General features: G+C 39.0%; 65 protein-coding genes, 2 tRNA genes and 4 pseudogenes (1 of these 71 running past the window's edge). 6 read left to right on the top strand and 65 right to left on the bottom strand.

Features of this window, described 5'->3' with window-relative positions; all coding sequences use genetic code 11:
- From FQ204_RS10405 to FQ204_RS10260, 30 genes are all read right to left on the bottom strand, one after another.
- A protein-coding gene (locus FQ204_RS10405; RefSeq protein WP_144211245.1) for a phage major capsid protein crosses the window boundary here: on the bottom strand, window positions 1–232 show its beginning. The gene continues 941 nt to the left of window position 1, outside the view; 232 of the gene's 1,173 nt are visible here — the first part of the coding sequence; it begins with the start codon at window positions 230–232; its stop codon lies off the left edge, out of view.
- Window positions 233–269: 37 nt separating this feature from the next.
- Window positions 270–944: a head maturation protease, ClpP-related gene (locus FQ204_RS10400; protein WP_144211243.1), complete on the bottom strand. Its 675-nt coding sequence runs from the start codon at window positions 942–944 to the stop codon at window positions 270–272.
- Entirely contained in the window at window positions 901–2,127 is a 1,227-nt protein-coding gene (locus FQ204_RS10395; protein ID WP_106079296.1) for a phage portal protein, read from the bottom strand. Before FQ204_RS10395 ends, FQ204_RS10400 begins: the two co-directional genes overlap by 44 nt.
- Window positions 2,128–2,303: 176 nt before the next feature.
- Window positions 2,304–4,052 carry a terminase large subunit gene (locus tag FQ204_RS10390; RefSeq protein ID WP_144211241.1) on the bottom strand — a complete coding sequence of 583 codons (1,749 nt, stop codon included), beginning with the start codon at window positions 4,050–4,052 and terminating at the stop codon, window positions 2,304–2,306.
- Between the two features lie 162 nt (window positions 4,053–4,214).
- Window positions 4,215–4,487: a hypothetical protein gene (locus FQ204_RS10385; RefSeq protein WP_144211239.1), complete on the bottom strand. Its 273-nt coding sequence runs from the start codon at window positions 4,485–4,487 to the stop codon at window positions 4,215–4,217.
- Window position 4,488: 1 nt separating this feature from the next.
- Complete coding sequence (locus FQ204_RS10380; protein WP_144211237.1) at window positions 4,489–4,956, bottom strand: phage terminase small subunit P27 family; 468 nt, start codon at window positions 4,954–4,956, stop codon at window positions 4,489–4,491.
- A gap of 17 nt (window positions 4,957–4,973) precedes the next feature.
- Window positions 4,974–5,309, bottom strand: coding sequence for an HNH endonuclease (locus tag FQ204_RS10375; protein WP_144211235.1), 336 nt, complete (start codon window positions 5,307–5,309; stop codon window positions 4,974–4,976).
- A 75-nt stretch (window positions 5,310–5,384) separates the two neighbouring features.
- Window positions 5,385–5,454: transfer RNA gene (locus tag FQ204_RS10370), tRNA-Glu, on the bottom strand.
- A gap of 167 nt (window positions 5,455–5,621) precedes the next feature.
- Window positions 5,622–6,029 (bottom strand): DUF1492 domain-containing protein, encoded by a 408-nt coding sequence (locus FQ204_RS10365; protein ID WP_144211233.1) that lies wholly within the window; start codon window positions 6,027–6,029, stop codon window positions 5,622–5,624.
- Window positions 6,030–6,289: 260 nt separating this feature from the next.
- Window positions 6,290–6,430: a hypothetical protein gene (locus FQ204_RS10560; protein WP_186286717.1), complete on the bottom strand. Its 141-nt coding sequence runs from the start codon at window positions 6,428–6,430 to the stop codon at window positions 6,290–6,292.
- Window positions 6,431–6,433: 3 nt separating this feature from the next.
- On the bottom strand, window positions 6,434–6,631 hold the full coding sequence (locus FQ204_RS10360; protein WP_144211231.1) for a hypothetical protein: 198 nt from the start codon (window positions 6,629–6,631) through the stop codon (window positions 6,434–6,436).
- Between the two features lie 8 nt (window positions 6,632–6,639).
- Window positions 6,640–7,152, bottom strand: coding sequence for a crossover junction endodeoxyribonuclease RuvC (locus FQ204_RS10355; protein WP_144211229.1), 513 nt, complete (start codon window positions 7,150–7,152; stop codon window positions 6,640–6,642).
- Window positions 7,149–7,481: a hypothetical protein gene (locus FQ204_RS10350; RefSeq protein WP_144211265.1), complete on the bottom strand. Its 333-nt coding sequence runs from the start codon at window positions 7,479–7,481 to the stop codon at window positions 7,149–7,151. The genes FQ204_RS10355 and FQ204_RS10350 overlap by 4 nt, the downstream gene beginning before the upstream one ends.
- Before the next feature lie 14 nt (window positions 7,482–7,495).
- Entirely contained in the window at window positions 7,496–8,779 is a 1,284-nt protein-coding gene (locus FQ204_RS10345) for a DNA cytosine methyltransferase (RefSeq protein ID WP_144211227.1), read from the bottom strand.
- A 142-nt stretch (window positions 8,780–8,921) separates the two neighbouring features.
- A complete protein-coding gene (locus FQ204_RS10340; RefSeq protein WP_144211225.1) occupies window positions 8,922–9,134 on the bottom strand; it encodes a sporulation protein Cse60 in 213 nt (70 codons plus the stop codon).
- Window positions 9,135–9,414: 280 nt separating this feature from the next.
- The gene (locus tag FQ204_RS10330) at window positions 9,415–10,248 is read right to left on the bottom strand and encodes a PD-(D/E)XK nuclease-like domain-containing protein (protein WP_144211221.1); all 834 of its coding nucleotides are present in this window, start codon (window positions 10,246–10,248) and stop codon (window positions 9,415–9,417) included.
- Window positions 10,248–11,171, bottom strand: a complete 924-nt coding sequence (locus tag FQ204_RS10325; RefSeq protein ID WP_313905169.1) for a recombinase RecT — start codon at window positions 11,169–11,171, stop codon at window positions 10,248–10,250. Before FQ204_RS10325 ends, FQ204_RS10330 begins: the two co-directional genes overlap by 1 nt.
- An 88-nt stretch (window positions 11,172–11,259) precedes the next feature.
- Window positions 11,260–11,550 (bottom strand): hypothetical protein, encoded by a 291-nt coding sequence (locus FQ204_RS10320; RefSeq protein ID WP_144211217.1) that lies wholly within the window; start codon window positions 11,548–11,550, stop codon window positions 11,260–11,262.
- A gap of 20 nt (window positions 11,551–11,570) precedes the next feature.
- Complete coding sequence (locus FQ204_RS10315; protein ID WP_144211215.1) at window positions 11,571–11,756, bottom strand: hypothetical protein; 186 nt, start codon at window positions 11,754–11,756, stop codon at window positions 11,571–11,573.
- Window positions 11,753–11,929: a 2-hydroxyacyl-CoA dehydratase gene (locus tag FQ204_RS10310; RefSeq protein WP_144211213.1), complete on the bottom strand. Its 177-nt coding sequence runs from the start codon at window positions 11,927–11,929 to the stop codon at window positions 11,753–11,755. Before FQ204_RS10310 ends, FQ204_RS10315 begins: the two co-directional genes overlap by 4 nt.
- 182 nt (window positions 11,930–12,111) lie before the next feature.
- On the bottom strand, window positions 12,112–12,648 hold the full coding sequence (locus FQ204_RS10305; protein WP_186286715.1) for a DnaD domain-containing protein: 537 nt from the start codon (window positions 12,646–12,648) through the stop codon (window positions 12,112–12,114).
- A gap of 187 nt (window positions 12,649–12,835) precedes the next feature.
- The gene (locus FQ204_RS10300; protein WP_144211210.1) at window positions 12,836–13,096 is read right to left on the bottom strand and encodes a transcriptional regulator; all 261 of its coding nucleotides are present in this window, start codon (window positions 13,094–13,096) and stop codon (window positions 12,836–12,838) included.
- Window positions 13,097–13,210: 114 nt separating this feature from the next.
- On the bottom strand, window positions 13,211–13,444 hold the full coding sequence (locus FQ204_RS10295; RefSeq protein WP_144211208.1) for a hypothetical protein: 234 nt from the start codon (window positions 13,442–13,444) through the stop codon (window positions 13,211–13,213).
- Window positions 13,445–13,465: 21 nt separating this feature from the next.
- Window positions 13,466–13,774, bottom strand: a complete 309-nt coding sequence (locus FQ204_RS10290) for an AC76 family protein (protein ID WP_144211206.1) — start codon at window positions 13,772–13,774, stop codon at window positions 13,466–13,468.
- A complete protein-coding gene (locus FQ204_RS10285) occupies window positions 13,771–14,142 on the bottom strand; it encodes a YopX family protein (RefSeq protein WP_144211204.1) in 372 nt (123 codons plus the stop codon). Before FQ204_RS10285 ends, FQ204_RS10290 begins: the two co-directional genes overlap by 4 nt.
- Window positions 14,126–14,839 carry a DUF1642 domain-containing protein gene (locus tag FQ204_RS10280; protein ID WP_144211202.1) on the bottom strand — a complete coding sequence of 238 codons (714 nt, stop codon included), beginning with the start codon at window positions 14,837–14,839 and terminating at the stop codon, window positions 14,126–14,128. The genes FQ204_RS10285 and FQ204_RS10280 overlap by 17 nt, the downstream gene beginning before the upstream one ends.
- Entirely contained in the window at window positions 14,836–15,066 is a 231-nt protein-coding gene (locus tag FQ204_RS10275; protein WP_144211200.1) for a hypothetical protein, read from the bottom strand. Before FQ204_RS10275 ends, FQ204_RS10280 begins: the two co-directional genes overlap by 4 nt.
- A gap of 3 nt (window positions 15,067–15,069) precedes the next feature.
- A complete protein-coding gene (locus FQ204_RS10270) occupies window positions 15,070–15,294 on the bottom strand; it encodes a DUF3310 domain-containing protein (RefSeq protein ID WP_144211197.1) in 225 nt (74 codons plus the stop codon).
- Between the two features lie 39 nt (window positions 15,295–15,333).
- Window positions 15,334–15,591, bottom strand: coding sequence for a hypothetical protein (locus FQ204_RS10265; RefSeq protein WP_070836156.1), 258 nt, complete (start codon window positions 15,589–15,591; stop codon window positions 15,334–15,336).
- 104 nt (window positions 15,592–15,695) lie between these two features.
- Window positions 15,696–15,902, bottom strand: a complete 207-nt coding sequence (locus FQ204_RS10260) for a helix-turn-helix transcriptional regulator (RefSeq protein ID WP_024052792.1) — start codon at window positions 15,900–15,902, stop codon at window positions 15,696–15,698.
- Between the two features lie 168 nt (window positions 15,903–16,070).
- On the opposite strand from FQ204_RS10260, the gene FQ204_RS10255 reads away from it, so the two are divergent.
- The 3 genes from FQ204_RS10255 (at window position 16,071) to FQ204_RS10245 (ending at window position 18,849) form a co-directional block, all read left to right on the top strand.
- The gene (locus FQ204_RS10255) at window positions 16,071–16,841 is read left to right on the top strand and encodes a S24 family peptidase (RefSeq protein WP_144211195.1); all 771 of its coding nucleotides are present in this window, start codon (window positions 16,071–16,073) and stop codon (window positions 16,839–16,841) included.
- A gap of 25 nt (window positions 16,842–16,866) precedes the next feature.
- On the top strand, window positions 16,867–17,493 hold the full coding sequence (locus FQ204_RS10250; RefSeq protein ID WP_144211194.1) for a hypothetical protein: 627 nt from the start codon (window positions 16,867–16,869) through the stop codon (window positions 17,491–17,493).
- A gap of 174 nt (window positions 17,494–17,667) precedes the next feature.
- Window positions 17,668–18,849, top strand: coding sequence for a site-specific integrase (locus FQ204_RS10245; protein ID WP_144211192.1), 1,182 nt, complete (start codon window positions 17,668–17,670; stop codon window positions 18,847–18,849).
- A 570-nt stretch (window positions 18,850–19,419) separates the two neighbouring features.
- Here the strand turns inward: FQ204_RS10245 and FQ204_RS10240 are convergent.
- The 14 genes and pseudogenes from FQ204_RS10240 to nrdR form a co-directional block, all read right to left on the bottom strand.
- Window positions 19,420–19,885 (bottom strand): annotated as a pseudogene (locus FQ204_RS10240) (8-oxo-dGTP diphosphatase).
- A 79-nt stretch (window positions 19,886–19,964) separates the two neighbouring features.
- The gene (gene greA, locus FQ204_RS10235; protein ID WP_003029952.1) at window positions 19,965–20,447 is read right to left on the bottom strand and encodes a transcription elongation factor GreA; all 483 of its coding nucleotides are present in this window, start codon (window positions 20,445–20,447) and stop codon (window positions 19,965–19,967) included.
- Between the two features lie 332 nt (window positions 20,448–20,779).
- Window positions 20,780–22,387, bottom strand: a complete 1,608-nt coding sequence (mltG, locus tag FQ204_RS10230) for an endolytic transglycosylase MltG (protein WP_144211191.1) — start codon at window positions 22,385–22,387, stop codon at window positions 20,780–20,782.
- A 110-nt stretch (window positions 22,388–22,497) separates the two neighbouring features.
- Window positions 22,498–22,995 carry a GNAT family N-acetyltransferase gene (locus tag FQ204_RS10225; RefSeq protein ID WP_144211189.1) on the bottom strand — a complete coding sequence of 166 codons (498 nt, stop codon included), beginning with the start codon at window positions 22,993–22,995 and terminating at the stop codon, window positions 22,498–22,500.
- A gap of 2 nt (window positions 22,996–22,997) precedes the next feature.
- Window positions 22,998–23,516, bottom strand: coding sequence for a GNAT family N-acetyltransferase (locus FQ204_RS10220; RefSeq protein WP_144211187.1), 519 nt, complete (start codon window positions 23,514–23,516; stop codon window positions 22,998–23,000).
- Window positions 23,506–24,837 carry a UDP-N-acetylmuramate--L-alanine ligase gene (gene murC / locus FQ204_RS10215; protein ID WP_144211185.1) on the bottom strand — a complete coding sequence of 444 codons (1,332 nt, stop codon included), beginning with the start codon at window positions 24,835–24,837 and terminating at the stop codon, window positions 23,506–23,508. Before murC ends, FQ204_RS10220 begins: the two co-directional genes overlap by 11 nt.
- An 81-nt stretch (window positions 24,838–24,918) precedes the next feature.
- Window positions 24,919–25,563, bottom strand: coding sequence for a cystathionine gamma-synthase (locus FQ204_RS10210; protein ID WP_144211183.1), 645 nt, complete (start codon window positions 25,561–25,563; stop codon window positions 24,919–24,921).
- 41 nt (window positions 25,564–25,604) lie between these two features.
- Window positions 25,605–28,715, bottom strand: a complete 3,111-nt coding sequence (locus FQ204_RS10205; protein ID WP_144211181.1) for a DEAD/DEAH box helicase — start codon at window positions 28,713–28,715, stop codon at window positions 25,605–25,607.
- 80 nt (window positions 28,716–28,795) lie between these two features.
- A complete protein-coding gene (locus FQ204_RS10200; protein WP_144211179.1) occupies window positions 28,796–29,134 on the bottom strand; it encodes a hypothetical protein in 339 nt (112 codons plus the stop codon).
- Between the two features lie 87 nt (window positions 29,135–29,221).
- Window positions 29,222–30,532: a ribosome biogenesis GTPase Der gene (gene der / locus FQ204_RS10195; protein ID WP_144211177.1), complete on the bottom strand. Its 1,311-nt coding sequence runs from the start codon at window positions 30,530–30,532 to the stop codon at window positions 29,222–29,224.
- A 341-nt stretch (window positions 30,533–30,873) separates the two neighbouring features.
- A pseudogene (locus FQ204_RS10190) lies at window positions 30,874–31,587 on the bottom strand (nitroreductase family protein).
- Complete coding sequence (gene dnaI / locus FQ204_RS10185) at window positions 31,584–32,483, bottom strand: primosomal protein DnaI (RefSeq protein ID WP_144211175.1); 900 nt, start codon at window positions 32,481–32,483, stop codon at window positions 31,584–31,586. Before dnaI ends, FQ204_RS10190 begins: the two are co-directional and overlap by 4 nt.
- Window positions 32,484–33,632, bottom strand: coding sequence for a DNA helicase (locus FQ204_RS10180; RefSeq protein WP_144211173.1), 1,149 nt, complete (start codon window positions 33,630–33,632; stop codon window positions 32,484–32,486).
- Window positions 33,633–34,106, bottom strand: a complete 474-nt coding sequence (gene nrdR / locus FQ204_RS10175; protein ID WP_144211171.1) for a transcriptional regulator NrdR — start codon at window positions 34,104–34,106, stop codon at window positions 33,633–33,635.
- 166 nt (window positions 34,107–34,272) lie between these two features.
- On the opposite strand from nrdR, the pseudogene FQ204_RS10170 reads away from it, so the two are divergent.
- Window positions 34,273–34,866: pseudogene (locus FQ204_RS10170) on the top strand (hypothetical protein).
- Between the two features lie 46 nt (window positions 34,867–34,912).
- Here FQ204_RS10170 and FQ204_RS10165 read toward each other — a convergent pair.
- The 6 genes and pseudogenes from FQ204_RS10165 to FQ204_RS10140 all read right to left on the bottom strand — a co-directional run bounded on the left by FQ204_RS10165 (window position 34,913) and on the right by FQ204_RS10140 (window position 41,774).
- Window positions 34,913–35,728, bottom strand: coding sequence for an endonuclease/exonuclease/phosphatase family protein (locus FQ204_RS10165; protein WP_144211167.1), 816 nt, complete (start codon window positions 35,726–35,728; stop codon window positions 34,913–34,915).
- A 16-nt stretch (window positions 35,729–35,744) separates the two neighbouring features.
- The gene (locus FQ204_RS10160; protein WP_144211165.1) at window positions 35,745–37,934 is read right to left on the bottom strand and encodes a PTS transporter subunit IIBC; all 2,190 of its coding nucleotides are present in this window, start codon (window positions 37,932–37,934) and stop codon (window positions 35,745–35,747) included.
- Window positions 37,935–38,144: 210 nt separating this feature from the next.
- Window positions 38,145–38,834 carry a DNA-binding response regulator gene (locus FQ204_RS10155; RefSeq protein ID WP_144211163.1) on the bottom strand — a complete coding sequence of 230 codons (690 nt, stop codon included), beginning with the start codon at window positions 38,832–38,834 and terminating at the stop codon, window positions 38,145–38,147.
- A gap of 8 nt (window positions 38,835–38,842) precedes the next feature.
- A complete protein-coding gene (gndA, locus tag FQ204_RS10150) occupies window positions 38,843–40,267 on the bottom strand; it encodes an NADP-dependent phosphogluconate dehydrogenase (RefSeq protein WP_144211161.1) in 1,425 nt (474 codons plus the stop codon).
- 297 nt (window positions 40,268–40,564) lie between these two features.
- Window positions 40,565–41,187, bottom strand: a pseudogene (locus FQ204_RS10145) (DNA alkylation repair protein).
- Between the two features lie 50 nt (window positions 41,188–41,237).
- Entirely contained in the window at window positions 41,238–41,774 is a 537-nt protein-coding gene (locus FQ204_RS10140) for a DUF177 domain-containing protein (protein ID WP_144211159.1), read from the bottom strand.
- Window positions 41,775–41,968: 194 nt separating this feature from the next.
- On the opposite strand from FQ204_RS10140, the gene FQ204_RS10135 reads away from it, so the two are divergent.
- The gene (locus FQ204_RS10135; protein ID WP_144211157.1) at window positions 41,969–43,192 is read left to right on the top strand and encodes an MFS transporter; all 1,224 of its coding nucleotides are present in this window, start codon (window positions 41,969–41,971) and stop codon (window positions 43,190–43,192) included.
- Between the two features lie 103 nt (window positions 43,193–43,295).
- Here FQ204_RS10135 and htpX read toward each other — a convergent pair whose 3' ends face one another.
- Both htpX and FQ204_RS10125 read right to left on the bottom strand, forming a co-directional pair.
- Window positions 43,296–44,192 carry a zinc metalloprotease HtpX gene (gene htpX, locus FQ204_RS10130; protein ID WP_144211155.1) on the bottom strand — a complete coding sequence of 299 codons (897 nt, stop codon included), beginning with the start codon at window positions 44,190–44,192 and terminating at the stop codon, window positions 43,296–43,298.
- A gap of 1 nt (window position 44,193) precedes the next feature.
- Window positions 44,194–44,754 carry a LemA family protein gene (locus FQ204_RS10125; RefSeq protein WP_144211153.1) on the bottom strand — a complete coding sequence of 187 codons (561 nt, stop codon included), beginning with the start codon at window positions 44,752–44,754 and terminating at the stop codon, window positions 44,194–44,196.
- A 147-nt stretch (window positions 44,755–44,901) separates the two neighbouring features.
- Between FQ204_RS10125 and rsmG the strand changes: the two genes are divergently transcribed.
- Entirely contained in the window at window positions 44,902–45,615 is a 714-nt protein-coding gene (rsmG, locus tag FQ204_RS10120) for a 16S rRNA (guanine(527)-N(7))-methyltransferase RsmG (RefSeq protein ID WP_144211151.1), read from the top strand.
- 38 nt (window positions 45,616–45,653) lie between these two features.
- Here the strand turns inward: rsmG and FQ204_RS10115 are convergent, their stop codons facing one another.
- The 13 genes from FQ204_RS10115 to FQ204_RS10055 all read right to left on the bottom strand — a co-directional run bounded on the left by FQ204_RS10115 (window position 45,654) and on the right by FQ204_RS10055 (window position 55,447).
- Window positions 45,654–46,481, bottom strand: a complete 828-nt coding sequence (locus FQ204_RS10115; protein ID WP_144211263.1) for a glycosyltransferase family 8 protein — start codon at window positions 46,479–46,481, stop codon at window positions 45,654–45,656.
- 21 nt (window positions 46,482–46,502) lie between these two features.
- Entirely contained in the window at window positions 46,503–47,255 is a 753-nt protein-coding gene (locus FQ204_RS10110) for an SDR family oxidoreductase (RefSeq protein WP_144211149.1), read from the bottom strand.
- A 32-nt stretch (window positions 47,256–47,287) separates the two neighbouring features.
- Window positions 47,288–48,124, bottom strand: a complete 837-nt coding sequence (locus tag FQ204_RS10105) for an energy-coupling factor transporter transmembrane component T family protein (protein ID WP_144211147.1) — start codon at window positions 48,122–48,124, stop codon at window positions 47,288–47,290.
- Window positions 48,117–49,796, bottom strand: coding sequence for an ABC transporter ATP-binding protein (locus FQ204_RS10100; RefSeq protein WP_144211145.1), 1,680 nt, complete (start codon window positions 49,794–49,796; stop codon window positions 48,117–48,119). Before FQ204_RS10100 ends, FQ204_RS10105 begins: the two co-directional genes overlap by 8 nt.
- Before the next feature lie 10 nt (window positions 49,797–49,806).
- Window positions 49,807–50,568 (bottom strand): nucleoside phosphorylase, encoded by a 762-nt coding sequence (locus FQ204_RS10095; protein ID WP_144211143.1) that lies wholly within the window; start codon window positions 50,566–50,568, stop codon window positions 49,807–49,809.
- A gap of 910 nt (window positions 50,569–51,478) precedes the next feature.
- Window positions 51,479–51,955 (bottom strand): DUF6773 family protein, encoded by a 477-nt coding sequence (locus FQ204_RS10090; protein WP_144211141.1) that lies wholly within the window; start codon window positions 51,953–51,955, stop codon window positions 51,479–51,481.
- A gap of 13 nt (window positions 51,956–51,968) precedes the next feature.
- Window positions 51,969–52,454: a DUF6773 family protein gene (locus tag FQ204_RS10085; protein WP_144211139.1), complete on the bottom strand. Its 486-nt coding sequence runs from the start codon at window positions 52,452–52,454 to the stop codon at window positions 51,969–51,971.
- 13 nt (window positions 52,455–52,467) lie between these two features.
- On the bottom strand, window positions 52,468–52,944 hold the full coding sequence (locus FQ204_RS10080; protein ID WP_144211137.1) for a DUF6773 family protein: 477 nt from the start codon (window positions 52,942–52,944) through the stop codon (window positions 52,468–52,470).
- The gene (locus FQ204_RS10075) at window positions 52,934–53,146 is read right to left on the bottom strand and encodes a helix-turn-helix transcriptional regulator (RefSeq protein ID WP_144211135.1); all 213 of its coding nucleotides are present in this window, start codon (window positions 53,144–53,146) and stop codon (window positions 52,934–52,936) included. Before FQ204_RS10075 ends, FQ204_RS10080 begins: the two co-directional genes overlap by 11 nt.
- On the bottom strand, window positions 53,139–53,342 hold the full coding sequence (locus FQ204_RS10070) for a hypothetical protein (protein WP_144211133.1): 204 nt from the start codon (window positions 53,340–53,342) through the stop codon (window positions 53,139–53,141). Before FQ204_RS10070 ends, FQ204_RS10075 begins: the two co-directional genes overlap by 8 nt.
- 218 nt (window positions 53,343–53,560) lie before the next feature.
- Complete coding sequence (locus FQ204_RS10065) at window positions 53,561–54,106, bottom strand: ECF-type riboflavin transporter substrate-binding protein (protein ID WP_003041326.1); 546 nt, start codon at window positions 54,104–54,106, stop codon at window positions 53,561–53,563.
- A gap of 20 nt (window positions 54,107–54,126) precedes the next feature.
- A complete protein-coding gene (locus FQ204_RS10060; protein WP_144211131.1) occupies window positions 54,127–54,975 on the bottom strand; it encodes an S-adenosyl-l-methionine hydroxide adenosyltransferase family protein in 849 nt (282 codons plus the stop codon).
- Window positions 54,976–55,373: 398 nt separating this feature from the next.
- A tRNA-Pro gene (locus tag FQ204_RS10055) sits at window positions 55,374–55,447 on the bottom strand.
- Window position 55,448 lies beyond the last annotated feature (1 nt).

Genomic DNA, 55,448 nt, shown 5'->3' with positions numbered 1-55,448 from the left:
GACCAGCTTTTCCCTCTGCACCGCCTACATCCATCATGTCTTCAAATAGTTTTAAATCTTTTTTTGCAGAAGCGAGGTCTGCTTTTGCATTTTCAACTTCCGCTTTGATTGTGCGGGCTTTGTCTAAGTCATCAGCATTTAAAGCTGCTTTTACTTCTGCTGTTTTGGAAGCGATTGTCGAATTCAAATTCGCGATTGTCGCCTGTAACTCTTTGATTTTTTCATCAAACATATATTTATTCTCCTTTTTTGAACATAAAAAATAGGACTTATAGCCCTTGTAAAATTTCTTCTTTTTCTATTTCTCGTAGCATATTTTGAATTTCTGACTTACGCTTGCTACGGTTAGCGTAAAAGTCGTCAATTACCGCTTGAGGTAAAATACCATTGCCGATGCTGGCAACCGCTTCTACATCATCAAAACTCATGATTTCATCTGCAAAACCTTTGTCAACAGCATCTTGCGCAGACATATAGGTTTCGGCCTTCATTAGAGCCATAATGTCATCTTCCGACATCCCCGTCTTTGCAACATAAGCATTAACGATTGCTTGGTCGCTGGCCTTCAAAGCATTGGAAACTTTGTCCAAGTCGTCGCTATTGCCTGACACATAGCTGAATAAAGCTTTGTGAATCATCATCTGAGCTGTAGGGCTGATAATAACTTTATCTGCTCCCATAACAGCTACACTTGCAGCACTTGCAGCCATACCTGTTATTTCTGCTGTAACTTTGCCGGCGTAGTTCCGTAATGTAGTGTAGATTTCGCTACCAACAGTTACCAAACCTCCAGTTGAATTTACCTCAAGAACAATGTCTGAATTATCCTCTGGCAACGCTTCGGCAATGCTTCGGGCACTAACTGCTTCCAAGCCAAAGTAGTCATAAGCTTCTTGACTGTTATTGGGAATCAGCGGCCCCTTCATCTTGATTCTTTTTGGCATTTCCTGTCTCACCCCCTTTCATTGCTTGATATTCTTCTTTTTTATCTAAGAAGACATAGTTCAAGCTAGATTGATACCTATCCATGTTAGGGTCGTCAGACTTAGGTAAGCCAAGTTGCTCTAACCCTTGATTAGGAGTTAACAGCTGGTCTTTCACCAAGTTTCGAACCTCTTCTGATGACAAGCCGGTTACTTTGCGTGTATCAAATTCGATTCGATATAGCTTCCGTTCAGTAGCATCTAAAACTTTCAACGCCGTTTCGCTTGTTATGGCGTCAAAATAAAACGGAAGGTCATTGCTAACATAATCAGCCATTAACTGCGCTACAGATTGATTCGGGCTATTAACACCGAGTTTATAACTAGGAACTCGTAAAGCTTTAGCAATTTGTGCTGTAGAAAAGTTATTACTTGTAATTAGCTGCAATACATTTGTATCAATTTCAAGCGGTTCGTATTCCTGCGTATCATCAAAAACCAAAGGGCTTCCGCCGATTGAACCTTCCCGCATTTTTTCAAAATCCATACGGGCTTTTTTACGAGCTTCTGCGTTCAACTGCGAACCTTTAAGTTTTAGAATTCCGCTTGAAAAACCATCACGGAAAAATTTAATTAACGTTTGTGTTCCGCCGTCTTGCAAAGCTATCTCATCTGCAAGAGATAGGAGCGGGGAACGCCCAAGGATTGTGTCGTGGCTGAAGAATTTCCAGTGAACCACATTATCAGAAGTGCAAGCAATTTGATTTCCTGTCAATCTATCAATGAATGTATAAATAACTTCGTGATCATCTGTTTCTTCAACTGTTGTCTCAGAAGGACGGTAAAATTGGAATTGCAAAGCTTTATTCGTTTTAGGATCTCTTAAAATTCGAGAATAACTATTACCTGTTAAAATTGCATTGACAGCCATAGCGAACTTCCATTCTCTCGCCGAAACATTTTTTGTAGACTTTACATTCAATAAATAATTCAAATCATCATCCTGAATGACGTTGCCTGCTAAATCTTTTTTTATCAGTGGAAATCTAGCAATGTCTCCAGCTATGATAGAAGTTGCTGTCAATATATCACTGTTTTTCAAAGCCGATATTCCAACGTATAACGGGGCTGAATTACCTGATAATACAGAACTTACATAGTCATCATAAGAGACTTTTGAGCTTAACGATTGAAAAAAACTCATTTATACTTTTCACCTCCTTTATCGACCGTTTCGGTCAATATAAATAGCCACAGCGAACAACATGAGACCGGTAACAATAAAACCGACTGCAGTATTCACTAAAAAAACACCATATCCAACACAGAACATGGCAGCAATTAAAAACAGTGTATGGATATTATTAAAAAACCATTTCATTAAAACAGGCTCTCGCTTTCCATTATTTTTTCGTTTGTCCAACAGCCCGAACCGTCGAATGGCTCTAGGTAACAGACTGCATAAGCGTTTAATCCAGCGTCTGCTGGGTCGATTTTATTACTATTCTTGTTTTTATCAATCCGCATACCGTTGTTATCGGTTTTGATAAAGGCATTGTTAAAAGCCATTGTCAACAGTAGGTTTCCGGAATGTTTTATTTTTCCAAGCTTCATATCATCTCTGAATTGCTTAGTCGGCATATTCAATACCATTGTCGTCTGCGATACTTGGATCAACGGCCACTCTGGATGGCGTTTTTCAATCATGGCTAGCAAACTTCCAAATTGGTAAGGGTCGTAACAAATCGCCTGTACTTCCCAATCGTTTTCGTATATCATTTCCTCCATTTTTTCGAGAACTCTTTCATCATCAATCACTCCGCTTTCAAGCGTTGTAATCTCGCAATAGCCCATTCTTTCTAAATCGGTGTAAGATACCCCGTCTCTCTTTTCTTTAGCCGCTAAACCATACTTAGTGGCCACGAAAGAAAAATTATCTATATACCAATAATCATCCATCTGTGCGAAAGGTGTAATCGAGAACAAGTCGCTTACACGACCGACGTCTACACCAAGCCATACACGTCTCTTTTTTGTGTCTGGTTTATCAGTCTTCGCTCCATCCCACGTTTGTTTATCTATATAAGACTCCTCGCTTGATTGCCGCCACATGTTGAAGTTCTTGACGAGTACTTTATTCAAACCTCCTGTTTCAAGAGCCGTTTTATATCTATCACGGAGATAGTTTGTGATTTTTTCTCTAAGGGCTTCAACTTCTAGAATAGGATTTGATTTTATCCAACTCTCTTCTTCCTTAATTTCATCCACGCTTTCTTGTTCTGCAATAAATGCAAAGTAAGAATCGTCCTCAATTTCTTCATCAAGGATTCTACTAGCATACTGATACTCAACAGTGTGCATTGGTACATTTAAATCAAGCCCTGCTGTAGATATAATCAAGATAAGAGGGTTATCAAGCTGGCCCTGCCCTGATGCGAGTAGTTCTAACATTTCATCTGTTTTACTAGCTGCGTACTCATCTAGGACGCCTACATAAGGTTCAAATCCATCCACAGCTCCGGTATCACGACTAAGCGCTCGGATGTAGGATTCATCCTTTTTGTTGACAAGTTCATCCCGCATAACCTTGGTATTCTTACGAATGTCTGCATATTTATTTCTCAAGGCCTCCAATTGTTTCTTAGCCATTGTCCAAGCAATCTTAGCTTGTGTTCTATCATTGGCGGTACAAAACAATTGACGACTCAAAGCAGGATTCCGTCCAAATAAAAATTCATATAGCAGTACTCCAGCAATTAGAATCGTCTTCCCGTTTTTACGTGCAACAGAAACAATCGCTTTTCTAAAACGCCTGATTGATGTGTCGGCTTTCTTTCTCCACCCATAGAGGCTTGAAATGATGAACTTTTGAAATCTAGCTAACGGATAAGTTTCCCCTGTTTTGACATCTGGCAAGATTTCCAAAAAGTCGATAGCATTTTGCGCCTTATCAGGGATGTACGTAAAAGCAGAGTTTGGATTGTCAATCTTTTTGAGGTCATTTAAATGTCGCAGACAAGCCTTGATAACTTTTTTACTTGCTCTTATATGTCCGTCTACTATATCTTTAGCATAGTAATACGCGACATCTTTAAACTCGTCACGTATCGTTGAATAATCGTAAGTTATTTAAATGACCTCCTTTCAAAAAAACTATTCTTTCTTGTTATCTAAATATTTTAATGTTCTTGACCATTCTGAAAATCCTTTTTTGCTTCTTCTGTTGTTTTTCCTGCGCTCTGCAAAAAGAACAGCTGAATTTTTCAACTGTTCTTTTTTTATTAAAATCCTCTATTCCTTATGTGCATCCACCCATTCTTTAAAGGCGTCAAAAGATGTCATGTTTTTATTCTCTAAATAATCTTCAACAGCATCCAATGCCTTATCTACTGAATCGTCATCAAAACAATAACCATTGACTGATAAATCAAAAATCGGTACGGCGCCATCCTTTATTACCAAACTTTCTCCGTTCCATCCGCTTTGTGAATCGTGAACTTTTTGAGATATAATAGAAAAACTATTTTTCTTTATAAGTTGAATTAGTTTTTGATATTTATTCATGTCATCCCCCAAACTTATCAAAGATACTCACTTTCTTCTCTTCTGTTTTTGGTACAAACATCTTCATTCGACTATCTACTGTCAAACCTAACTGAGAAGCGCTAGAGCGAATATTAGTAGTTGCTTTTTCTAATGTAATAATCAGAGGGCTCGGAACCCAACCTTTTTCTCCGTCAAAAACAACGTATCCGTGTTTATCTAACTTTGCAGTCACTTCTCTATAAACTGCGTACCATGTGCAGTAATTTTCGAGAATAGCCCTATCTAAATTTCTTATAGGTAAATTTCTAAGGTCTTTTATAATTCTCCGATATTCTCTCTTAGCTGTTGCGCTTAGATAGTCAGGTGGGGTCGCTTGCAACATTGTCAAACCGTCAGAAGCTTTTTCTTCAATCTCTTTCCGTCTTTCTTTTTCTTCTTTGGTTAAATGTTTTTTTGTTGCCGCCACAACTTTCATATTTCTGCCCATAGGTTCTCTCCTCTCTTCTAATTTCCTGTACGCTCTCTCACTGCTTTTGCGTCGTTACATGCTTTGCAAGATGGTTGCAAATTATCCCAATCTAATCGTTTAGACCAATCTTTTTTAACAGAGATGATATGGTCTGTCATCGTTGCTTCGCCACCACACATAGCACAGATATAGTCATTTTGTAACAAAACTTGTTTGCTCGTCTCTACCCAAATAGGGGAGTTATAAAAACGTTTGACCTTTTTATCGTACTGCCAACGTGTTTTGTTGTAACTGTTATATTCTTCCTTTCGGCTGTCATAATCAATTTGGACTCGCCGTCCATTCACGATTGATAATTTTTTCGGCCGCATTGTTTTATCTCTTTCTAAAGTTTTATTCAAAAAAACAAAAAGCCACACAACCGTGTGACTTAACAAGTATTTAGGGCAAGGCAACAGGATTCGAACCCGTACCATTGAGTGAAAATCAACCGCTCTACCGTTAAGCTATGCCTTGGAAATAGCGCTAGACCGCAAGAACACTGCCTTACGAATGGAGATACCTACTTTCTATTTTTTAGCGCGGTCTATTTATTTTTTGATAGTACTATATTAGCACGCTACCTGCTCGCATGCGTATGCAATTAACTGCTATTTGTCGGAATCATTCGCATTTATTCGCATTTATTCGCATTCGTTCGCAAGCAACTGTTTTGCTTTAGCTAACTTTCTATAAAACGTACTCATGTCATATTGTTCTTGTTCGCATATGTCATATCTATCTATATGCTCGATATATAGCATAGATAGCAGATTTCTGCTTTGATAATCTGCTACAGCGTCTATGTAACTTTCCAGCTCTGCACGCAGTCTAATAGCCTCAACGCTTTTCTTTTCAATGTCGTCTTTGACAGTTATTAACTCAACATAGATGTCATCTTGTTTGCGTTGCACACCGCCCTTTACTTTATCTGCGCTCCATTTAGCCGTGGATAAAAGTGAAGCTTCGATTTTATCTCTACGTCTAATCAAGCTATCAATGTATGCGTCTATGTGCTTCAAACTCGTTAAAATCGACTCAACTTTATTCACACTCGTTCCCCTTTGTGTTATAATAGTGTTGTGTGATTTATAACTAAGGGGTCGAGTGTGCGCTCGGCTTTTTTTACTTTTCGTGAATTGTCATGTATGGTTCACTTGTTTTTACACGGCCGCATTTTTTGCACTCCACATAACCAAGTAGCCAACGGCAATGTATCTTAACGTAATAATGCTTGCAGAAGAATCTTCTTGTGTTCGTTATAATTCTTTCGAAGAATGATTTTGATTCATATTTTATTCGGTCTAAAAAATCAAACATTTCTTACTTCTCCTGTAATTCTGTTTCTTAATTGTGGGAACTCGGCATATGTAACCCCGTCCCACGTATAGATTTTCGACGTGCTTTCTTCCCATTGATTTTTAGAATATGGATAACGCTTTGGTCTAGTCATGTATTACACCTCCAATTCTTCTATTCTGTCGTTGCAATAGCGTATCTGACGCTTTAGCCAACTGTCCTCTAATGCAGTCATATGTGCCTCATGCGAAAAACTACCTTTGCGTTTTTTAGAATCCAACTGCATTTGATATTTATCTCTCGCCTCTGTCCATAGCTTGCGAGCACTTTCTTTTGTGTATGGTATTTTAGTCATGTTCTACCTCAATTACTATGATGTTCTAATTTTCCTGATTCTCGCCCGCTGTTAACAAAGTACGAGCCAATCAGTATTGCATCCGCTTCATCATCTTTGACAGTCTTATCAAACTCTCGCTCGACAGTTTCGATAGATTGTTTTTTCATTGACTTCTTGCTGCGGTCTTTGTAGCTGAACTTCCAATGTTTCCGCCATGTTGACACGTTTACAAAGTAAACCTCATCTGCAACTAATCTACTTAAAATCATTCCTGTTACAATCCCTATGCTCATCATGGATTGTTGGTTCGGGCCCATAACGTTATTTTTTTCAATCACGATATAATCAAATGGCTTTTTATAAGATTCGATAGCTCGTAGCTGAATCATCTTTAACTCGTTAGTCATCAAGCGGCCGCGTTCGTAAAATGATTTTAACTTTGGTTTTATTGCGCCGCTCTTTACAAGGGTTGTGCCATCAAATATAGCCCAACCAGTAACAGATGTAGAAGCGTCTAGTGATAGTGTTAGATTACTCATTCGAGTTCTCCTTTGAATCCACATAAATTAAAGAGGTTTTGCTTGTTATCTTCGATAAATTCAAAAAACTTCTGTAATTCTGTCAAGTTCTGCTTTTCTACTTTAACCGCTGAACTAGAATGATACTCGCTAGATTCCTTAGGTTTAGCCGTTACATCTAGCCAAAATAGAGGTTCAAATACATCTCCGTTTGCGTCCAAAGAAGCTTCTGCGTCTTGGTTTTTAAATTGCATTTGAATGTCATAATTGATTTCGTTTGTCACCGTGATAACTTTATCAACAATTTCGAGTGTTATTGTTGTGTTTGGTATATCGATTTTGTTTTGCATTTTTTTACTTCCTTTCATTTCAATTCTTTTGCTATTGCAGCAATAACATTGACTGTCACGCTATTTCCTGCTTGCTTGTATAGTTGACTATTACTATTCACCTCTTGCGCCTTATCAAACGCAAAATCTGGAAAACCTTGTAATCTCCAACACTCACGAGGAGTCAGTTTCCGAATGCGATAGCCATCGGTTATTCCAAAACTTCCAGCTCGAACAGTGCTACCTCCCCCACTTGATGTTAATGTTCCAACCTCATCTTTTGTGATTTTGTTGTAAAAGTCTACAACTTTGACCAAGTTATTCTCTTGATAGCTATTGCTGGTAAGAGTAGGTGCTATGCTGTGCTGAGCACCTTTATTAAATCCCCTTGCCTTTTGAATAATCTTTGGCTCTTGCCCTCCTCCTTGCATGGTTGAAAGAGTTGGCGCGAGACCTCTGGGATTGTACACTCTCGAGTTTTGGTCGTGATTACCTGGCAATTTCCCTGCAACCACAATCCCGTGCCTGTCTTGACCGGTTAAGGTAAACATAGGCTCTCCGTCCTCTTTAAATCTGCGACCATTTTGTCGTTTGTCAATGCGATTAGGAGTTAAGACTGGTATCGCCACTTTCAAAGGGTCTTTTTGAGTGGTTGTACTACATAGCGTCGGGGCGAGTGAATCTGTTGAGACAACATCGCCGCTTTGCGATTTGCCTTTTTTGCGAATATTTCCTACTTTTTTGATTTTTGGTTGTTTGCAATCAGTCGTTTTGTCATTTCCGCCGAGAGGAAATATTGCTCTGGTACTTCTTCCTCTAAGATGTCCGATAATAAACACACGCTCCCGATTTTGGGGGACTCCAAAGTTTTTGCTGTTAAGCACTTGCCATTCAGCGTCATACCCCAATTCATCCAAGGCTGAGAGGATGGTCTCGAATGTATCCCCCCTATCATGATTGAGGAGTCCTTTGACATTCTCAAGGAATAGCAAGCGAGGTCTGAGAATAGATGCGAACCGTGCGATTTCAAAAAACAAAGTTCCTCTAGTATCTTCGAATCCTTTTCGTTTTCCCGCAATGCTGAAAGCCTGGCACGGAAATCCTCCGCAGATAACGTCAACGTGTCCAATTCCTCGAACAGTGTCGTCTGATACTGCTGTGATGTCATGTAATTCAATTTCTCCTTTCGTATCGTGAATAGCTTTATAGCTTTCTCTTGCAAATTTGTCTATTTCACAAAAACCTACGCATTCATGTCCTGCTGATTCCATTCCAAGACGAAAGCCGCCGATACCCGCAAATAAATCTAAAAATTTCATTCCTTTATTTTCAAAAAAACAGCGACTACCATTTTGTGAATTTGGCTAAACACGGGCAGTCGCTCCATTCGTCCAAACGGTCACAAGACCGATTGACACATTTTCTAGTTCGCTTTTAGCGTGGTTCACGGCACGTTGTTTTCTATTTTGACTTTTCCGCCTCTTTGTAAATAATCAATGCAGATGCATGCCAATATTCGGCGCTGACCCCACTATCAGCAACTGCTGAGACATTTGATTGAAACTTGATGTCAATCAGTTCAATGTCTGGTTTTTCAGCGAACCAGCTATTTATTTGGTCGTCAATCGCTTTCTCGTGCGGATAGTCACTCGATAAAAAAACTGTTTTAATCATCTTTCTTTCTCCTAAAACGGCAATAATTCAACGCAAACCCAATCATCAGTAACTTCCCAAATCTTATAAACATAAGCATTAAGTAGATCACTTTCCGAGTGGAAACCTGTTTTATTTCTTACGTCTTCGTTCCAGCAAAGAAATTGAGTTTCCAAATCAGGCCAACCGGACCTCTCGAATAGCGCAATGCACTCCTGCTTATTTTGGTGTATCGCAAATATGATTCCGTTTGGACGGTCTGTGTTATGGGTTATCAGTATATCTTTTACTTGCTTCCGCATTAAAATTCTCCAATCAAGTCGTTCAGGCTAACAACTGCGTCCAATTTCTTTTGGCTTCGGCAATAGTCGCACCGTCCGCATTTTGCAGGTTTGACTTCGCCTTGGATAACTTGCCAGATGTGTACAATGTTTTCTCTGATTTTTGCAAGGCCTTCTTCGAGCCACTCTTCATCAATCTTCAAAATATCTTTATCAGGTACAGCTTCTTTGCTAACTGCCACAATTAGAGGTCTAAATTCTTGCCCCGTCATCTGTTTGAGCAATTCTCTATACAGTCCTAGCTGCCCGTGATACCCAAAGTTCAAAATGTTATTTACTGCGGTTGGGACACGTTTTCTTAAATCTGCATTCCATTCTTCCGTATAGATCGATTTCATAGTTTTCAAATCCACGAAATAGCCTCTTGACAAATTGACGCTATCAAGCTTACCTTTGACTGGCACGCCTTCAATCTCGCCATAGACAATCATTTCTTTTTCGACTTTATCACTTGGATAGCCGTGATATAAGCGATTGAAGCCGTCATCATCTTTCAAACTCTCAATCATTTTGTCGCCGATAATAAAGTCTGACTTTAATTTCCCTTTGTTCTTGCCAGTTTTCGCAAGGAGTTTGTCACCATTTTCTGCCATAAACTTTTCATGAGCTTCCGAACTTTCAAAATAGCTGTGTACATAATTTCCGAGTAGAAGAGGGGTGTCGTCCCGTTCTTCTACCCAAATACCATTATCAACTGCGTAAGCCTTCGCTTGACATTGCTTGTAGCGCTTATAACGCGAGTAAGACAAGCGACTAGTATCTTGATAATAATTTTCTTGCGTTAGCTCAATCATCACATCAAATCCTCAAGTTCCTTAAACAATTCACCTTGCTCACCGCCCAAGATTTCACCCGTTTCTTCGTCGACTTTTGGTGTGGTTGTTTCTGTTTTGGAAACAGCCACTTTATTTTGTGATTCTTCGACTACTGGATTCTCTTGATTCTCAACACTTTCCGCTTTGGAAACGGTTGGATTACCAAGAACGTCATCAAGACTTTCGGTTTCTTGCGGGGTAACGTCGATTGGTGCTGCCTTTTCGTTTTCGGTTTCGTTATCTGCGACAATCGCTTGTTCCATTTCGATTGACAGTGGGCCATACTTACTAATGATTTGTTTAAGCAGCGTTTTCTGCGCCATTGCATCAAAATCTGATTTCCAAGGTCCATTATTAAAGGATTTTGAGAAACGTTTGCCGTGAGCATACGCTTGCTCTTTCGTCCAATAAGTGACTTTTTCAAAACCGTTTAGCAGTTTAAAAGCTGCAAAGTAGCCGATAACTTCGTCTTGCGGTTGCGTAAAGTCAATTTCTAACTCTTCAAAAAGTGGATTGTATGAGATGAATTGTGCTTTATAGACAACGCCCGAATTGATACTCTTATACTTGCCGCTTCGTTGTGCAAGCTGAATAAGTCCTTTGTAGCCGAGCTGAAACTGTGCTTCTCGTCCATAAGGCACGATATACGCTTGCCCTAAACTTGGTTCGATTGGCAAATTTAAGACTGCTGCCTTCATTGCTGCGGTCATGATAGATTCATTGCTTGCTTTTACTAGCAGATTATTATTCGTAACAACTGATAGCAAGCTAGCCACGAACTCGTTCTCTTTGCCTTTTAGCACCTCTTGAAATTTTGCTTTTACGGCGGGTGCGTTAAAAAAATCTTTGTGTGATACATTCGCTAAATTATTTGCCATTTTATCTTCCTTTCGTTTTGACACGTTCTACAGTCGTTTTCAGACTTTGTTTTGTTTAAGGGTATAATTATACCTGCGATATGTTTTGATTCGTCAGAAATAACATCTTGCTTTATTTCGAGACCTTAAAACGCATTTTAGCACGTTCAGATAGTGCCTGTTTTTGCTCTGCCGAAATTTTTCGTTTCGGTTTGGCAAACGGGCTAACATCTGCTTCAAGCATTTTAGCTTGAATGTAAATTCGATTACCTCTTTCATCAAATTCTTCAGCTAAAATTTCATAAAGCTCAATACGCTTTTCAATCTTAGTAATATGTCTGCGTACATTTGTTTCAAAATGCCAACAATTGTCCAGTTCATCGTAGCGGATAACCGTCTCGCGTTCTTCTGGTAGATATGCCATTGTTGTTTCCTCTTTCTGTATCAATCAGAATACATTGTTCCGCAGTATCCCGCTTCTTCTAGAGCTATCTTTTGGAAGTGGTATAGCATGTCGTCAATGCTCATTTTTCTAACCATTTTTTCAGTTAGGTGCTCGTCATCAATTTCTGCTCTCATTTCCTCTCTGAGCTCTTGTTTCCATTTCTTGAAATAAAGACGTTTTTTCATTTTCTCCTCTTTGTCTTTCTTAAATTCCAAATCTCACGTTTCAGCCGTTTGTTTTCCTGACTGAGTGATATAATCTTGTCTTGTTGCTCGTTGACGATTTCGCCCATCTCACGACCAAGATGTAAATAGTCAGCGCGCCAATTATCAATCTCTGCTTGTAAGTCTTTGTTCATCTGCTCACCTAATCTACAAAGCTAGCGTGGCAATGCGGGCAGCTAGTGTGCCAACCTTTGCTTTTGTCGTTTGGATTATAGCCTGCAGTCTGTGTGTATGGATTCTGCTTATAGATGTCGTTGTGGCACCGAAAGCAAATTCCGTCTATCGGTTCAAACATGTTTTCTTTTTCCTTGCTGTTTTATTTTGTGAAAAATCTATTCACGATTATTTCGAGCGGTTTATTCAGAATCCGCGCGCACATTTGGAATGGATTAAATTGCCGTTCCGGGTCTTTATCGCAGATTGCTGCGAATTTCTGATATTGTTCTAGCGTTAGCTGCATATTAAACTTCTCTGCGAACCAGTCCTTAAAACAGTCGTATAATTCCATGTTTTCAGCAACTGGGATTTTTTCTTTTTGCTCGTGTTCCGAGTGCTCGTTTGACCATGCAGGAACATTCCCGTTTTGGTCTTGCTTTTTACGATTGCGGTTGGCTTCGTGTAACTGTATCGCTTCTAAAGTCTTGATACCATTGTCAGCACATCTTTTCATAATGCTGTTGAAATACTTTAAGGTTCTAGCATTGTTCAGTACGCATTCATTAAGGGCATATTCCAAGACTTCTATTTCAAATTTATCTACGGTTAGCCAATCTGTTATTTGCTGAATCTCAATAGGTGATAACAATCTACCGAAATTTTGTTCGAATCGTTTTATTAGGTCTGATAATTCCAATTTTACCTCCCCTATAATATAAATATAATCGACGTAGCCACCACCGGCTTTGTCATTCAGTATTTTTTTATTTTAGTATTTTTTCCGTCCGTACTTTGTATAGTCAGTACTTTGTATATCGCAAGTTCTTCATTCGATGAAAATTCATTCGATGAAAATTCATTCGATGAAAAATTATGTTATGAATTTATGTTTCGCTTGATAGCAATTCATCTTTTACTTGCTTGTCAAAAGCGGATTTTGTTTGCGGGTTCATTTTTTTATCACTTGCAAACTTAAACCACTTGAACTTTTTATAACCCATAGAACAACGTGTGCGGTAGATATATCCCGCTTCTATCAGCTCTTTAAATGCCGTTTTTGTACGGTTGGGAGGACTACTAGAATTCTTTATCAGCTCGTCCAAATAAATGTTCCAATCATCAGGCTTGCTTAAAATATAGAGCAACAATCCACGCGCTTCCCACGATAATTCCTTGTCCTGAATAAAATCGTTATTTATTGCTGTGTATTTATCGTACGGATTTCTGAAATATCTTCTGCATTATCTACGTACCTCCCTCTAATACTGCCAACCCGGACTTTTCTTCCGAGCCTCTGCTAATTTGCGCGCTCGTTCTCTGCGGTCGTGCTCGATTGCACAGACTACATACATAGCTTCAAGTTCTATGCGTTCATCTTCTCGCGCCTGTTGCTCTAATTTCTTGCGTTCTTTGCGCCAATCTAAATGATTGACAAATGCGCCGATGAAAAAGAATAGCGCAAGCATGAAGACTGCTCCTAAAATTTCATTCATTTTCAAGTTCCTCTAACATTGCTATCCTCCCGGGAAATTATCCTTACCTGTTATTTTTTTATGCTGATACTCGTAGTACATCTGATTAAACTTGTTAATCATCACATCCTGCCTTTGGTTAACGTGCTTCTGCTCGTCTGTCACACGCTCTAGCTCTGTTTGCAGGTCTTTGATTTGGGCTTGCTGTTTCCCGTAACCTGCTATCATTCCAACGATAAGCAAAAACATGATAAAACTTACAAACACAAGCCATAGCTGCGTATTTGCTAGGCCGCGTTTTTGGACAGTATGCAGCGCTTCTAGATTCTCAACTCTATCTTTTAGGGTCATGCGTTGCCCTCCATCAGTTCCGGATTTTCGTAGATGTTGCCTATAACTCTTCCTATCCACCAATCAGAAAGTGCATCGTCAAAGTCTTTACCATAAACACGCCACATTGTCCTGTCAGGGTCATATACAACTTTTCCAGATTCCGAATCATATTTTAAAATATCTCCCTCGAAAATTTCCACGCTGTTTTTATCTTTTAGCCCTGTTGATTGCACGAGGATGACCTCGTCTTTGCTAACAGTCATCTCTGTATAATGTTCAACGTCTCCAATCCTGCAAATATCAACACTTCGCAGGTCATAATCAATAACCGTCACTTCGCACATCCATTTCGAAATTGGCAACCACGCCCTAAATTTTGGATTCATTTTGCACCTCCTGCACTTTCCACCCTAAAACGTCAGCAACTTTCTGTGCTTCATCTTTGCTGTCGAACTTTTTGACATAATTCATAGTACCCGACATTTCGTCGGCGAGTATAACGATTTCTACGTTTTCTTGGCATTCTTTAAAATAAAGGTGGTTTCCGTCTGTTACTACGTACCGATTCTCCTGCTTCACATCATAGCCATCCAGCCATGCTCGAGCGGCCCTGTCATAGGCATTTAGCTCATTTACTAGCCATGTGTTGTACTCTTCGTTCGAGTACTTTTCTGTAAAGATATCGATGATAGGGGCGCCTTTGTCTTTGTATTCCTCGATGATATCCGCCACAAATTGCGGAATGACTACTTTGTTTGACTTTTCGGCTTCTACCGCCCCATCAAACTTGCCTTGTTCGTAACCCTCACGCCATTTTGCATGGCTAAAATCTAACTCAAACTCATCCATGATATTTTTTAGCCAAACTTCTCTATCATGTTCTGGCAATCCGCGCAGTCGTGCTAGTACGTTCCGCAGGCAGAGCGGCGCTTCTTCTTTATTGATAGGTTCAAGATGTCGTTCTGCCGCCGTAACGAATTCATCTGCCGTTTTAACTTCATAGAGACACTTAATTTCAGCACAAAAATTTATGCTTGTAATTACCCCCTTTAAATACACTTCATCGCCTAATTTGTATTTCATTTGGCTTCTCCTTTTTTAAATATCGTCACTTTATCGCCCTCAACCTTCATCGCGCCTTTTGGCACGACCGAAAACGTCACGCCATCCCATTCTCGTGTCAAATTGGCTAATTCCAGCTTAACTTCTTCCACTGGCCGCTTAGCAAGTTTGTTTTTGTATTTTGTTCCCAATCTGTAATGGTCGCGCTCCCAGTTCATAATGAGGCGTCTCTGTTCGTAGTTTTGCATCGGTTATCCTCCTATGCTTTCTATCAGCCATTCAAGATTCTTTTTGGCTTTCTTTAAGTCTTCAACTCCGTTTTTCTTTTGGAATCGTAGGACGTATTTAATCATATTACCCCAGTAAAAACCTTGTTCGGCATTTAAACCACCCGCAAAGTTCCGCACTACGTCAATTGCTTCGAGACCGTGCGCGCCTTGATAGTGGCTGGGTTTGTTTATGTTGTCTGTTTGCATTTTTGCTTTTCCTTTTTTATTGACCTTGTCCAGAAGTCTTTATATTTGATTTTTAAGCCATTCTTTAATGGCACGTTTTGACCAGCGCTTGGCTGGAAGTTCTTTTGGAAAACCGTCAAGATAACGATAGTTATCTCTAAAGGTATCTGCGCTAATGCCCAAAAAACGACACGTCTCTTCTTGGTTCATTAGTTCTCGGAATCCGTCATTATGTAATTCAACAGCTAATAATCGGTTGAATACATCCGTGACTAAGTCCTTTATCCATTTAACGATGGACGCTTCTATTTCGCCCATTGAACTTCATTCCTTTCTTTGCTATAATCTAATTAGTTATTATTTGTGAGCGACTATTTCTGTAGTCGCTTTTTTTGCTGTATTACTCTCTTTTTATATTGCGTTTAAACCGCAATATCTGGTAAAAAAATAATATCGTCAACAGATATTCCGAAAACACTTGCAATCTGATACGCCCTAGAAACACTCGGTTCTGTGTCGCCTCGTTCCCAATGCCCCCAAGTATCAACAGACACACCTAACGCTTTTGCAGCATCACTTTGACGCCAATTTTTAGATGCTCTCAATGTTTTTAAGGTCATTTTCTGCATTTTACCACCCCCTCTTTTTTATTGGCTTATTGCCTAGGCTCAATTACATTATACTGCGGTTTTACCGCAATGTCAAGACTTTTTTGCGTTTTTTACGCATTTTTTTATTTTTTTTCTTTACTTTTTTGCGTTTTTAGCGTAATATATATAATGTAAGGAGGTGGTTATATGAACTCACAAAATAAAGAAATTTTTGCAAATAATCTAGCTTATTATATGAATAAAAAAGATATTGATAGGAATACTCTTTGCTCCGATTTAGGTTTAAAATACACTACAGTTAGAGATTGGCTAAAGGGAATTACTTATCCTAGAATTGGCAAAATAGAACTGCTTGCAAATTATTTTGGAGTACAAAAGTCAGATTTAATAGAAAATAAAGAAACGCTTTCTGTTTCAAACGCCTCTAGAATAATCAAAGATATTAATGATAAACTTATAAAATTAGAAAAACCTCGCCAAGAGAAGGTCCTGAATTTTACGCAAGGGCAACTAGCTGAGCAGGAACAGGAAGGATATATTCCTAAAGCCATTTCTATACATAAAGAAATACAAGAACCGGATATTGAATATAAAGTATATGAGAAATTATCAGCTGGAGACGGTTACGAGTATTTAGAAGATAGAAATTATGATGTGGTTTATTTTAATAAAGACATCCCTCACGATTTTGCAAGCTGGGTCTATGGTGATTCAATGGAGCCTAAATTCCTTAATGGTTCTGTTGCTCTTATCAAAGAAACTGGATGGGACTATGATGGTGCTGTCTACGCTGTTGATTGGGACGGACAAAGCTACATCAAGAAAGTCTACAAAGAAAAAGACGGTCTAAGACTCGTCTCGTTAAATGATAAATACGATGACAAGTTTGCTAAGTGGGAAGAAGAACCACGAATTATTGGAAAGGTAATTGGCAATTTCATGCCAATGGAAAAATAAATAACGTTTTAGTAGGGAATATGAAATGCAGGATTTTATTATTTCTTTAACCCTTTTGCTTTTCGGGGTTTCGTTAGTCTTTTTTATATTAAGCTTTTTTAAAAAATTCAATTCTTTTAAATGGCCAAGCATTTTAAGTATGTTCATTACTTCCATATTGTTTTTTGTACTAATAGCTAATTATACATACGAAGCGAGAACATCAGATTCTTCTTTGCAAACCAGCGAAAACTCTTCTGCTGAAGAATCTGACATTTCATCTTCTGAAGAATCTTCTACTTCAGAGACTAGTTATAGTTCGTCTAGCGAACAAGCATTCAATCCTAATGACTATGAAGTTCCTGATTTTGGTGCGTGGAATCACGATCAACTTGAACAAAGCAAAAAAGTGCAAATCACCGGGAAAGTGTTGCAAAATATGAAACGTGATAGTTCTTATTATCTTCGTGTAGCAATAGATGATGATTACGACAAAGTTGTAATGATTGAGATTAGTAGCTATATGTATAAAGATGTTATTGCAGAAAATGATAATGTAACATTTTATGGCTTGGCGAAAGGGCTGACATCATATGAAAGTACACTCGGAAAAGAAATAACTTTGCCGTTGATGTATGCCCATCGTTACACCGTAAACAGCTACGGCAAATAAAAAAACCCACACTCAAACTTAGCCGGCGCGAGTGTGGGGTATGCCATACGAAAACAACTCCTGATTGTGGAGCGTTTTCTTGTACTCTATTATAACATATAAAGGAGGTGGTGCCAACATCCTTTCGAAAAGACCTTGTCCAGAAGTCGCTTTTTTAAGAAAGGAGTATATAAAATGAAATACATAAAAAGCAAATATCCAAATATCTATACTTACGAAACAAACAAAGGGAAACGCTATTACATCAGGCGCTCTTTTGTGTTTCAGGGTAAAAAGAAAGAAATTACCAAAAGCGGAATGAAAACCATATCCGAAGCACGCGCAGAGCTTGCTAAGATTGAAAAGAGTATTGATGAACAGACTATTGCTATCAATCCTAATATTACCGTTGAAGAATATTGGAAAAAATTCTACGAAAAAAGAGTAGAAAGTGGTAGATGGACACCTAATACCGAAGTTTATTATAAAAGTACGTTTAAACTCCACGTACTCCCATTCTGGGGCAAGACAAAATTGAAAAATTTATCTCGCAATGAATATGAGAAACATATTGCTAGTTTGCTAAAAGTTAGACCTAAAGCAAGTGTGAGAATTATTCATTCCTGTTTTATGACAATGCTTAATGACGCAGTTATGAACGGCAACATCTTAGCTAACAGACTAAACGGGATATATATCGGAGATAGTTTGATTGCAAAGAAAAACAAAAGAATTACATTAGATCAGTTTCAAATTTGGCTACAGGAAGCTGCAAAAACAATGGATAAAACCTTCTTCTGTCTAACCTACTTGGCAATCTTTGGTTTACGACGAGGGGAAATTTTCGGGTTAAGGCATTGCGATGTCAGCATAAACGTCAACGGACGCGCCGTTCTACACTTGCAAGACAGCCGTGGCAATCATACCCAAAGCGGTCGACACGGTCTCAAAACAAAAAGCTCTGAACGTTGGGTAACACTTGATGATACGGGTACAGAATTACTCCTGCATTTAATGACCAATGCAGAAAATATTAAAAAGAAACTCAATATTATTAAAGAAGTCGAATGGGACTATATAAGCATTGACCAAAAAGGGAAACTTATTAACCCTAATAAACTTAATAAAGAGTTTGAGAAAGTCAATAGTGTAGTGGGCTTCCGCATTTCTCCGCATATGCTACGGCATTTCTTCACAACTCAAAGCATTATCGCAGGCGTGCCTATGGAAGCTCTTAGTCAGTCTTTAGGACATACAAAGATGTACATGACAGATAAATACAATCAGATTCACGATGAGCTTTCAGCTCAAGTCTCAGACGCTTTTATCGCTCAAGTTTCACCCCGCAACTCCCCGACCAACCTACACATTTTATAGTCTTTTACCGTTTTTCAAGGAACAAAAAAAAGAATATATCACCTGTCAAAGAGCGATATATTCAGACCGTCAACGATATAATTATATCATATTTTTTCATAAAGCAAAAATTTCTTTCTTTGAGAACTGGTATGGTCTTGATTCTACTCTGTAACAGTTATTTTTACGATCATATTTAATGTCGCCTAGACCTTTTTCTGAATAATAAAGTCTGAGTTTATCAATATCTCTTTGGAATGTTTTAGAATCAATTCCAAACTCTAGTAATATCTTCGATTTATTTAATAATCCGCCTTTACTAAGTCGGTCATGAAGTTCTATTAATCTGAATGAGAATAACACTATAACTAATCCTTAATCTATAAATTTCAATAGTAGTGATTTTTGCTATGCTTTTATTATATCAGAAACATAGGGACATAATTTGGGATTTTTCTCAATTTTGTAAGGTTATTTTGTTAGAAATATTTTATTTAGTTGAGCAATAAAACATTTTTTGCAAATATAAAAGAACACCCTACCTATTCAAACCCCAGCCTGAATAAATAGAACGCCCTCATTTAAATAAAATTACCAAAATTCGCGGACAAAATCATTTTCTAAGCGTTCATTATAAAACAATTCTGACAATGATTTGTCATCAAAAAATACGTAGCAAATTTTTTAAATCATAAGCCAATTCGAGAGTGTCCAACTCTTCACGCGCCACCCACCTAACTTCACCTTCTTCTGATGAGCGAAGATGTCCTGAAAATTCATTTGTGCGATAAAGAAAGACCAGATAACGAATGCCTTCTGCCGTGTACCAATGTTTCATACCAACCAGTCTAGGATGATGGATTGTTAGTCCCGTTTCTTCATAAATTTCACGCACGACTGCTTGGTGGAGGCTCTCTTTTTCTTCTATATGTCCGCCAGGTAAAGCTGCTCCTGACCAAGAATACATCTTGGGGTCGCGAATCTGCATGACAATGCGATTCTGATCATCTTCAATCAGACACATATTGGTTAAAATCACTTGAGACTTACGAGCCATATTTCTCTCCTCTATATTTTGCAGAGACAACCCCCGTGGTACTATCACAATCACGGGGGCTCATCTTACTTATTTTTAATTATGCCGTTTTTTCGACTTTTAGGATTTTTACATCATAACTGCCCACAGGTGTTTCAACTGTAGCTGTATCGCCTGTTTTCTTGCCAATTAGAGCTTGTCCAATAGGACTTTCATTCGAAACTTTTCCAGCAAAGGCATCTGCTCCTGCTGCACCTACAATCATATAGACTTCTTCGTCCGTTTCACCAACTTCTTGAATTGTAACGGTCTTACCGATAGCAACTTCATCTTGCGCTACCGCATCGCTATTTACAATTTCAGCATAACGAATCTTGGTTTCCAGACTTGATATTTGTCCTTCAACAAATGCCTGCTCATCTTTGGCTGCTTCATACTCACTATTTTCTGATAAGTCTCCATAAGAGCGAGCAATTTTAATACGTTCTACCACTTCTGGACGACGAACTAATTTTAGTTCTTCTAATTCTTTTTCAAGTTTTTCCTTTTCTTCAAGGGTCATAGGATAAGTTTTTTCTGCCATTATTTTTTCTTCTTTCTATTTTTAAAATAAAGAGGGAGTGGGACAGAACTCATCTTGAAAATTTTAGTTCCTAGTCTCACCCCCGCAGGGTTGCTCAACAGTCTGGGAGACTGTTGAGCAACCAGCTACTGCGTTCTTGGTTTATTATACTATATACTTTGAAGCTGGAGACTTTCGTCCCAGCCTCTTTTTAATATCACACGCTTGCTTTGCAAGAGGCAATCTTCGTCTAGTCTAAAAGGGTTGCTACAAACGCATTTTTTGACCTAGGCATCATTGCTCAGAAGTGAAACAAAATCGAGTTCTAAAAGTTACGATTTTGGCCCGCTTCTTTAATTTGAACTACTTGATTGTGTCAATTTACTATTGACATGTTCTTGAACATTTTTTTCATGTTCTTCATAGGTATTTGCGAAATAAACATTTCCTGTTTCTGTATTAGCTACAAAGTAAAGATAATCCGTTTTGGCTGGATTAACAGTCGCTTCAATAGCAGAAAGGCTTGGATTGTCTACAGGGCCAGGCATTAAACCAGTATTTTTATAGACATTGTAAGGCGAATCAATATTGGTATCAATCGCAGCATCTTCTGCTAAGGTTATTTTTTGACCAAGTTTTCCTTGAGCATACAGAATTGCAATATTACTTTGCAAAGGCATGTTTTGATTTAAACGATTGTAAAAGACACTTGCAATGTTCTTTCGATCTTGATCTGTTGAACCCTCTTTTTCGACCAAGGACGCAATTGTCAAAACATCGTGAACAGTCAAATTCTTCGCTGCTAAAACATCATAATATTGCGACATGGTTTTATCCATTGCTGCTAACATTTGGTCAATAAGATTTTCAGCAGTTGTGCTATCGGTCACATTGTAAGTAGCAGGGAAAAGATAGCCTTCTAAGCGATACTTAACACCACTCTCTTTTTTAGCTAAATTAGCTAATAAATTTGGATATTTTGCAGCTTCCTGAGTGATAAAATTATCATCTTGCACTTTCTTTAAGAAATCATCTGAAGACAATTTCTTTTTCTTCAACTTCGCAATCGTTTTTGCAATTTGATCAATCGTGTATCCTTCTGGAATGGTTAGTTTTTCCATTGATGGATCTTGCGGAGTATCCGTTCCACCTTGCTGTAGCTTTTTAGCAATTGTATCCAAATTCATGCTCTTTTGCAGGTTGTAATAACCTGATTGGAAATCTGCATAATTGTTAAATTTGGCATAATAGCTAAAAATCTGAGCATTTTTGATCAAACCAGCTTTTTCCAGGACCGTTCCAATTTCTTTAGTGCTTGATCCAGTCGGAATCTTAACCGTCACATACTTTGTATTTTTCGCATCAACTGGTTGTAAAGCTGAGGTAACATAGCGATAAGCAAAGAAACCAGTTAGTCCAACTCCTAAAAGTAGCAAAATCAACACAGTTTTAACAATTTTTCCTGCGATTTTGTTTTGACGCTTTTTAGTAGTGACTATCTGAGAAGCCCGATTTGAACGGGAAAGCTTCTTTGTATCTTGCTCTGTCCCGTAAACTGCAGGTTGAACCAATTCTTTTGGAGCTTTGGTTTCTTCAACAGCCTGATCGGTTGGGTATGAAACAGGGACTTTCGTCGTATGAGTATTAAACTCTTTTTCTTCTTCCCTAGCTGCTGCTTCGGCTTCTATTTGCTCAATGGTTGGAAGGGGACTTTCTAATGGAGCTGGTTCTGGCTCGCTATTTTCTTCTTTTTGCACTTGTGGTATGTCCACTTCAGAAACAGGCGTTTTCTCTTCTTCCTGCATAGAAGAAAGTGTAGATTGAGACAGCCCCAATTTTTCGTGTACATCATTAGATTCTTCTACAGGGGTTGATTGTTCAGTTCCCTTTGCTTTAGCCAAGTCGCGCAAAATCTGCTCTTTAAAACTCAGCCATGCTTTTTCTTGTGAATCTTCAGCCAAATAATTGACCTCCTTGTTCAATATCCCTAATATTATATCTTAAAAGGTAAAGAAAAGCAATAAGATAAAGCCTTTCTTTCAGGCTTTCTACGAAATAACCAATACTTTTCTCAGTTACTCGGAGTTTTCCAAACCATATCATACCAAATTTCATCTGCATAAGTAGATTGAGACAGTCCCTCATTGATAAAGCCATGCTTTTCATAATAGCCGACTAAATAATCATGACAAGTTAAGTTGATTCCCAAGCGCTGGTCTCGAATAGCAATCTCTTTCATTGCATTCAACAAGCTACGACCGAGCCCCATATTTTGCGCACCTTTAGAAATGGATAAACTGGTCAACGAAATATAATGATGTGGTAAATGACTATGGTCTTCAACTTCTGAAGTAAAGGACTGATCTATTAAATGGCGCTCAGGGCGAACAGGTCCCTCTAGGTAGCCTAAAATCTGACCGTCTCGTTCAGCGACTAAGAAACTAGTTGTTAGCTTTTGAATATGAGCTTCTAAAATCTCTCGACTCAAGGCTTCCTCTGGTCCAAAATTCTCCAACTCAATAGCTGTAATGGCATCCAAATCTGCTAAATTTGCTTGTCTAATGTTCATTTTTACTCCTTAAAATATGGATTATCCCAAACAAGTTCATATAAAACAGTATTATTATAAATTTTTTCAGAAATCCCCTCATTTATGAAGGCATTCATTTCGTAGTAAGAAATCAACTCATCCGAACAAACCAGCTGAAGACCTTTTTGATTTTGTGCGACAGTTATTTCTTTGCAAGCAGCTAAAAGCAAAGTTCCCAGCCCTTGCCCTTTAAAATCTGGATGGATAGATAATCGCTGAATCGTCATAAAATCAGAATCTTGCTGCCGTTTTTCTGATTTATCTGATGTAGCATTTGCCAAACGACGTGAAAAAACGGCTGACCCTACAAGGTAGACAGCTATTTTTTCATTTAATTCTGCTATTAAGCATGTATTCGGAACACATTCAATCCATTTTTGGATCGTTTCTGCACCGGCTACTTCTGTGGAAAAATTCGCCTGTTCAATAACCCTAATTGCTTCCAAATCTTCCAAAACAGCTTCCCGAATGGTGACTTGAGGTATTAGATTACTGGACATTGCTTGTCAAATTGGATAATAGGCGTTCAAAAGAATATTCATAAGTTTGAATATCACCAGCCCCCATGAAAACGTAAACGGCATTTGAGTGTTCTAGCAATGGCGAAACGTTATCAACGGTAATGACTTCTGCTTTTTTCACAATCTTCGCTGCCAAATCTTCTACTTTGACATCTCCGTGGTCCACTTCACGCGCAGAACCATAGATTTGCGCCAAATAAACGGCATCGGCTTGGTTCAAGGCTTCGGCAAATTCGTCCAGAAGTGCAATGGTTCTGGTAAAGGTATGTGGTTGGAAAATCGCCACAATTTCCTTGCTTGGATATTTCTGACGAGCTGCATCCAACGTCGCAATAATTTCAGTTGGATGATGCGCAAAATCATCAATAATCGTCGTTCCATTAACCATTTTTTCTGTGAAGCGACGTTTCACACCACCAAAAGTGACTAAATGTTCCCGAACTAAATTTAAATCAAATCCAGCTGTATACAAAAGACCAATGACTGCTGTTGCATTCATGATATTGTGGCGACCAAAGCTAGGAATCTTAAATTCTCCTAATTCTTGCCCACGGAAAGAAACTTTAAAGCTAGAACCCGTCGTAGAACGAAGTAAATCATGAGCGATAAAGTCATTCCCTTCCTTGAAACCATAATAATAAATAGGAGCATTAGCTGTAACGCGACGCAATTCCTTGTCTTCACCGTAAACAAACACCCCTTTGCTAACTTGCTTCGCATAGTCATTAAAGGCATTGAAAACATCTTCCAAACTCGTGAAATAATCTGGGTGGTCAAAGTCAATATTCGTAATAATCGAATATTCAGGATGATAAGGCATAAAGTGACGTTCGTATTCATCGGCTTCAAACGCAAAATACTTCGCATTTGCAGAGCCACGCCCCGTACCGTCACCAATCAGATAGCTAGTATCCGTAATATTTGATAAAACGTGTGCTAACATGCCCGTCGTTGATGTCTTTCCATGTGCCCCTGCCACTCCCATACTGACAAAATCACGCATGAAAGTTCCAAGGAATTCATGGTAGCGCTTATAAGCAATTCCATTTGCATCAGCATAGGCAATTTCAATATTATTATCCGGACGGAAAGCATTTCCTGCAATGACTTCTACATCTGCTTGAAGATTTTTTTCGTCAAAAGGAAGGATTTTAATCCCTGCTTGCTCTAAGCCGCGTTGTGTAAAATAGTATTTCTCCACATCGCTTCCTTGAACGTGATGTCCCATTTGATGTAGCATCAATGCTAAAGCGCTCATTCCAGAGCCTTTAATCCCGATAAAATGATAGGTTTTTGTCATAATTTCTCCTTAAATGCTAAGAGCGTTCAATTTGGTGAAACCAAGTTCACACAAAAATATTTGGCTCTTGTCAACGTTCGATTATCTTTCTTCCAACCGTGTTAAATTTAGTTCTTGCGCTATCCGATGTTCTCTTTGGCTTTGCAATTCTTTTTTGTTGTAAATTTGACTTGTCTTTAAAAAGTCATAATTATTCTTAGATTTTTTCGGTGCTTCATTTGGCTGATTCAATGAAGTGTTTGCTTTGATGTCTGCCAAAATATAATGGTCCTGTTTTAAATTCCGACTATATTTTGCCAGCTCACTTGCACTTTCCTTCTGAAAAAAGGCTGTTGGTTTATGTGAAATAGCTGTGCTAGCATTAGCAACGGCAGGATAAGAACGTTTTTTAGATGTAAAATCTGACGTCAAATAAGCTGCCGAGCGTTTCTTTTTCAAATCTGCTCTGGCTTCTTCTCTAGCCAATTCTGCATAACTTTTTGAAGCAGGTTTTATGGATTCAGCAGACTGCACATTTGAAGTTGTTTGGTAAGCTCCTGTTTTTTCTTCTTTTACTTGGCTATCTGCAATTTTTCTTACAATTGGTTCCCATTCTAAATAATTTTTATCGACATAGTCACCATTTATATTACTGATAAGATCGCTTTCATCGTAAAGATTCATACGCGGCATTTCTGATAGCATGATTTCATCATCAGAAATCAACGGAAAAGTTTTTTCTTTCATTAGCACATTTCCTTTCAACACTTCATTATAAACTATTGGTGCTATTTTTCAAGTGTTTCTGTAGAAATTCCTAGAATTTCTCGTATTTCAGCAACAGATAGACTGCTGCGAGATTCTGTTCCGTCTAGGATAGTTGACACGAGATGGCGCTTGCTTTCTTGCAATTCTTGAATTTTCTCTTCAATTGTGCCTCGCGTAATCAGGCGATAAACTTCTACATTTCTTTCTTGTCCCATACGGTGAGCTCGACCAATTGCCTGAGACTCCACTGCCGGATTCCACCAAAGGTCAACTAGAATAACGGTATCTGCACCTGTCAGGTTCAAGCCAACACCACCAGCTTTTAGGGAGATTAAAAAGGCATCTCCTTCCCCACTATTAAAAGCATTTGTCATCTCTTGACGATCTTTTGCTGGTGTGGAGCCTGTAATTTTAAACGTCTTCATTTTCATCTTTTTCAATTCTTTTTCGATAATGTCTAGCATACCTCGGAATTGAGAAAAGATGAGCACACGATGATTTCCTACTTGAATCTGTTCTAGCAGCTCTAGCAGGCTTTCTAGTTTGCCGCTCTCTCCATGATAATTCTCCATAAAGAGCGCTGGAGTATCACAGATTTGGCGTAAACGCATTAAGCCAGATAAAATTTCCATTTTGCTACGATTGAGTTCTTCCTCTGTAGAAGTCAGCACGCGCTCCTGCATTTGTTTTAACTGCGCTAAGTAGATAGCTTTTTGACTATCTGCCAGCTCATTGCGATAAGACACTTCGATGAGATCTGGCAATTCTTGCAAGACATCTTCTTTCTTCCGCCGCATGACAAATGGTTTGATAAAACGAGCAACAGTTTCTGCAGGCAGTTTCAAAAAGTTCTTTTTGCTAGGTAATAATCCTGGCAAAACAATTTGAAAAATAGACCATAACTCGCCGAGGTTATTTTCAATCGGTGTTCCAGAAAGAGCAAAGGTATTTTCGACCTCAAAATTTCGTAAATGATGAGCTATCTTGGTCTGCGCATTTTTCATGACCTGCGCTTCATCTAAAAAGAGATAATCAAAATTCAATTGGCTATATTCTTCAACATCTTGACGGAAAGAAGCATAGCTTGTAATCATCACCTGATGACCTTCTGCAATCAAGTTATCTCTGACTGGTTTTAGTCCATAAATGACCGCTACATCCATTTCTGGCGCAAATTTTGCAAACTCATCCAGCCAATTGTAAATCAAACTAGACGGAGCCAAAATCAAAACGTTGGTCTCTTTTTTTAGTTGACTACTTAAAAAAGCAATGGTTTGAAGTGTTTTTCCCAACCCCATATCATCTGCTAAAATACCACCAAATCCATAATGATGAAGCATAGACATCCATTTGACACCAGTTTCTTGGTAATCACGCAAAGTTGCTGCCACTTTTAACGCCGGCAGTGCAAATTCCTCTGGATGCGTCAGGTCAAAGGCTAAATGGCGAAATTCCTCTGAAAAGCTCACTTTTTCTTGATTTTTAAATAATTCAGATAGCTGATAAGCAGCAATCCGCTGCGTTTGGAAAATGCCGTCTTTTCTTTTTTTAACTCGTAAATCTTGTAAGGTTTTGCTGACTCTTTTTGTTTCTTCATCAAAAACGAGCACCTTGCCAGATTGACTGATGAAATAATCATTGGCCGAAAAAAGAGCTTCTAACGCATCGTCTACTTCTGTCTGGTCAATACTTGTAAAATCAAACCCGATGTCCAACAAGCCACCATTTGTCTGAATCGAAACTGCCGGTCTTTCAACTTGGTACAAGGCTATCAAGTTTTCTGCTACAGATACCTTTCCCAAGCGTCTAAAACGAGGGAGAATGGACGTGAAAAATGAATAAATCTCTTGCGGTTGCAACGGCGGACAGGTGCTTGTGAAATCTGCTTCAAAACCAGCAGATAGAGCTTGTTGAAAAACCTTTTGTTCTAACTGGAAATCGCTGGCAAATGGTAGTTCTTCCAACTTAAAACGAGTATCCACAACACGATTTCCATAGTCAAACTGGATTTTGAGACGAATTTCCTGAGTATCCAACAACTCGAAATCAAACAGCGGAATAAACGTATGAATTACTAAATTTTCTGGTGCATGAATGGAACCGACTTTGCCAAATTCTAATAATCCTGAAGCCAGTTTGGCTTGATCGCTTGTATCAAATTGAAGGCGTTTTTTGCGATCGGTATCCACAGGCAATTCTCGAATCACCTGAATGATTCGCTTTTGCTGCTCCGTCAGTTGATAGAAATGATCCCCATAAAAAATAAAGTCACCAGCGTATAGGATTTTATAATTTTGCTCTATAATGGTAAGCTCAAAATAATCCGAATTTTCCTCTACTGTAAAATCATAAATTCCTACTTCGGCATGCAAATCTTGAAAAAAGACTTCGTTATAGTCATAAAGACTGTATTCCAAGCGGAAATGTGGCAAATTCATAAGCCGGTTCACGCCTTCTTCAAACAGACTAGACGGAAAATAAAGATGTCTAGCAGCATTTGGAAAGATAAAAAAAGCATCTTGATCTTGCTGATAAGAAACAAGTCCTCGTAAAAACTGAATCACCTCTTGGCTGGCTTCATCAAAAGCAGCCAATTGCAATTTTTCATAATAGTGCTTGCCGATTTGATAATAATCGCCTTTTTCAACAATTTTTAAAAAAGCACGAATGTCTCGAACAACATAGGAGCGCTCATCTGGTAAACGACTGATGCGCAAGGTCCACAAAAATTGTCCTGTATAATCATCTTCTTGCCCGACCGCAGACAGTTCATAGCGAACGGCTGTATCTTCTGTCAGGAGGATTTTATCCAAGAAGAGACTGCCAAAAGAAACTTTCGTTTGAGTTTCTTCTGAAGTTGTTTGCTCCTCTTCCAGATTGGTCAAAACGACTTTTCCTTCAGGGTCATTTTTAAGAAAATATTCTAAGCCTGCTAGATGAGCACAGTATTTCTTTTTTTGAAAAAAATCACAGGCGCAAAAAATGGCTTCGTCATCCAAACTATATCGCAGATTGTGATTTTCAACTCGACTGTAAATCATCTGATCTTTCAATTTAAGAATTTCAATTTTCCCTGCTTCGTAAAGGGCTATCCCTTCCGTCCGAATCTTCCCAGGAATCAATTTTGCCATAAATACCACCTTTATTTTATCTATCCATTATATCATATTTTCAGTATAAAGAAAAAAAGCAAGCTATTTCTTGCTTTCTTTTAGAAAATATCCTCGTTAAGCTTTTTATAGCATTTGGTGCGCGCAATCAAAACTTTAATAAAACCGACCAGCAATATTGTATTGCCTATTACTAAGAACACTAAAAAGAACCAAATTCCCAGTAAAAATAGAGAGAATTTTGTTATCATCAACCAAAGGATTCCCAATGTTATAGCAGCCAAGAAAAGATGTGCAACTCCTACAACAATCAAACTAAAGAGTGACAACCAATAGCGAAAACCAAAGGGTTTATACTTTTTATCATCGTAATGAATAGTTACATAAGCTGAACTTGCAATTCCAATGAGCACCGCCCTAGCAATATTTGTCCAATTCATATTTCTTTCTCATATAGGCGTATTAAACTAATCACCTTGTTCTGTTCCTGTTATTTTTATGTTCATCCTTGTTTAGCTAGCTCTGCCTTATTTCCGTTTTCTGGCAATGAGATGAATTGGTGTTCCTTCAAATACGAAAGCCTTGCGGATTTGATTTTCTAAGAAACGGAGATATGAAAAGTGCATGAGTTCTTCTTCATTGACAAAGATGACAAAGGTTGGTGGTTTGGTCGCAACTTGTGTCGCATAGAAGATTTTCAGCCGTTTGCCTTTGTCGGTCGGTGTTGGATTGATCGCAATAGCATCCATGATAACATCATTGAGTACTGCAGACGGTATGCGGGTGTTTTGACTTTGACTAATATTTTTAATCATCTCTGGAAGCTTATGCAAACGCTGCTTGGTCAGAGCCGATACAAAGACAATCGGTGCATAAGAGAGATACTGAAATTGGTCGCGAATATCTGCTTCCCAATTTTGCATGGTCTTGTTATCTTTTTCCAGTGTATCCCACTTGTTAACAACGATAATGATGCCTTTGCCGGCTTCATGAGCAAAACCAGCAATGCGCTTGTCATACTCGCGAATGCCCTCTTCAGCATTGAGCACCATAAGCACCACATCAGAGCGGTCAATAGCTCGCATAGCTCGCATAACAGAATACTTCTCTGTATTTTCATAGACCTTGCCTGACTTGCGCATGCCTGCTGTGTCAATCATGGTAAATTCTTGTCCCTCATCGTCCGTAAAAACCGTATCGATAGCATCACGAGTGGTTCCAGCAACAGGACTAGCAATCACGCGATCTTCTCCTAAAATCGCATTGATTAGACTGGATTTTCCAACATTGGGACGACCGATGAGGCTAAATTTAATCATATCAGGACTTTCAGCCACTTCCTCATTCGGTAGATTTTCAACAATGGCATCTAGGACATCCCCTGTACCAATTCCATGAACGGAAGAAATGGGGTAAGGGTCGCCCAAGCCAAGCGCATAAAAATCAAAAATTTCACTGCGCATCTCTGGGTTATCTACTTTATTGACCGCTAAAATAATCGGCTTATGAGTTTTGTAGAGCATACGAGCCACGTATTCATCCGCATCTGTAATGCCTTCTTTTCCAGACACCACAAAAACGATGACATCTGCTTCCTCCATAGCAATCTCTGCTTGGTGCTTGATTTGCTCCATAAAAGGCGCATCCACATCATCAATCCCGCCTGTATCAATCATGCTAAACTTGCGATTCAGCCACTCAGCCGTCGCATAAATACGATCCCTAGTTACTCCTTCAACATCCTCAACAATCGAAATACGTTCCCCGGCAATCCGATTAAAAAGTGTTGATTTGCCGACATTGGGACGGCCGACAATGGCAATAGTTGGTAGAGCCATAGTGTTCCTCTTTCTCTTCTAAGAAGCTGGGGTAAAAGCGCTCAGCTTCACTTGTTTATGTAGTTATAATTACAGGACGCAGTGGTTTGGAGAAACTCTGTTGACTTTAGTCAATTTAGAATTTCCCATGCACAATTGATTAGCACCTTAGTGCCGATCAATCACTGCTAAGTGGGGTCTAATGTGCTGATAAATCAGCTTTTACAACTCTTTTGACGTCAAGTTTTACTTGACTATTTCCAACTTTGAAAGATTCCCCAAACCTTTCGAGCTGTACACGGGGTGAACCAACAAAATCGAATTGCTTCGAAATGACCGATTTTGGTCTCACTTCCTTTACTTTATAATAATTTCTTATCTTGTAATAGATTCTGGCTAGCAGGATTGGGCTTTTGAGCAAATTGATTCGTCAACCGCTCGCTCCACGTATCTGTTGCACGCTTCCCAGCATAGTCTGCCTGAATCTGATCATAAGTCTGAATAACAGATGCATCCTGCTCTTGATAATCTTCCTCAAAAACAACTGCTTCATATGGTAAGCGTGGTTTCACAGCATGGTGCTGAGCTGGCTTTCCCAAAGCCATTCCAAAAATAGGATAAGTATAATCTGGTAAATTAAACAGCTCTGCTATTTCCCTAGAAGCATAGCGAATCAAGCCAATAATGACCCCGCCATATCCCAGACTTTCAGCCGCCAAAAGAGTATTCTGCGCGACCAGACTAGCATCAACAGAACTAATCAGAAGATTCTCCACTCCTTGTGGGTAAAAGGTATCTGTGTGAAGTCGCACACCTTTCTCAGCTCGATTGAGGTCTCCGATAAAAAGAAGAAAAACAGACGACTGACGAATAGCCTCCTGAGGCACCAAATCAAACAAAGCTGCTTTCTTTTCCTGACTACGAACAACGATAATCGAATAAGATTAGAAATTCTTCCAACTAGAGGCTGCTCGACCAGCATCAATAATCGCCTTCAAACCCTCATCTGAAATCTGCTCCTCTGTAAAACGACGAACAGAAGTATGTTTTTTCATCAAATCAATCGTTTCATTCATCGGCGATTTTCTCCTTCCAGACGAACTTCCTCTGCTAAGAATTTTATTCTTTCCATAACCCGACGAGCCTGCCAAGTTTCATCTCCATTTTTGGACGTCGCAAAATGCCGTTCCAAATCTACAAAATTAAAATTTGATGTAAAGAAAGTTGGCAAATTTTCCTGCATCCGGTGCTGCAAAATAACCTGCAAAATCTCATCTCGCATCCACGGACTTGATTGCTCCGCACCAATATCATCCAAAATCAATACTTGCGCTACTTTTACTTCATCAATCTTTTCCTTAACCAAACCGGAAGAAATGGCATTCTTTACATCCAAAACAAAACTAGGATAATGAAGTAACGTTGTAGAAACACTACGTTTTTCCGACAAATCATGTGCCAAGGCCGCCATCATGTAACTTTTTCCTACGCCAAAATCACCGTAAAGATAAATGGCTTTTTTGTAGTTTGGATAATCTGCCACAAAATTCGTCAGCAACTCAAAAGCCTTGTAACGACCAACATCGTCCAAATCCACTTTTGCCAAACTAGCTTCCTTGAGACTAGCAGGAAGACTAATCAAGTTTAACCGTGCATTGATAGTTGCTTGTTTCTGCGCTTCAACTAATTCTGGAGTTTCTTCATAAGAAACATCCGCATAACCCTCATTCTTCACCAAAATCGGCTTATAGCCTTTGGCAATATACGCTTTATCACCTAGCAAGAATCGATTGCGTTCAGAAATATACTGATTAAACTTAGAAATGCTTCGTTTGATTTCAGCTGGTGTTAATCGCTCAGACTGGATAAAAGCCGCCACATCTGGATCGGCGACGATTTGTTTCACCAACTCTTCATAGTCAAATTGACGAGCTTGGTTCCTATGCGCCATCGTTTGTCCAACACTCTCCATCTAGTCACCTCCTTGGTCCAATTTCGCTAAAAGTTTTCTTTTTTGCTCCTCTAGTTCAGCCTGCTTTTCAGCACTTGTTTCATTCTTATAGTCAGGATTGCTCCAGTCGGGAACATTGCTCTTTGAAGTAGTTGTTTGATTTGCTTTTTTGCTTGGTTGTTGATTTCGCTCACGAATCCGCAAAACTGCTTCTTCTGCTGATGTCACTTCTTGATATGAAAAGTCATTTGCTACTTTCAAAGCGTATTTTTCATTGAGATTAGCCGAATCCACTTTGTTAAAAGTCAACAGCAAAATCACATTGATTACTTCATCTAACAGTCCCAAATTTGCCAATTCTTGCAAACACTGACGTTCTCCTCGTGTGATTGTCGCATGCTTGGTTTTTTTGATTTCTGCCAAAAACTGCAGAGCTGACTTACTCTTAGCCTCTCGAATAATCGTTTGTTCAGCATTAGAAAATCCGCTTGCAGCAGGCTTTTGATTTAATTTTTGCTTCATTCTCTTGGTTGAAATCACATGACCGACAGCCGTTTCTTTAGCTAACAAATAGGTTTCATACCAAGTCCAATTTTTTTGCTCCGCAATGGCAAAGAGTACCAGCAAATCTTCTTTTTCATTTTCAAAACGTAAGTTTTCTCGCGCCATCAATTGTTTAAAGTAATCCAATTCAAAATGATTCTGTTTTGATTGCGGCTCTGCCTTTGCATCTTCCACTTGAAAAATCTCTGACAGCTTTACATTTTGCTTCTCACCTCTTGGTTGACTAGGCAACAAAACCTCTACCGCAGCTTCACCAATCTTCTTTTCTAGCAGGCGTCTGTAAACAGGATTGCTTAAAAATTCACTTGGAGACAGTGTGGGCCGCAAATAGACCTGAAAATGATTCTCTGCATAATAAAGCTCTACTAACTGCATAGCAGACAACATTTCTAAACTTTTTTGCAAGGCATTCATTCCCAGATTGAGATGATTCAAAATGTGTCCAAAAGTATAAGATGATTTTTCATTGTCCCAAAAAGCGAGAAAATATTGATAGATAGAAGTCGCATCAAGCCCTAAAATTGGCAAATACAGACGAATCAAATTTGTACTGTCCTGACTGATCAGATTATTTTTCATAAAAGAAAATTGATCATTCGGTTTCATTTATTGTTCCTTTTTCTTTTTAGCTGTTTTTGTAATCTGCTTCAAGAGGTTTTCCAGCTCGCTCACATCTTTAAAACTACGATACACACTAGCAAAACGAACATAGGTAATCTCATCTAACTCAGCTAACTCTTCCATTACTAAACCACCGATATACTCACTTGCGATCTCGTTTTCATTGCTGCTGCGCACTTTTTGCTCAATTCTGCTGACAATTTCCTCAATCTCATCACTAGAAACAGGACGTTTTTGCGCTGAACGAATGATTCCATTAAAGATCTTATCTCTTGAAAATTGTTCCCGCGTGCCATCTTTTTTTACGACAACAAGTGTCCGTTCTTCTACACGTTCATAAGTCGTAAAGCGATACTGACATTCATCACACTCACGACGACGACGAATTGTATTGCCATCTTCGGCTTGCCGACTGTCAATAACACTTGATTTACTACCACCACACTTAGGACAACGCATCTGCTTTCCTCCTGAATTCTTAATACTTCATTATACCATGTTTTAAAAAATAACAAAAGATAAGAACCGCTTTACAAAAATATATAATAACCTATTACCCTATTTACTTCTTGCAGGAAATTTTATATAATAAATTGTAAACGTTATCACACTAAGGAGAATTATGATGAAAAGATTTTTTTCTGTTGCCTTTTTTAAAGACAAAAAGAATATTGCTATTCTAACGCTAGCTGTTCTTTTATTGGGATCGTTTTCTATCACGGGAAACCAGCACAAAGATGAGAAAGAATATAAAGTACAGATTCAAAAATTAACAAAAAGCAATGAAGAAGCAGAAAAAGAGTACAAAACATTAAAAAGTGAGTTTGACTCCTACAAAAAAGAAAACGAGCAATATATTGCTCTAGGTAAAAAAGAGGAACAGGCAAAGAAGGAAAAAGCCGCAGAAGAAGAAAAACAGAAAGTCGAAAAGGCTAAGCAAGAAAAAGAAGCAAAAGAACAAGAAATAGCTAGACAAGCAGAAGAAAAACGAAAACAAGAAGAAGCAGCTGCCGCTCAAGCGCAGCAACAATAAGAGGCTACTGCAGTACAAGACGCTCAACAACAGGAACGAACCGTTTATGTAGCTCGTAACGGAACTGCTGATGTTTATTGGTACAGCACAGATAATATGCCACGAAATACACGGTTTGACAGAGTAGTCACCATGACCGAGGCTGATGCTATCAATGCTGGAAAACGCCACACCTCTAAAGAATGACAATCAAAAACGGAAAGTTTTATCTTGAACTTTCCGTTTTTGATTGTTAAAATGCAACTTCTGCTTCTAACCCAAAATGGTCACTAACGACAGGTGTTGTTTTGCCATCAAAAACAACAGTAGATTTTTCAATATTGAAATCTTTACTTGTAAAAATATAATCAATTTTCAGAGCATCTTTATTTCCCGCCCAGCCAGCAATATCGCCTTCAACTGTTGCGGTGCCAACGACTGTAGTGGCGACGGCATGACTGTCTTGCAAAGCAAGTGGACTTTTTAGAATGTGCTGATAGCCTTCATAACCAACAGGATTGTTAAAATCCCCCATCAATACTAGAGGCATCTCGCGTTGCAACAATTCTTTTTCTACTTGTCCCCATTCTTCTTGGAAGCCTTTGTCCCACCAAGAAAGATGACAGGAAGCCACTGTTACAAGCCGTCCATCTACTTCTGTTTCTGCTAAGAGGACTTTTCTAGTGTGATAATCCGTTGGATCGTTGGCATCTGAAACCAATAACTCACTTGGTTTCAACGGCTTTAAGGATAAAATAGCAACTCCCTCATGAAACCGATCAAAACCAATATGATTATAAGCCCAAGACCAATGATAAATAAGACCTTTCTCTACCAATCTCTCCACAAGAAAATGTGCAAAGTGGTCTTTATGAATCGCAATGGCGCCATCTACCGCATGATAAAATGGAGCCTGAACAACCTGTTCAGACTCCATTTCTTGATTGACTTCCTGCAGGCAAATGACATCATATTTTTCTTGAAGAATCCGCTCAGCTAGTTGATCTAGCTTTTTTTCTTGCTCATCTTCCATCCAACTATGAGTATTTAAAGTCAGGAATTTTGCCATGATTTCTCTTTTCTATTTACAATTCTACTTTGGCAACAACCGTTTTCGCTGCTACTTTGCCGAATGTTTCAACCGTTACAGATTTAATAGCTTGTGCATTTGTGAAGACAACAACTGTTGAAGTTTCACGACCTGCTGCTTTGATAGCTTCTAAATCAGCTGTCACAAGAAGATCACCTGCTACTACTTTTTGACCTTCTGCAACATGTACTTCAAATGGTTTACCTTCAAGACTGACTGTATCAAGTCCGATATGAACAAGCACTTCAAGACCATTATCAGTCAAGAGACCAAGAGCGTGTTTTGTAGGGAAAATACTTGTAATAGTACCTGATACTGGTGAGTAGATATTGCCATTTTCAGGTTCAACTGCAAATCCGTCACCCATCATTTTTTGTGAGAAGACAGGATCTTTCACATCAGAGATAGCAATGACTTCACCGTCAGCAACTGTTTCAACTTCTTCTGTTACACCTTTGTAGCTCACTTCCGCAGCTTGTGAAGCTGTCATTTGACTTGGAAGAGTTTCAGGAATCACTTCACCTGAGTCAAGTAAGTCTTGAATGTCAGATTTAAGAACATCCGCTTTCGGACCATAAATCGCTTGAACGCCTTGGCCTTTCATCACCAAGCCCATTGCTCCTTCAGCTTTCCATTGCTCTTCTGTACCGACTTTATCAGCATCTTTAACAGTTACACGGAGACGTGTCATACATGCATCTACATCAACGATATTAGCACGGCCACCAAGAAGATTGATAATATTCACAGCTTGTGAAGCTTCAGCAACTTTTCCGTCAGTTTGAGCTGATGAGCCGCTATCTTCACCTTCAGCAGTTTCATAGTTTCCGTTACGTCCTGGAGTTGCGTAGTTAAATTTCTTAATCATGAAGTTGGCAATAAAGTACATTCCAACTGCAAAGAGAACCGTTACCCAAATAAAGTTAATGATATCCATACCCAAACCAGCGTTGATTGCAAGTGGGGTACGAGTCAAGAATTCGATCGAACCAAATGAGTGAACACGCAAGTGAACAACGTCAGCCATTGCAAAGGCTAACCCTTGAACAACTGCATATACTAGGTATAGAGGCATTGCAACAAACATAAACATGTATTCAATTGGTTCTGTCACACCTGTCAAGAATGTTGCAAGTGCTGTTGCAGTCATCATCCCTTTGTATTTATGCTTTTTATCTGCATCAACATTACGATAGATAGCAAATACAACACCCATCAAAATACCAAATGAACCAATCATTTGTCCAACTTTGAAACGAGCTGGAGTCACGCTGTTTAAAAGATGTTGATATTGAGATGCATCTGAACCTTTCAAGTTTACAAGGTCTGTCACCCAAGCTAACCAAAGTGGGTCTTGACCAAATACTTGTGTTCCTTTCGCTGCACCAGTCAATACTTCATAAGTACCACCAATTGAAGTGTAGTTCATTGGAATCGTCAACATGTGGTGCAAACCAAATGGAAGCAAGAGACGTTCTAAAGTACCATACAAGAATGGTGCCAAGAATGGCGCTGTATCTTGTGAGTTAGCAATCCAGATACCAAATGAGTTAATCCCTGTTTGAATAACTGGCCAAACAGCTGAAAGAATAATCGCTACAATAGCTGAGCGCCAAATAACGACAAATGGTACAAAACGTTTCCCATTGAAGAATGAGAGTGCATCTGGTAATTTGCGGAAATTATAATATTTGTTGTAAGCTGTTGCTCCCACAAAACCAGCAATAATACCAACGAATACACCCATGTTAAGAGCTGGTGCTTCCAGTACACTTACAAAATAATCAGCCACTTTGATTGAAGTGCCAAACAAAGTACGAATAGTTGCACCATCTTTTGCCAATAAATCTGAAGTCACACCAAACATAACCCCAGTAATACGGTTAATCAAGATAAATGACAGACCAGCTGCAAAAGCACCGCCAGCACGTTCTTTTGCCCAGCTACCTCCAATAGCAAGTGCAAATAGAATGTGAAGGTTACCGATAACACCCCAACCAATTTGTTCTAGCACGCCACCTGTTGTAACAAGAGCAGCTACATTTGGGTTGATCATTGGAATAGACTTACCAATACTGATCATCAAACCAGCCGCAGGCATTACTGCGATAACGACCATCAGAGCTTTTCCGAATTTTTGCCAAAATTCGAAACTGAATATGTTTTTGAATGTCTCTTTCATCATTCATATCTCCTTATAAAATTTCCGCAAACGTTTTACGAAAACGTTTGCATTTATTTGACCCTTTAATTATATCATATATTTTTATTTTGTAAAGCGTTTTTATATAATATTTTAAAAATTTTTCCTATTTCTTGCTTGCAAATTGTAATAGACTAGGGAAATACGCCCATTAGAAAAGTGCAGAAAAACGATATTTCCTGCACCTCAGAGTTATTCTTGCATAGCATAACCAACACCACGCACGGTTTTTATATAACTTTTTTGCCCCGCTATATCAATTTTACTACGAAGATAGCGAATATAAACATCGACAACATTTGTTTCAACAGCACCTTCGTATTTCCACACGCGCTCTAACAACTGTTCACGGCTTAAAGCTTGATGGCTTCCCATCAATGTTGCTAATAAATCATACTCTCTTCGAGTCAATGCAATCACTTCTTCACCTCGATAAACTGTATGATTTTGCACATCAATCCGAAGATTTCGATAAGATGTTGGAACTTTCATCTGACTACAATGCTGGTCAATAAAATCACGCCCACGAAAAATGGCAGAAATTTTTTCAACTAAGTCCGTCACAATGAATGGTTCTACCATGTAAGCAACAGCAAAGCGTTGGATTTCCTCAGTATATTGAAGAATATTATCACGATTATCCAATACAATGATGACCGAAGCAGGCTTTATCACACTTAATTGTGCGGCAAATTCTGTTCCTGTCATATCGTCAAGCATAAAATTCAACAGGAATAAATCGTATTGATTCGCTCGCGCAAACGCCAAAGCATCTTTTCCTGTTTCAAAAAGATCAACCCGATAACCTTCTTTTTGTAGTTCTAAGCCAATAAATTGTGCTAACTTTTTTTCTTTTTCAACTAATAAAATCCGCTTCGCCATAGCCTATCCTATTTTTCATCATACCAAGAATAGTGGTAAATTCCTTCTTTGTCCTTGCGTTCATACGTATGCGCACCAAAATAATCGCGTTGCGCTTGAATTAAATTGGCTGGCAAGTTTTCTGCACGATAGCTATCAAAGTAAGCAATCGCACTAGAGAACGTTGGTACCGGCACACCTGCTTGAACAGCCAACGCCACTACATCACGAACAGCTTGTTGGTATTTGGCAGTGACGTCCATAAAGTATTCGTCAAGCAGTAAGTTTGCAAGATCTGCATTGCGACTGTATGCATCTGTAATTTTTTGCAAGAAACGAGCACGAATGATACAACCAGCACGCCAAATAGAAGCAATTTCACCAAACGGAAGATTCCAATCCTGTTCTTTAGATGCTACACGCAATTGTGAGAAACCTTGTGCATAAGACATAATTTTCGAGAAGTAGAGGGCTTGACGAATTTTTTCAATCAATTCAGCCTTGTCTCCTTCAAATTTAAATGTAGCTGGTTTTGGAAGAACCTTGCTTGCAGCCACACGTTCATCTTTATAAGCAGAAATATAGCGTGCAAAGACAGACTCTGTAATGAGCGGAAGCGGCACACCAAAGTCAAGAGCTGATTGACTCGTCCATTTACCAGTTCCTTTATTTCCAGCCGCATCCAAAATGTAATCAACGATCGGCCCATCTTGACCTTCATCATCTTTACGAGTCAAAATATCAGCAGTGATTTCAATCAGATAGCTATCCAACTCACCTTTATTCCATTCTGTAAAGATGTCAGCCATTTCTGCTGCTGAAAATCCAAGCAAGTGTTGCATTAAATCATAGCTTTCTGCAATCAATTGCATATCGCCATATTCAATCCCATTGTGAACCATTTTTACATAATGACCAGCACCGTTTGGACCGATGTAAGTCACACATGGCGCACCGTCTTCTGGTGCTTTCGCTGAAATTTCTTCCAACACGTCTGCTACTAATTCATAGGCTTCTTTTTGCCCACCAGGCATGATAGACGGTCCTTCAAGCGCACCTTTTTCGCCACCAGATACACCTGTTCCGATGAAATTGATTCCTGAATTTGCCAATTCTTCTGAACGACGAATAGTGTCTTTATAAAAAGTATTTCCACCGTCAATCAAGATATCTCCTTTATCAAGGAAAGGTAAAAGTGCCTGAATCGTTGCATCGGTTCCTGGACCAGCTTTGACCATGAGCATAATCCGACGTGGTTTTTCGATAGAATTTACAAAGCTTTCCACATCATAACTTGGAACAAAGTTTTTTTCAGGATGTGATGCAATCACATCCTCTGTTTTATTCGCTGAACGGTTGTAAATTGCTACTGTATAGCCACGAGATTCAATATTAAGGGCAAGGTTACGACCCATGACGGCCATACCAACAACACCAAAATTCGCTTTTGTCATTTTGTACTCCTCTTTTTAGTTTGTTTTATTTTATCATTTTTATGCGTGAAAATAAAGGATTTGTTGTTTTACATGAAACTATTTGCTATCATAAATAGAAAAACATATAAGTAAAATAATTATTAGAGCCTGTCCCCGCAAAGATAGTTTTGCCAGATGAAGATTCACTCCTCAGTTAATCTAGACAAAAATTTGCAAGAATACTGAATATATTTCAAAAAAACTTTAATAACGGACAAGTGACAGGGAATAGTCTTATATATATAAAGGTTGTCTATAGAATACAAGCCCTTATATTTATATATGTGTGCCAATGAATTTACTAGCTAATTGATAAACCTGTCGCTCTGCTTTATTGGTTCCCCATGTCTTGAGTTCCGATTTTACAAGTTCTGGAAATTTTTTACTAATATCTTTTAAAGCATTCCCTACGGACTTTCTTACGTATTCACTAGAGTCTAATCTTAAGTTCGACAATCTTTTTATCGCTTCCTGAGGATTCTGATTAAAATAAGGCCTGTAGTCCATATTCGTAAACCTTCTGTTACTGCTCTTCTTGTATTTGGCTGTTCTGCATGTAACCACTCATCAATTATATCTAGAGATTCCTCATATCCAACTCTTTTGCAATACTCATCAAAGGATTTTGCTAGAATTTCCTGAACTCTCCAATTCTTATCTTTCGACACTTCTTCTTTCATAAAATGCAAAACTGCCTTATCATCAGACAAATATCCGAATAAAAAGACAGCATACATCCGAACTTGATATACCTCTGATTGATAAGCTGATTTAGCTAATGCATGCACTTCTTTTTCTTCATAACTTTCAAAATCTAACTGCGCTCTTTTCTCAAATTCTTTAAAACCATTTTTTATTTCAGAAAAATCATGCTCTAATCTTTTTATGTATTTTTGCATATTCTGCTCCTTTTTCCAATAAAAAATATGGCAAACAAAAATTAGATTTTTCACTCCTCATCAAACAGACCTTGCAGGCTAGCAAAAGGACTGTTTTTCTCTTTTTGCTCTTGTTTACTTTGCTGATACTCTTCTTCGGTCATGACCTGCCAATCATTTCCTGAAGGCATGCTATCACTCGCTTCCTCCTCGGCTGTCAGCACTTTAAGAGGGATATGCAATAAAATATTATCTGCCACACTTTCAGCTAGATTGATTTCTTCATTTTCAATCGGCAACACCAAGTCATCCGCTATCAAATCCTGATCCACTTTTCCACTATGCGCATCGGCAAAAACTTCATTCACCAAGTAGCTCTCTTTTTGCTCTACCGGCTCCATGCTGCGACTTGACGCCAGCGTAATGGTATAAGACAAATCATAATCTAAAAAGTAAAGACCGTCTTCATATTGCACCTTTCCACTTACAAAAATGTCTTGGACATTTAAAATTTCAGGATTGCGCACTTGCAATTCTTGCGTCAAATCAAATCCTTGCTCAAAAGCAAGACCATCTGGATTTTTACGTATTTCTTGAATATGTAACATCGTTTCCTCATTTGTATTTAAATTTCTAATTTTATTATACCATTTTTGAGATGAGAAATAGGACATAAAGTTTATTTGCAAGTTACTTTACCATACCGTTCACTTACTTGGACTTTGCTACCACTTACGGAAAAGCCCTTGAAATCAACTCCTTTCCTGCTATAATCATTGCAACACATAAAAAGGAGATTAGAATGAAACTCATTGTAAAAAATAAAGTATTTGCGTTTATCAGTCTGTCACGCATATTCAATATTTTAGGCTCTTCCATTTATAATATTGTTTTTGTTGTTTTTGCATCAAGCCTCCCCAATCCTAAATTTGCTGTCGGGATTGCTAATTTTATCGTTCTCGTTCCAGTATTTTTTACTATTTTTGTGGGAATAAAAGCTGATAAAACCAGTCATAAAGCGCGTTGGCTCATTCATATGGGTTATCTCCAAGCTATGCTATTTGTCTTTGTAGCATTTCTAACTCGCTCAACTTCTTATCTGGCATTTTCTACTGTTTGTCTCTTGAATATCCTATCAGATATGATTAGTGACTATCGTAGTGGTCTGCAAATGCCTATTTTGAAAAAGAATTTAGCAGATGAAGACATGATGGCAGCTTTCTCCTTTACGCAACTAATTGCTTATCTCTGCAATTTAGCTGGACAAGCATTAGGAGTTTGGCTTCTTGCTGTCAGCAATCAACATTTCGCACTGGTAGCTTTGATCAATTCCCTGACATTTCTACTATCTTCAACCACTCTTTATTTTGTCCGCCATAAATTGACCCATGACGCCATTAAAGAAAGTGAAAATCCTCTTCCTCTCAAGCAACAATTTCTAGAAATGTATCACAGCTGCAAACTAATTTTTGAACAAAATGAAGATAGCCATTTTTTGACCTTACTCTTTCAGATACTAATACTCAATGCACTTGGTGGCTCTATTATGGCGATTTACAATCTTTATTTATTGGATCATCCTTTATTCGGACTCCCTTTCAGCCAGTCTCTTCTCATTTTTGAAACAACAATCATTCTAGGAATTGTTTCTGCCAGCCTAACCCCCAATGATTATTTTAGCAGACTCTCTGTTAATCAAATCGCTCTTTGGTCAATCTTTACACTTCTTTCAATTGGTATCATCAATGTCTTCCAATTACCTGTTTTCCTTACTATTTTTGCTGTTTTCTTTATGATGTATCTTGCTAGAAAAGTCAATCCAAAAATCAACAGCATGCTTCTTAGCAAACTTCCCTCAGATATCTTAGCACAGACTTCTAACTTTCTGAGTTTGCTGTTTAGTTTTTCTGTCCCATTTGGTACCATGATGTTTACCAGTCTCGCTATTTGGAATATGAAAGTCACATGGATTGTGTTTACAGTCTGTGGCGGATTATCTCTTTTACTATCGGTCAAAAAAAGATAGGAACAGAGCTATTATATTCAAAATTTATCTGGTGAAAGACCAAAAAAGATTGAAGTAGACTACTATGATTGTGTCGCAATCATGACTGTCTATCTCAATCTTTTTACATTTTTCTTAAGCGCTCCACTCGCTCTGAAATCGGTGGGTGGGTGTAAAATAACTTTTGCAAGCCGCCTTCTTTTTTTGGATCATTGATATAAAGAGCTGCACTAGCGTCATCAACTTTGTGGTGCATCGGCTCGCTATTTTCTAATTTCAAGAGAGCGTTAATCATCCCTTGCGGATTGCGCGTTAATTCTACACTTGAAGCATCTGCCAAAAATTCACGTTGACGAGAAATCGCCAACTGAACCAAAGTAGCTGCTAAAGGAGCCAAGATAATCGCAACAAGCGACAAAATCAGCATCAGAATTCCCAAACCACTATCATTATCTCGACTATCACGTCTGCGACTGCCACCGCCAAACCACATCATTCGTCCAGCTAGGCTGGATAGCATGGTCACCGCACTAGCAAGTGCTACCGCTATCGTTGAAATCCGAATATCATAATTACGGATATGGCTCACTTCATGTCCAATAACCGCTTCCAGCTCTTCACGATTCATCAGATTTAACAAGCCTGTTGTTGCAGCAACTGCTGCATTTTCAGGCTTTGAACCAGTCGCAAAAGCATTGGGCGATGAATCCTCTACAATATACACCCGCGGCATCGGAACTTGTGCTACCATCGCCATATCTTCTACCACATGATACAGATCAGGAGCCTCAGCTTCCGTGACTTGTCGCGCACCGTTCATAGACATGACAACCTCGGTAGATTGAAAAATCATGCTAAAAGCATAAATACCGCCAATGATAAAGGCAATCATCACACCACCAAGAGTTGAATCTAGCCATAAATAGCCGACTGCTGCTCCAATAATCGCTAACAGAGCAAAAAAAGCAATCAAGAGAACCCACGTTCGTCTTTTATTACTAGCAATTTGATCAAAGAGCATATTAGTCTCCTAAACCGCTAAAATCAACTTTTGGTACGGATTTTTCTTCCTCTGGAACAGCCAAGAAATCTGCCGGCTTAAAGCCGAACATTCCAGCAATAATATTACTTGGAAATGTTTCCAGCTTCACATTGTAATTGCTTGTTACACTATTATAAAGTTGACGAGAATACGAAATTTTATTTTCAGTATTGGTCAATTCTTCTTGCAATTTTACAAAGTTCGTACTTGCTTTTAATTCTGGGTAATTTTCTGCAACTGCAAAAATGCCAGAAATTTGACGCGTCAAGGCATCACTTGCTTTCATAGCTTCTGCTGGCGTTGTAGCAGCTGCCACTTGACGACGAAGCTCTGTTACTTTTTCAAGCGTTGATGCTTCATATTTGGCATACCCTTTGACCGTTTCAATCAGGTTTGGCAGCAAATCATTTCGACGTTTTAACTGAACATCAATCTGACTCCACGCTTCCTTAGTTTGCATACGACTTTTGACAAGACCATTGTAACTGGCAATCACAAACAATACAAGTACCACAACAATGGCTAAAATAATTATCCACATAGTCATTCTCCTTTAAATTTATTATAGACATTATACCAGAAAAATGAAAAGAATAAAAATTTAGACTTCTTCAAAAGAGAAATTTTGAAGATTCTCTTCTGATTATCTGGTATAATAGAAACAAGAAGATACAAGTAAGGACAAATGATGACACCCGAAGAATTTTATCAACTTTTAAAACAACAACAGATTGAACTCACAGACCGACAAAAAAAGCAATTTGAACACTATTTTGAACTTCTCGTTGAATGGAATGAAAAAATCAATCTGACAGCTATTACTGACAAAAAGGAAGTCTATCTCAAGCATTTCTATGATTCCATTGCGCCAATTTTACAGGGATGGATTGAAAACAAAAACATCAAACTATTGGATATTGGAGCAGGGGCAGGTTTTCCGAGTCTCCCTATGAAAATCCTCTATCCAGCGCTAGATGTGACGATTATTGATTCTCTGAACAAGCGTATTCTGTTTTTAAATCATTTGGCTGACGAGTTAGGTTTGGAAAAAGTTCATTTTTATCATGGTCGGGCAGAAGATTTTGCTCAAGATAAAGACTTCCGCGCCCAGTTTGATATTGTCACTGCACGCGCTGTTGCTCGTATGCAGGTCTTAGCCGAGCTGACCATTCCCTTTCTTAAAGTTGGAGGGCGTCTTTTAGCGCTCAAAGCCAGCAGTGCTCCTGAGGAATTAACGGAAGCTAATAACGCTCTCAGACTCCTATTCAGCAAAGTCGCAGAAAACAGCAGCTATCAACTTCCCAACGGTGACCCGCGCTACATCACTATTGTTGACAAGAAAAAAGAAACTCCCAATAAATACCCACGCAAAGCAGGAATTCCTAATAAACGACCGTTATAAAAAGAAAAACCAACCATTTCAATCGGTTGGTTTCGTTTTTATCTGCCAACTTTTCGGCTGCGATGTTGGTAATGCTTATAAAGTGCAGCATAGCGTCCGTGGTATTCTTTCAGCCAAGGCTTGTCTCGCCCACAAAAGTGAAGAAAAACTGTATGCTCCACAACCCAATCTAAATCCCACTCACCTTTACTCCGAGCATAATACAGCACATTGTAGCGGGCATCGTAGTTATACAATTCATCTGGAATCTGAATTGTCAAATGTCCATACAAAGCATTCAGCACATCTTGATCCGGTAAAAAGAGTTTAAAACTATTCTGCGCAATGTAATCTAAAATAGCCTCACGCTTCACTTCTTTCCGAATGGCGGTCAGATTCATGAGTAAAACTCCTGAATTATAGTAACTTTCTGCCTCAAAATTCTGCAAACGCAGCTTATTGACTAAATCTGTCATATTAGCATCTGAACCATGACTGGCCGCAGCATATAAAGAAGTTCCTAACTCCATTTCATAAAGCGGACAAATATCATTTAAACATAAAATATCTGCGTCCAAATAAAGAATCCGCTCCAAATCTTGAGGAAGATATTCATGCGCCAACAAACGATAGTAAATTGTTTCTGGATACCGATCAGTGCTTGGAGCATCTTCAAAGGCCTTTTCGCCAATCACAACCGGCTCATAGATGATCCCTAGTGTTTCACAAAAATCCTCAATCTCCATATTCCTTTTTAACAATTCTTTTTGCAAGACAAACACATGCAACAAAGCTGACGGTGTATTCAAATAAACTGAATACAAGGTCGTTTTAAATTGCTCTACATAATGATCATCGATTGAAAATAAAAGATTTATTTCCGTCATCTTCTCCCCATTCCATCTCATCTATTCTTCTCGAAAAACAGGCTGCGCTCCAAACGTTTGTGAAACAGGCATGATTTCAATCCGGTTGATATTGACATGAGGAGGCTGTCCAACAATCCAAGCAACAGTATTGGCAATATCAACTGGCTGAATAGCATGAGCTCCTTCATACAATTTTTCAGCTCGTTGATCATCTCCTTTAAATCGAACAGTTGAAAATTCTGTTCCCTCACAAAGACCGGGTTCAATGTTAGTAACACGAATATGGTGTCCTGCCAAATCAGCACGTAAATTTAGAGAAAATTGCTTCACAAATGCTTTACTAGCTCCGTAGACGTTAGCACCTGGATAAGGAACCGTTCCAGCGGTTGAACCTAGATTGATAATGAGCCCAGTATCTCGCTCTACCATTTGCGGTAGGATCTGACGTGTTAGATAAACCAAACCAATAATATTGGTCTGAATCATCGTCAGCCAATCGTGCATATCTGCCTCATAGGCCTTGTCTAAGCCCAATGCCAGACCTGCATTGTTGACCAAAATATCAATCGTTCGCCAATCCTCTGGCAAACTTTCTAAGGCTTGATCCACACTTTTTGTATCCGACACATCCATTTGAAGCGGATAAAAATTTTCAAGACCTAACTCCTGCTGAAGTTGTGTCAGCTTTTCCAATCTTCTCGCTGAACCAATCACTCGGTGACCTTCTGCCACCAATCGACGACAAATAGCTTGACCAAAACCAGCTGAAGCTCCTGTTACCAATGCAATCATTTTCTTCCTCCTATGTACATTTCAATTCTCATTTATAGCCAAGGATTGTAAAAGCGACCATGATTGACGAAAAAAAGTAAGAAGCTGAGTAGTAAAAATAAAATAGCCAGCAAAATCACTTCAATATCCAACCTCTGAAAAGCCTGATAAGTGTACCAAGTCCGCTTTTTATTTTTACCAAAACGGCGCAATTCCATGGCTGTCGCAATCGTATCTATCCGCTCCAGCGAGCTAAAAATCAATGGAATAATGATTTGCAGATTCCCTTTGATGCGTTGGTTTAATTTTGCTTTTTTAGACAATTCCAAACCACGCGCTTCTTGCGACATTCTGATGAGGTAAAATTCCTCCTGCAAGTCAGGAATGTAGCGCAATGTCAAACTGACAGAATAGGCGATTTTATACGGTATCCCAATTTGATTCATACTAGACGCAAACTGACTAGGATGCGTCGTCATCAGAAAAATAACCGCCAAAGGAATGGTGCAGAGATATTTCAAGAACAAATTAAACAAATAAAAGATTTCCTGCGCAGTTATAGTATAACTGCCTAATCCACCGAACCACACCGTCTGCTCACCGTAAATCTCCACTCCATACTGAGGCGCAAACAGATAGACCATGATAAGATTCAAAGTGGCAAAAACACCAGCAAAAGCTAAAACAAACGATACATCTTTAAAATGAATGTTCGAAACTCTAAAAAGCAAGAGCGATCCAACCGCAATGACCAGCAACAAGCGAGTATCATAGCTAATCATCGCTGCAGTCGATACCAAAATGAAAAACAGTAATTTACTCGCTCCAGATAAGCGATGCAAAAAGGTCGTTCCCGCATGGTAACCAATAAGTTTTTGTTGATTAAGCATGGCTTTCCTCCCTTTCTTGCATGTAAAATTCTGTTAAAGCGAGCGGATCAACTTCCAATTTCTCAGCCAAGGAAAAAATAGACGTTTCCTTGAGATTCGCCGCCTGAATCAAGGCCTGATCTGTCAAGACTTCGGCCGGTGATTTGTCCGCCAGAATCTTACCATCCAACATCACAACCGCTCGGTCAGAATAATCCAACATCAGCTGCATATCGTGCGTAATCATGATAATCGTATGCCCTTTTTGGTTCAACTCATCTAAGAAATTCATGATTTCTGTGTAATTGCGTTGATCTTGGCCAGCCGTTGGCTCATCTAAAAGAATAATCTCTGGATTTAACACTAAAATGGAAGCAATGGTCACTCGCTTCTTTTGCCCAAAAGACAAGGCGGAAATGGGCCACTGCCGAAATTCGTATAGGCCGCAGGTTTTTAGCGCGGCCAGTACACGCTCTTTTATCTCATCTTCTGCAATCCCACGCAACCTCAACCCCAAAGCAACCTCATCAAAAATCATGGTTGTTGAAATCATCTGATTTGGGTTTTGCAAAACATACCCGATCCGTTCTGCCCGCTCCTTAATGGAGTCACCCTTGATGTCTCTTCCTTGCCAAGTATAGCTTCCTTCTGTTGCAATAAACTGGCAGAGCGCTTTTGCTAGCGTAGATTTTCCAGCACCGTTTTTGCCGACAATGGCAATTTTTTCACCTTTAGAGATTGTAAAATCAATATCTTGTAAAACCTTTTTCTCACCGTAGGCAAAGTGGACATTTTTCAATTCCAGCAAATTATCCTGTGCTGGTGGTTTTTGAATAGAAACTTTTTCGCCCGAAAACTGAACAGCAGAAACATCGATCTGTGCTAAATTCGCCAACTGTGCAGAGTTCTCTAGCTGAAAACCAAGCTGCCGCAAGGTTGTCAGATAAAGTGGCTCTCGAATCCCATTCTCAGCTAACAACTGCGTATGCAGCAGGTCATCAGGACTGCCGTTAAAGAGAATTTGCCCGTCATTGATGAGGACGATCCGATCAATAGACCGATACAGCACATCTTCCAGACGGTGCTCGATAACAATCGTCGTCGTTCCTGCTTCCGCATGAATCTGATCAATCAGCTCAATCGTATCCTGTCCCGACTTCGGATCTAAGTTTGCCAAAGGTTCATCAAAGAGCAAAATCGGACTTTCGTCAATCAGCACCCCGGCCAAACTGACCCGCTGCTTCTGCCCGCCAGATAAGTCTTGGGGGCGCTGGTGCAACAATGATAACAAATCTAGTTTCTCCGCCCACAAATGAACCTTTTCTCTCATCGTCGGCAAATCCACCATGTCATTTTCCAAAGCAAAAGCCAAATCTTCCGCAACACTCAGCCCGATAAACTGACCGTCCGTATCTTGCAAGACGGTACTGACAAGATTGGATAGGTCATAAATACTGCTGTCAAAGACAGACTTCCCTTGAACCAACAAACTTCCTGTCATTTCTCCACGATAAATATTTGGAATAATGCCATTTAAACATTGCCCAAGAGTGGACTTCCCCGAACCAGACGGACCCACGATTAAGACCTTTTCTCCCTCATAAATCGTCAAATCAACATTTTTCAAGGTTGGTTCTGTCTGTGCTTGATACTGAAAACTAAAATTTTCAAATTGAATAATTGGTTTTTTCATAGCATGTTCTCTATAAAGCAAGGGCAATTTGCATCGCCAAGTTAGCCACTTTGTCTTTTTCGTCTAGGTCTGCATGATTCGCTAAATTACGCATATCCCAGGCTTCTTCTGACAAGTGATCCGCCGCATAAAAGAAATGACAAACAGAAATGTCACGAAAAGCTGCCAAAGCTGCAACTGCTGAACATTCCATATCTACACAAACAGCACCCATTTCTTTTCGCTTACGGAGTTTCGCAGCTGTTTCCCGATAAATGCCGTCTGTCGTCCAAACTTTTCCAACTGTATGAGAAATTCCTTTATCAGCTAAAAATGACCGTAAAAAATCCCGCAAACCGACATTTACTTCTATCTCATCAGAAGCCGGCAGGTAATGATAACTGGTCCCTTCATCACGAATAGCCGCATGAGGAACAATGATAGACGTTTCCCTAATCGTTTCATCTAAAACGCCACAAGTTCCAAAAAGAACCAGCTTCTTCATTCCAAAGGCAATCAAATCTTCCAAAATGGCGATACAGGCAGCCGCCCCGACTGGTGAATTGAACATGGCGATTGCCTTACCTTTTATAACAACCTTGTAAATGGGAATTTCAATATTTGCCATGGAAGTGGAGGTCAATAGCTCATGCTGAAAATCAGCCAGCATGCGCTTAAAGGTCTCACGAGCAAAGCAAGACACCACTGTTTCTGGAAAATCGGGCAACGCCTCCACCAAATCTTCTGGATTGATAATCGCCTGACGATTTTCATCAAATTCCTCTAAAATCATCCACTTCTCCTCTTGTACTTACTCATTCTATTGTAGCACAAAAGAAAATAAGATGAAAATCAATTTTGAAGTCCGCTAACACTGCCGCTAAATTAAACCTTGAACGTGAAAAAATCTGACCAAACAAGAAGCGTTCAACTTCCTGCCGACCCTACACAGTTACTGAGAAAGTGCGTCAATGGTTAAAATAGTCGACCCAGGCGACGGAGAAAACTAAAACCAGTTGAGACTATCGACTCGGTCGACGGAGCAAACCAAAACTCGTTGAAACTGTCGACCCAGGCGACGGAGGAAACCAAAACTCATTGAAACTATCGACCCGGTCGACGGAGCAAACCAAAACTCTTTGAGACTATCGACCCAGGCGACGGAGGAAACCAAAACTCATTGAAACTATCGACCCGGTCGACGGAGCAAACCAAAACTCTTTGAGACTATCGACTCAGTCGACGGAGGAAACCAAAACTCATTGAAACTATCGACCCGGTCGACGGAGCAAACCAAAACTCTTTGAGACTATCGACTCAGTCGACGGAGGAAACCAAAACTCATTGAAACTATCGACCCGGTCGACGGAGCAAACCAAAACTCTTTGAGACTATCGACTCAGTCGACGGAGCAAACTAAAACTCGTTTCTTCTGTCCGACCCTCGGATGACATGAACTAAAACTAGTTTACCCCGTCTGACCCTCGGATGACATGAACCAAAATCAGTTTGCTCCGTCTGAGCCTCGGAAAGCTTACCCAGACAATATTTTCCGTATTAGGTACTTTCTTAAGCCTAAAAAGCAAATGAAAAGCTCAATCATAGGGCATCTTGCCATTATAAAGCAAGGCAGGGACAATATGCTCCCTGCCTCTGTATCCTAATAATGAACTGTTTCTCTCCCAAAGGAGTTCCACCCTCTTTTATTCAGAATCTTCCATTTCCATATCAATCTTGTCTCGACGATGTTGATTGTATTTATTTAAAAACCAATTGAACACACCCAGCACTAGCAGATAGGTTATAAAACTTCCAAATAGAAATAGGATAAAATCACTCGTCGGACGATTTTTATAATGCAATTCACCAAAATGGTAATGATAATACCCACTGAGAATTGTCAGTAAGAATGATTGGAATAATGTCGTCAAAATTCCCAAGCTCTTTTCAACAATTCTTTCTCTCCACAATACAAAGTAACAAATACTCCCAGCAATCAAAACCGCTGCTAATTCATCACCATAACCTTCTATTGGAGAATTCAGAAAGAAAAACTTGATACTGATTGCAATTATCAAAAATACAAGTAAAAATCGGAACGCATAAGCTTCAGCCTTGTATGTCCCTTGCCGAATACGCTCGTCCTTTTCGCCACCAAAATAATCCTTTATTTTGCTCATGATACATCTCCTTTCAGGATTCATCTTCTAAGTCCGCTAAATATTTCTCAAATCGCATCTTCTGCCATTTTCCAACAACTTCTAGTATCAGATTGAACACTATCATGATTGGAAGGTAAATCAGAAACGTAATCGGAATCACAACTAAAAACTTGGCATGCAATGGATTATTCTGATAAATAGCATGATTGACTTGAAAATTCTGCACCAAAATCACAACCGTCACCAAAGCCGTCATTGCCATAACGCCCAAAATAGTGAAGGTAAAACTATTGAAATAATTGGCTCCTAGCCGCCGGCAACGCTCCAAAAAGTATAGGAATGCAACAAGACTTGAGAACAGGAATAGCTGTGTATAAACCTTCCCCAAATGGATAAAAATACTTCCAATATAAAAGATAAGATTACTAGTCATCAGAAAACTAAAAGCTTCCATTCCTGCTTTATTGACCAGTTGCTCTTCTCGCTCATCTAAAATCTGACGTTTAATGAAGTTCATCTGTTCTCCTTTGCTATTTTTCTAATTCTTTTTCTAATTGTCTCTGACGTTTGGTGTTCAACCAATCAACTCCTCTATCCAAAAGATCAGAAACCAAAGCCATTGTCACTAGAATAACTAAAAATTTCAAAATTGAGTGCTGATTCAGATATAGCTGTATTTTAGAGAACTTGCTAACAGAAGAAGCGGCTAAAATAAGGATTGCTGCCTTAAGTCCGTTTACTAAACGACTTCTAAACACTTTCTCTGAATCATGCTGACGAATTTCCAAACCGAGTTCCCAAGAACGAATAAGCGCATAAAGCTCCATTCCTGCTATTATCACAATTTCCGATAAACACGCTTCTATCGATAGATGCAAAAATATCAATTTAATAAAGATAGAAGTCAACAACAAGATAACCGCTAAAAAAGCAACCTCATTACCTAATTTTTGTTCCATCTGTATCGTTCTTTCATCTTGAAAGACTCTTTTCTTTTTAATTTCCATCTTTAGCCTCCTCCCAAAATAATTGATCTAATGTTTTATCCAATCGTTTACAAATTGCAATACAGAGACCGAGACTAGGATTGTATTTCCCCGCTTCAATCAAACCAATCGTTTGTCGCGTGACACCAATCGCATCTGCCAAATCTCCCTGGGTCAAATCGTGTTCCACTCTTGCCATCTTGAGCTTCAGATTTTTATCCATGATCCTCACTCCCTCTGTCAGCCTTGCCCTTCTCCCTTTGCTGGCTAGTATAGAGCGAGAAACCAATGCTGATACCGGCCAAGCCTATGATGAGATAAGTCAGCTGCTCCTGAACCAGACCTAAAAACAGGAAAATCCCAGTCGAAAACAGCCATAAGATAAGCGTAGTCTTGTTAAATGATTTCTTTTGCTTCATATTACTTCCCCTTTTCTAAGTCCATTATACACTATATTATATAAAATGCAATATATAAATTACATTTTGTGTGATATTTTATTGAAAGTAAAAATAAAAAAGCTGGAACAAACATCTCCAGCTTCAAAATATGCTGTGCAATAAACCAACAACGCAGTGGTGAGAGTAGGAAGAAACATTTTCAAACCTTCGCTCCGTCTCACTCCCGCTTCATGTCACTAATCCTTTTTCAAACTTCCTGATTTGGTTTGCGTGCGAGCATAAGCCAGCAAAAGCACTGTCCCCGCAATGGCAACGGTCAAACCATTAGAAATCGTTGCAACAACGCCCTGTACAAACACCTTGTTTGCAGGCTCATTGTAAATCAAAATATCACCGAGCGGCGCGATGACAATCCACACCACAGCATTGGCCAACAGTTGAATCACATTGAACGATACAATATCTTTTGCTTCAAAAATACCTTGCGTAACACGGATTCTTTTCCGAAACAGTCCAACAATCAAGCCAAACAAACCGCTGGCAATGACCCATGACCACCAAGGATTTCCATATTGCAAAGAGTCTTTTAGGGCATGCCCGATGAAGCCCGTTAAAAATCCAACCACCGGACCAAAAATCACACTAAACAAGGCCTGCAAAGCATACTGCAATTGAATACTTGTATTTGGCACAGGAGTTGGAATACTAATCATTCCGATAACGACGAAGAGAGCTGCTCCAATCCCCGTTGCGACAACACTTCTTATTGAATTATTTTTCATAATAATCTCCTTTTTATTATTTATTTTTCAATCCGCTTGATTTCAATACTCCACTGCGCTCCAACTCCTACATTATAGGCCTTTGCAAAAGAACCTTGATTGATAGCCAGGCCAACACGATAAAGAGAATTGATATACAAAATCGGCTGACCAATCCGTACATCCGCAAAAGATTTCCCATAAGTCACCTGGTTCTGATAGACTAGCATATCATTATTGTAAATCGTGACCTCAAATCGATCACCAAATTCAGGACTGAGAGTATAAAATTCCTCACGCCTAATAGAAGTCCACAGTGAGCCAAAACGAACATCTAAAATATCAATAGCCCCACTAACAAAATCATTTCCAATTGTCGTTTCCACAACAGGAATTTCCACGATATCTTCAATATCTAGTTCAGGACCTACCTCCTCAAAAGTAATATGGCCACTAGCTAGTTTTGCCCCTGTATAGGCATAAACATCCCGACCATGAAACGTATAAGAATGCTCCGTATTTTTTCGGCGATTTTCCACCTCCGAAATCTCACGAATCGCAACAATTCCCACATGTTTCTTGATAAAAGAAAGTGTCCCATTATTTGGCGTGACAATATACTGATTTTGTACAGTTTTGGCAACAACGCTTTTCCGCTTAGAACCAACACCCGGATCCACAACCGATACAAACGTTGTCCCTTCCGGCCAATAATTCACCGTTTGAAACAAACGATAGCTTCCCTCAAAAATATTGTAAGGTGTAATATCATGGGTTAAATGATGTATTTTTAACGTTGGAGACTCCTCTAACGCCACACCGACCATTGCCGATACGGCCCCATCTACCAAGCCAAAATCTGATTGCAATACAAGTAAATTATTATGCATCTTCTCTCCTTTATCACACTTATATCATAACATAAATTACATTTCTTATCCATATCTATTTTTTATCACATCAATAAATACTCTCTATAGCTATTTTGATACGAAATGCCGTTCCAATTCAAAATTGGAACAAATGTTTAATATCAGAAGATAATATTCTTATCAAAATGTAATAATTTCTAATTTAAGATTCATAAAATTTCATTGACTCCAGCCATTGATAACAAATAAACTGGTAACATTTGAATACCAAAAAACAAAATGCCTCTCCCCTCTTTCGATATTTGCTGATAATCTTTCCACTGCAATTGATATTGAGCAGAAAAAAAGAGAGAATGAACCTATTCTCTCCGGATGTTAAAAACTAACATTTATTTAATCTAATATCGAATAAAATATCGGGAAGACAGGATTCGAACCTGCGACACCTTGGTCCCAAACCAAGTACTCTACCAAGCTGAGCTACTTCCCCT

This window comes from Streptococcus constellatus, from assembly GCF_902167705.1.
Taxonomy (GTDB): domain Bacteria; phylum Bacillota; class Bacilli; order Lactobacillales; family Streptococcaceae; genus Streptococcus; species Streptococcus constellatus_A.
The sequence above is the reverse complement of the archived record's forward strand: the minus strand, read 5'-3'. Positions and strand labels throughout refer to the sequence as shown.

What these genes read in the sequence shown, in the direction of transcription:
- FQ204_RS10400 (WP_144211243.1), bottom strand. Translation starts at nt 944, where the DNA reads ATGCCAAAAAGAATCAAGATGAAGGGGCCGCTGATTCCCAATAACAGT.
- FQ204_RS10395 (WP_106079296.1), bottom strand. Translation starts at nt 2,127, where the DNA reads ATGAGTTTTTTTCAATCGTTAAGCTCAAAAGTCTCTTATGATGACTAT.
- FQ204_RS10385 (WP_144211239.1), bottom strand. Translation starts at nt 4,487, where the DNA reads ATGAATAAATATCAAAAACTAATTCAACTTATAAAGAAAAATAGTTTT.
- FQ204_RS10380 (WP_144211237.1), bottom strand. Translation starts at nt 4,956, where the DNA reads ATGGGCAGAAATATGAAAGTTGTGGCGGCAACAAAAAAACATTTAACC.
- FQ204_RS10375 (WP_144211235.1), bottom strand. Translation starts at nt 5,309, where the DNA reads ATGCGGCCGAAAAAATTATCAATCGTGAATGGACGGCGAGTCCAAATT.
- FQ204_RS10560 (WP_186286717.1), bottom strand. Translation starts at nt 6,430, where the DNA reads ATGACTAGACCAAAGCGTTATCCATATTCTAAAAATCAATGGGAAGAA.
- FQ204_RS10360 (WP_144211231.1), bottom strand. Translation starts at nt 6,631, where the DNA reads ATGACTAAAATACCATACACAAAAGAAAGTGCTCGCAAGCTATGGACA.
- FQ204_RS10355 (WP_144211229.1), bottom strand. Translation starts at nt 7,152, where the DNA reads ATGAGTAATCTAACACTATCACTAGACGCTTCTACATCTGTTACTGGT.
- FQ204_RS10350 (WP_144211265.1), bottom strand. Translation starts at nt 7,481, where the DNA reads ATGCAAAACAAAATCGATATACCAAACACAACAATAACACTCGAAATT.
- FQ204_RS10345 (WP_144211227.1), bottom strand. Translation starts at nt 8,779, where the DNA reads ATGAAATTTTTAGATTTATTTGCGGGTATCGGCGGCTTTCGTCTTGGA.
- FQ204_RS10340 (WP_144211225.1), bottom strand. Translation starts at nt 9,134, where the DNA reads ATGATTAAAACAGTTTTTTTATCGAGTGACTATCCGCACGAGAAAGCG.
- FQ204_RS10330 (WP_144211221.1), bottom strand. Translation starts at nt 10,248, where the DNA reads ATGATTGAGCTAACGCAAGAAAATTATTATCAAGATACTAGTCGCTTG.
- FQ204_RS10320 (WP_144211217.1), bottom strand. Translation starts at nt 11,550, where the DNA reads ATGGCATATCTACCAGAAGAACGCGAGACGGTTATCCGCTACGATGAA.
- FQ204_RS10315 (WP_144211215.1), bottom strand. Translation starts at nt 11,756, where the DNA reads ATGAAAAAACGTCTTTATTTCAAGAAATGGAAACAAGAGCTCAGAGAG.
- FQ204_RS10310 (WP_144211213.1), bottom strand. Translation starts at nt 11,929, where the DNA reads ATGAACAAAGACTTACAAGCAGAGATTGATAATTGGCGCGCTGACTAT.
- FQ204_RS10295 (WP_144211208.1), bottom strand. Translation starts at nt 13,444, where the DNA reads ATGAATGAAATTTTAGGAGCAGTCTTCATGCTTGCGCTATTCTTTTTC.
- FQ204_RS10290 (WP_144211206.1), bottom strand. Translation starts at nt 13,774, where the DNA reads ATGACCCTAAAAGATAGAGTTGAGAATCTAGAAGCGCTGCATACTGTC.
- FQ204_RS10285 (WP_144211204.1), bottom strand. Translation starts at nt 14,142, where the DNA reads ATGAATCCAAAATTTAGGGCGTGGTTGCCAATTTCGAAATGGATGTGC.
- FQ204_RS10280 (WP_144211202.1), bottom strand. Translation starts at nt 14,839, where the DNA reads ATGAAATACAAATTAGGCGATGAAGTGTATTTAAAGGGGGTAATTACA.
- FQ204_RS10275 (WP_144211200.1), bottom strand. Translation starts at nt 15,066, where the DNA reads ATGCAAAACTACGAACAGAGACGCCTCATTATGAACTGGGAGCGCGAC.
- FQ204_RS10270 (WP_144211197.1), bottom strand. Translation starts at nt 15,294, where the DNA reads ATGCAAACAGACAACATAAACAAACCCAGCCACTATCAAGGCGCGCAC.
- FQ204_RS10265 (WP_070836156.1), bottom strand. Translation starts at nt 15,591, where the DNA reads ATGGGCGAAATAGAAGCGTCCATCGTTAAATGGATAAAGGACTTAGTC.
- FQ204_RS10260 (WP_024052792.1), bottom strand. Translation starts at nt 15,902, where the DNA reads ATGCAGAAAATGACCTTAAAAACATTGAGAGCATCTAAAAATTGGCGT.
- FQ204_RS10255 (WP_144211195.1), top strand. Translation starts at nt 16,071, where the DNA reads ATGAACTCACAAAATAAAGAAATTTTTGCAAATAATCTAGCTTATTAT.
- FQ204_RS10250 (WP_144211194.1), top strand. Translation starts at nt 16,867, where the DNA reads ATGCAGGATTTTATTATTTCTTTAACCCTTTTGCTTTTCGGGGTTTCG.
- FQ204_RS10245 (WP_144211192.1), top strand. Translation starts at nt 17,668, where the DNA reads ATGAAATACATAAAAAGCAAATATCCAAATATCTATACTTACGAAACA.
- greA (WP_003029952.1), bottom strand. Translation starts at nt 20,447, where the DNA reads ATGGCAGAAAAAACTTATCCTATGACCCTTGAAGAAAAGGAAAAACTT.
- FQ204_RS10225 (WP_144211189.1), bottom strand. Translation starts at nt 22,995, where the DNA reads ATGAACATTAGACAAGCAAATTTAGCAGATTTGGATGCCATTACAGCT.
- FQ204_RS10220 (WP_144211187.1), bottom strand. Translation starts at nt 23,516, where the DNA reads ATGTCCAGTAATCTAATACCTCAAGTCACCATTCGGGAAGCTGTTTTG.
- murC (WP_144211185.1), bottom strand. Translation starts at nt 24,837, where the DNA reads ATGACAAAAACCTATCATTTTATCGGGATTAAAGGCTCTGGAATGAGC.
- FQ204_RS10210 (WP_144211183.1), bottom strand. Translation starts at nt 25,563, where the DNA reads ATGAAAGAAAAAACTTTTCCGTTGATTTCTGATGATGAAATCATGCTA.
- FQ204_RS10205 (WP_144211181.1), bottom strand. Translation starts at nt 28,715, where the DNA reads ATGGCAAAATTGATTCCTGGGAAGATTCGGACGGAAGGGATAGCCCTT.
- FQ204_RS10200 (WP_144211179.1), bottom strand. Translation starts at nt 29,134, where the DNA reads ATGAATTGGACAAATATTGCTAGGGCGGTGCTCATTGGAATTGCAAGT.
- der (WP_144211177.1), bottom strand. Translation starts at nt 30,532, where the DNA reads ATGGCTCTACCAACTATTGCCATTGTCGGCCGTCCCAATGTCGGCAAA.
- dnaI (WP_144211175.1), bottom strand. Translation starts at nt 32,483, where the DNA reads ATGGAGAGTGTTGGACAAACGATGGCGCATAGGAACCAAGCTCGTCAA.
- FQ204_RS10180 (WP_144211173.1), bottom strand. Translation starts at nt 33,632, where the DNA reads ATGAAACCGAATGATCAATTTTCTTTTATGAAAAATAATCTGATCAGT.
- nrdR (WP_144211171.1), bottom strand. Translation starts at nt 34,106, where the DNA reads ATGCGTTGTCCTAAGTGTGGTGGTAGTAAATCAAGTGTTATTGACAGT.
- FQ204_RS10165 (WP_144211167.1), bottom strand. Translation starts at nt 35,728, where the DNA reads ATGGCAAAATTCCTGACTTTAAATACTCATAGTTGGATGGAAGATGAG.
- FQ204_RS10160 (WP_144211165.1), bottom strand. Translation starts at nt 37,934, where the DNA reads ATGATGAAAGAGACATTCAAAAACATATTCAGTTTCGAATTTTGGCAA.
- FQ204_RS10155 (WP_144211163.1), bottom strand. Translation starts at nt 38,834, where the DNA reads ATGGCGAAGCGGATTTTATTAGTTGAAAAAGAAAAAAAGTTAGCACAA.
- gndA (WP_144211161.1), bottom strand. Translation starts at nt 40,267, where the DNA reads ATGACAAAAGCGAATTTTGGTGTTGTTGGTATGGCCGTCATGGGTCGT.
- FQ204_RS10140 (WP_144211159.1), bottom strand. Translation starts at nt 41,774, where the DNA reads ATGTTACATATTCAAGAAATACGTAAAAATCCAGATGGTCTTGCTTTT.
- FQ204_RS10135 (WP_144211157.1), top strand. Translation starts at nt 41,969, where the DNA reads ATGAAACTCATTGTAAAAAATAAAGTATTTGCGTTTATCAGTCTGTCA.
- htpX (WP_144211155.1), bottom strand. Translation starts at nt 44,192, where the DNA reads ATGCTCTTTGATCAAATTGCTAGTAATAAAAGACGAACGTGGGTTCTC.
- FQ204_RS10125 (WP_144211153.1), bottom strand. Translation starts at nt 44,754, where the DNA reads ATGTGGATAATTATTTTAGCCATTGTTGTGGTACTTGTATTGTTTGTG.
- rsmG (WP_144211151.1), top strand. Translation starts at nt 44,902, where the DNA reads ATGACACCCGAAGAATTTTATCAACTTTTAAAACAACAACAGATTGAA.
- FQ204_RS10115 (WP_144211263.1), bottom strand. Translation starts at nt 46,481, where the DNA reads ATGACGGAAATAAATCTTTTATTTTCAATCGATGATCATTATGTAGAG.
- FQ204_RS10110 (WP_144211149.1), bottom strand. Translation starts at nt 47,255, where the DNA reads ATGATTGCATTGGTAACAGGAGCTTCAGCTGGTTTTGGTCAAGCTATT.
- FQ204_RS10105 (WP_144211147.1), bottom strand. Translation starts at nt 48,124, where the DNA reads ATGCTTAATCAACAAAAACTTATTGGTTACCATGCGGGAACGACCTTT.
- FQ204_RS10100 (WP_144211145.1), bottom strand. Translation starts at nt 49,796, where the DNA reads ATGAAAAAACCAATTATTCAATTTGAAAATTTTAGTTTTCAGTATCAA.
- FQ204_RS10095 (WP_144211143.1), bottom strand. Translation starts at nt 50,568, where the DNA reads ATGATTTTAGAGGAATTTGATGAAAATCGTCAGGCGATTATCAATCCA.
- FQ204_RS10090 (WP_144211141.1), bottom strand. Translation starts at nt 51,955, where the DNA reads ATGAGCAAAATAAAGGATTATTTTGGTGGCGAAAAGGACGAGCGTATT.
- FQ204_RS10085 (WP_144211139.1), bottom strand. Translation starts at nt 52,454, where the DNA reads ATGAACTTCATTAAACGTCAGATTTTAGATGAGCGAGAAGAGCAACTG.
- FQ204_RS10080 (WP_144211137.1), bottom strand. Translation starts at nt 52,944, where the DNA reads ATGGAAATTAAAAAGAAAAGAGTCTTTCAAGATGAAAGAACGATACAG.
- FQ204_RS10075 (WP_144211135.1), bottom strand. Translation starts at nt 53,146, where the DNA reads ATGGATAAAAATCTGAAGCTCAAGATGGCAAGAGTGGAACACGATTTG.
- FQ204_RS10070 (WP_144211133.1), bottom strand. Translation starts at nt 53,342, where the DNA reads ATGAAGCAAAAGAAATCATTTAACAAGACTACGCTTATCTTATGGCTG.
- FQ204_RS10065 (WP_003041326.1), bottom strand. Translation starts at nt 54,106, where the DNA reads ATGAAAAATAATTCAATAAGAAGTGTTGTCGCAACGGGGATTGGAGCA.
- FQ204_RS10060 (WP_144211131.1), bottom strand. Translation starts at nt 54,975, where the DNA reads ATGCATAATAATTTACTTGTATTGCAATCAGATTTTGGCTTGGTAGAT.